This is a genomic window from Enterobacter sp. JUb54 (genome assembly GCF_014298075.1).
Classification (GTDB): domain Bacteria; phylum Pseudomonadota; class Gammaproteobacteria; order Enterobacterales; family Enterobacteriaceae; genus Klebsiella; species Klebsiella lignicola.
Genome location: NZ_CP060418.1, coordinates 519,045 through 576,715, shown reverse-complemented (window position 1 = coordinate 576,715; position 57,671 = coordinate 519,045). Strand labels below are relative to the sequence as shown.

Annotated in this window: 53 protein-coding genes, 5 tRNA genes, 1 pseudogene and 1 other annotated feature (2 of these 60 cut by a window edge); of the genes and pseudogenes, 26 read left to right on the top strand and 33 right to left on the bottom strand. The window is 53.0% G+C overall.

Annotated elements, in window-relative coordinates; translation table 11 throughout:
* On the top strand, positions 1–28 hold the final stretch of the coding sequence (locus HF679_RS02520) for a porin (RefSeq protein ID WP_187042581.1). Its footprint begins 1,037 nt before the window's first position; 28 of the gene's 1,065 nt are visible here — the last part of the coding sequence; its start codon lies off the left edge, out of view; it ends in the stop codon at positions 26–28.
* A gap of 386 nt (positions 29–414) precedes the next feature.
* Here HF679_RS02520 and HF679_RS02515 read toward each other — a convergent pair.
* A tRNA-Ser gene (locus HF679_RS02515) sits at positions 415–504 on the bottom strand.
* Between the two features lie 87 nt (positions 505–591).
* On the opposite strand from HF679_RS02515, the gene mtfA reads away from it, so the two are divergent.
* Together mtfA and HF679_RS02505 are read left to right on the top strand one after the other, a co-directional pair.
* Positions 592–1,392, top strand: a complete 801-nt coding sequence (gene mtfA, locus HF679_RS02510; RefSeq protein WP_174507992.1) for a DgsA anti-repressor MtfA — start codon at positions 592–594, stop codon at positions 1,390–1,392.
* 100 nt (positions 1,393–1,492) lie between these two features.
* A tRNA-Asn gene (locus HF679_RS02505) sits at positions 1,493–1,568 on the top strand.
* A 162-nt stretch (positions 1,569–1,730) separates the two neighbouring features.
* On the opposite strand, the gene HF679_RS02500 is transcribed toward HF679_RS02505, so the two are convergent.
* Positions 1,731–2,432: an HAD family hydrolase gene (locus HF679_RS02500; RefSeq protein ID WP_123754962.1), complete on the bottom strand. Its 702-nt coding sequence runs from the start codon at positions 2,430–2,432 to the stop codon at positions 1,731–1,733.
* Between the two features lie 283 nt (positions 2,433–2,715).
* Here HF679_RS02500 and HF679_RS02495 point away from each other — a divergent pair, with 283 nt between their 5' ends.
* Positions 2,716–3,627 (top strand): LysR family transcriptional regulator, encoded by a 912-nt coding sequence (locus tag HF679_RS02495; RefSeq protein WP_123754963.1) that lies wholly within the window; start codon positions 2,716–2,718, stop codon positions 3,625–3,627.
* Positions 3,628–3,691: 64 nt separating this feature from the next.
* Here the strand turns inward: HF679_RS02495 and HF679_RS02490 are convergent, their stop codons facing one another.
* The 3 genes from HF679_RS02490 to HF679_RS02480 form a co-directional block, all read right to left on the bottom strand.
* Positions 3,692–4,036: a carboxymuconolactone decarboxylase family protein gene (locus HF679_RS02490; RefSeq protein ID WP_123754964.1), complete on the bottom strand. Its 345-nt coding sequence runs from the start codon at positions 4,034–4,036 to the stop codon at positions 3,692–3,694.
* 64 nt (positions 4,037–4,100) lie between these two features.
* The gene (locus HF679_RS02485) at positions 4,101–4,382 is read right to left on the bottom strand and encodes a hypothetical protein (protein ID WP_123754965.1); all 282 of its coding nucleotides are present in this window, start codon (positions 4,380–4,382) and stop codon (positions 4,101–4,103) included.
* A gap of 385 nt (positions 4,383–4,767) precedes the next feature.
* On the bottom strand, positions 4,768–5,679 hold the full coding sequence (locus HF679_RS02480; protein ID WP_174507990.1) for a LysR substrate-binding domain-containing protein: 912 nt from the start codon (positions 5,677–5,679) through the stop codon (positions 4,768–4,770).
* A 185-nt stretch (positions 5,680–5,864) separates the two neighbouring features.
* On the opposite strand from HF679_RS02480, the gene HF679_RS02475 reads away from it, so the two are divergent.
* Positions 5,865–6,641 carry an SDR family NAD(P)-dependent oxidoreductase gene (locus HF679_RS02475; RefSeq protein WP_187043023.1) on the top strand — a complete coding sequence of 259 codons (777 nt, stop codon included), beginning with the start codon at positions 5,865–5,867 and terminating at the stop codon, positions 6,639–6,641.
* Positions 6,642–6,768: 127 nt separating this feature from the next.
* Positions 6,769–7,593: a DMT family transporter gene (locus HF679_RS02470; protein ID WP_187042580.1), complete on the top strand. Its 825-nt coding sequence runs from the start codon at positions 6,769–6,771 to the stop codon at positions 7,591–7,593.
* A gap of 62 nt (positions 7,594–7,655) precedes the next feature.
* Here the strand turns inward: HF679_RS02470 and ldtA are convergent, their stop codons facing one another.
* The 3 genes from ldtA to nac all read right to left on the bottom strand — a co-directional run bounded on the left by ldtA (position 7,656) and on the right by nac (position 10,677).
* The gene (gene ldtA / locus HF679_RS02465) at positions 7,656–8,597 is read right to left on the bottom strand and encodes a L,D-transpeptidase (RefSeq protein ID WP_123755510.1); all 942 of its coding nucleotides are present in this window, start codon (positions 8,595–8,597) and stop codon (positions 7,656–7,658) included.
* A gap of 105 nt (positions 8,598–8,702) precedes the next feature.
* Complete coding sequence (gene cbl, locus HF679_RS02460; RefSeq protein WP_123754969.1) at positions 8,703–9,653, bottom strand: HTH-type transcriptional regulator Cbl; 951 nt, start codon at positions 9,651–9,653, stop codon at positions 8,703–8,705.
* Positions 9,654–9,759: 106 nt separating this feature from the next.
* Positions 9,760–10,677 carry a nitrogen assimilation transcriptional regulator NAC gene (gene nac, locus HF679_RS02455; RefSeq protein WP_123754970.1) on the bottom strand — a complete coding sequence of 306 codons (918 nt, stop codon included), beginning with the start codon at positions 10,675–10,677 and terminating at the stop codon, positions 9,760–9,762.
* A 329-nt stretch (positions 10,678–11,006) separates the two neighbouring features.
* Here nac and HF679_RS02450 point away from each other — a divergent pair.
* A tRNA-Asn gene (locus HF679_RS02450) sits at positions 11,007–11,082 on the top strand.
* Between the two features lie 63 nt (positions 11,083–11,145).
* Here HF679_RS02450 and HF679_RS02445 read toward each other — a convergent pair.
* Together HF679_RS02445 and HF679_RS24790 are read right to left on the bottom strand one after the other, a co-directional pair.
* Positions 11,146–11,448: a helix-turn-helix domain-containing protein gene (locus HF679_RS02445; protein ID WP_123755004.1), complete on the bottom strand. Its 303-nt coding sequence runs from the start codon at positions 11,446–11,448 to the stop codon at positions 11,146–11,148.
* Between the two features lie 4 nt (positions 11,449–11,452).
* A pseudogene (locus HF679_RS24790) lies at positions 11,453–11,637 on the bottom strand (hypothetical protein).
* A 428-nt stretch (positions 11,638–12,065) separates the two neighbouring features.
* Between HF679_RS24790 and HF679_RS02440 the strand changes: the two are divergent.
* The 3 genes from HF679_RS02440 to HF679_RS02430 all read left to right on the top strand — a co-directional run bounded on the left by HF679_RS02440 (position 12,066) and on the right by HF679_RS02430 (position 14,932).
* A complete protein-coding gene (locus HF679_RS02440) occupies positions 12,066–12,998 on the top strand; it encodes a nucleoside recognition domain-containing protein (RefSeq protein ID WP_187042579.1) in 933 nt (310 codons plus the stop codon).
* 105 nt (positions 12,999–13,103) lie between these two features.
* Positions 13,104–13,355 (top strand): histidine kinase, encoded by a 252-nt coding sequence (locus HF679_RS02435; RefSeq protein ID WP_123755006.1) that lies wholly within the window; start codon positions 13,104–13,106, stop codon positions 13,353–13,355.
* A gap of 122 nt (positions 13,356–13,477) precedes the next feature.
* Entirely contained in the window at positions 13,478–14,932 is a 1,455-nt protein-coding gene (locus HF679_RS02430; RefSeq protein ID WP_123755007.1) for an AMP nucleosidase, read from the top strand.
* A 117-nt stretch (positions 14,933–15,049) separates the two neighbouring features.
* On the opposite strand, the gene HF679_RS02425 is transcribed toward HF679_RS02430, so the two are convergent.
* From HF679_RS02425 to HF679_RS24990, 3 genes are all read right to left on the bottom strand, one after another.
* Positions 15,050–15,125: transfer RNA gene (locus HF679_RS02425), tRNA-Asn, on the bottom strand.
* 126 nt (positions 15,126–15,251) lie between these two features.
* A complete protein-coding gene (locus HF679_RS02420; protein ID WP_123755008.1) occupies positions 15,252–16,688 on the bottom strand; it encodes an EmmdR/YeeO family multidrug/toxin efflux MATE transporter in 1,437 nt (478 codons plus the stop codon).
* 8 nt (positions 16,689–16,696) lie between these two features.
* On the bottom strand, positions 16,697–16,876 hold the full coding sequence (locus HF679_RS24990) for a DUF5951 family protein (RefSeq protein WP_222618218.1): 180 nt from the start codon (positions 16,874–16,876) through the stop codon (positions 16,697–16,699).
* Between the two features lie 6 nt (positions 16,877–16,882).
* Here HF679_RS24990 and HF679_RS02415 point away from each other — a divergent pair.
* Positions 16,883–16,958, top strand: a tRNA-Asn gene (locus tag HF679_RS02415).
* 107 nt (positions 16,959–17,065) lie between these two features.
* Here HF679_RS02415 and HF679_RS02410 read toward each other — a convergent pair.
* Together HF679_RS02410 and HF679_RS02405 are read right to left on the bottom strand one after the other, a co-directional pair.
* A complete protein-coding gene (locus HF679_RS02410) occupies positions 17,066–18,988 on the bottom strand; it encodes a putative bifunctional diguanylate cyclase/phosphodiesterase (protein ID WP_187042578.1) in 1,923 nt (640 codons plus the stop codon).
* Positions 18,989–18,998: 10 nt separating this feature from the next.
* Positions 18,999–19,496 carry a molybdopterin-dependent oxidoreductase gene (locus tag HF679_RS02405; protein ID WP_123755010.1) on the bottom strand — a complete coding sequence of 166 codons (498 nt, stop codon included), beginning with the start codon at positions 19,494–19,496 and terminating at the stop codon, positions 18,999–19,001.
* A gap of 291 nt (positions 19,497–19,787) precedes the next feature.
* On the opposite strand from HF679_RS02405, the gene shiA reads away from it, so the two are divergent.
* The 3 genes from shiA (at position 19,788) to HF679_RS02390 (ending at position 23,126) form a co-directional block, all read left to right on the top strand.
* On the top strand, positions 19,788–21,107 hold the full coding sequence (gene shiA / locus HF679_RS02400; protein WP_123755011.1) for a shikimate transporter: 1,320 nt from the start codon (positions 19,788–19,790) through the stop codon (positions 21,105–21,107).
* Positions 21,108–21,151: 44 nt separating this feature from the next.
* Complete coding sequence (locus tag HF679_RS02395; protein WP_187042577.1) at positions 21,152–21,892, top strand: lipoyl protein ligase domain-containing protein; 741 nt, start codon at positions 21,152–21,154, stop codon at positions 21,890–21,892.
* 124 nt (positions 21,893–22,016) lie between these two features.
* Positions 22,017–23,126, top strand: coding sequence for an adenosylhomocysteinase (locus HF679_RS02390; RefSeq protein WP_187042576.1), 1,110 nt, complete (start codon positions 22,017–22,019; stop codon positions 23,124–23,126).
* Positions 23,127–23,170: 44 nt separating this feature from the next.
* Here HF679_RS02390 and cobT read toward each other — a convergent pair whose 3' ends face one another.
* The 5 genes from cobT to dacD form a co-directional block, all read right to left on the bottom strand.
* Entirely contained in the window at positions 23,171–24,229 is a 1,059-nt protein-coding gene (cobT, locus tag HF679_RS02385; protein ID WP_187042575.1) for a nicotinate-nucleotide--dimethylbenzimidazole phosphoribosyltransferase, read from the bottom strand.
* A gap of 161 nt (positions 24,230–24,390) precedes the next feature.
* Positions 24,391–24,714 carry a DUF496 family protein gene (locus tag HF679_RS02380; protein ID WP_041146350.1) on the bottom strand — a complete coding sequence of 108 codons (324 nt, stop codon included), beginning with the start codon at positions 24,712–24,714 and terminating at the stop codon, positions 24,391–24,393.
* 168 nt (positions 24,715–24,882) lie between these two features.
* Positions 24,883–25,941, bottom strand: a complete 1,059-nt coding sequence (locus HF679_RS02375; RefSeq protein ID WP_123755015.1) for an FUSC family protein — start codon at positions 25,939–25,941, stop codon at positions 24,883–24,885.
* A gap of 105 nt (positions 25,942–26,046) precedes the next feature.
* Positions 26,047–26,520, bottom strand: coding sequence for a DNA gyrase inhibitor SbmC (gene sbmC / locus HF679_RS02370; RefSeq protein ID WP_123755016.1), 474 nt, complete (start codon positions 26,518–26,520; stop codon positions 26,047–26,049).
* Between the two features lie 134 nt (positions 26,521–26,654).
* Entirely contained in the window at positions 26,655–27,821 is a 1,167-nt protein-coding gene (dacD, locus tag HF679_RS02365) for a serine-type D-Ala-D-Ala carboxypeptidase DacD (RefSeq protein WP_174507977.1), read from the bottom strand.
* 180 nt (positions 27,822–28,001) lie between these two features.
* Here dacD and sbcB point away from each other — a divergent pair, with 180 nt between their 5' ends.
* Positions 28,002–29,426 carry an exodeoxyribonuclease I gene (gene sbcB / locus HF679_RS02360; protein WP_123755513.1) on the top strand — a complete coding sequence of 475 codons (1,425 nt, stop codon included), beginning with the start codon at positions 28,002–28,004 and terminating at the stop codon, positions 29,424–29,426.
* Positions 29,427–29,504: 78 nt separating this feature from the next.
* Here the strand turns inward: sbcB and fusA are convergent, their stop codons facing one another.
* Positions 29,505–31,607, bottom strand: coding sequence for an elongation factor G (gene fusA / locus HF679_RS02355; protein ID WP_154144592.1), 2,103 nt, complete (start codon positions 31,605–31,607; stop codon positions 29,505–29,507).
* A 239-nt stretch (positions 31,608–31,846) separates the two neighbouring features.
* On the opposite strand from fusA, the gene HF679_RS02350 reads away from it, so the two are divergent.
* Positions 31,847–32,149, top strand: coding sequence for an ArsR/SmtB family transcription factor (locus HF679_RS02350; RefSeq protein WP_123755019.1), 303 nt, complete (start codon positions 31,847–31,849; stop codon positions 32,147–32,149).
* 132 nt (positions 32,150–32,281) lie between these two features.
* On the opposite strand, the gene HF679_RS02345 is transcribed toward HF679_RS02350, so the two are convergent.
* The 3 genes from HF679_RS02345 to HF679_RS02330 form a co-directional block, all read right to left on the bottom strand.
* Complete coding sequence (locus tag HF679_RS02345; RefSeq protein WP_123755020.1) at positions 32,282–33,640, bottom strand: APC family permease; 1,359 nt, start codon at positions 33,638–33,640, stop codon at positions 32,282–32,284.
* Positions 33,641–33,928: 288 nt separating this feature from the next.
* Positions 33,929–34,819 (bottom strand): LysR family transcriptional regulator, encoded by an 891-nt coding sequence (locus HF679_RS02335; RefSeq protein ID WP_187042574.1) that lies wholly within the window; start codon positions 34,817–34,819, stop codon positions 33,929–33,931.
* A gap of 36 nt (positions 34,820–34,855) precedes the next feature.
* On the bottom strand, positions 34,856–35,680 hold the full coding sequence (locus HF679_RS02330) for an SDR family oxidoreductase (protein WP_123755022.1): 825 nt from the start codon (positions 35,678–35,680) through the stop codon (positions 34,856–34,858).
* A gap of 175 nt (positions 35,681–35,855) precedes the next feature.
* On the opposite strand from HF679_RS02330, the gene hisL reads away from it, so the two are divergent.
* The 9 genes from hisL to hisIE all read left to right on the top strand — a co-directional run bounded on the left by hisL (position 35,856) and on the right by hisIE (position 43,110).
* Positions 35,856–35,906, top strand: coding sequence for a his operon leader peptide (hisL, locus tag HF679_RS02325; protein ID WP_004899375.1), 51 nt, complete (start codon positions 35,856–35,858; stop codon positions 35,904–35,906).
* Positions 35,882–36,004, top strand: a sequence feature (His leader region). Its footprint overlaps the gene before it by 25 nt.
* Before the next feature lie 46 nt (positions 36,005–36,050).
* Positions 36,051–36,950, top strand: a complete 900-nt coding sequence (gene hisG / locus HF679_RS02320; protein WP_123755023.1) for an ATP phosphoribosyltransferase — start codon at positions 36,051–36,053, stop codon at positions 36,948–36,950.
* A gap of 55 nt (positions 36,951–37,005) precedes the next feature.
* Positions 37,006–38,310 carry a histidinol dehydrogenase gene (gene hisD, locus HF679_RS02315; RefSeq protein ID WP_187042573.1) on the top strand — a complete coding sequence of 435 codons (1,305 nt, stop codon included), beginning with the start codon at positions 37,006–37,008 and terminating at the stop codon, positions 38,308–38,310.
* Positions 38,307–39,368, top strand: coding sequence for a histidinol-phosphate transaminase (hisC, locus tag HF679_RS02310; protein WP_187042572.1), 1,062 nt, complete (start codon positions 38,307–38,309; stop codon positions 39,366–39,368). Before hisD ends, hisC begins: the two co-directional genes overlap by 4 nt.
* Positions 39,365–40,432 carry a bifunctional histidinol-phosphatase/imidazoleglycerol-phosphate dehydratase HisB gene (gene hisB / locus HF679_RS02305; protein WP_123755026.1) on the top strand — a complete coding sequence of 356 codons (1,068 nt, stop codon included), beginning with the start codon at positions 39,365–39,367 and terminating at the stop codon, positions 40,430–40,432. The genes hisC and hisB overlap by 4 nt, the downstream gene beginning before the upstream one ends.
* Positions 40,432–41,022, top strand: coding sequence for an imidazole glycerol phosphate synthase subunit HisH (gene hisH, locus HF679_RS02300; protein ID WP_187042571.1), 591 nt, complete (start codon positions 40,432–40,434; stop codon positions 41,020–41,022). The genes hisB and hisH overlap by 1 nt, the downstream gene beginning before the upstream one ends.
* The gene (gene hisA / locus HF679_RS02295; RefSeq protein ID WP_154144588.1) at positions 41,022–41,759 is read left to right on the top strand and encodes a 1-(5-phosphoribosyl)-5-[(5-phosphoribosylamino)methylideneamino]imidazole-4-carboxamide isomerase; all 738 of its coding nucleotides are present in this window, start codon (positions 41,022–41,024) and stop codon (positions 41,757–41,759) included. The genes hisH and hisA overlap by 1 nt, the downstream gene beginning before the upstream one ends.
* The gene (hisF, locus tag HF679_RS02290) at positions 41,741–42,517 is read left to right on the top strand and encodes an imidazole glycerol phosphate synthase subunit HisF (RefSeq protein WP_123755029.1); all 777 of its coding nucleotides are present in this window, start codon (positions 41,741–41,743) and stop codon (positions 42,515–42,517) included. Before hisA ends, hisF begins: the two co-directional genes overlap by 19 nt.
* Positions 42,511–43,110, top strand: a complete 600-nt coding sequence (gene hisIE / locus HF679_RS02285; protein WP_154144586.1) for a bifunctional phosphoribosyl-AMP cyclohydrolase/phosphoribosyl-ATP diphosphatase HisIE — start codon at positions 42,511–42,513, stop codon at positions 43,108–43,110. Before hisF ends, hisIE begins: the two co-directional genes overlap by 7 nt.
* Positions 43,111–43,366: 256 nt before the next feature.
* On the opposite strand, the gene HF679_RS02280 is transcribed toward hisIE, so the two are convergent.
* From HF679_RS02280 to rfbB, 9 genes are all read right to left on the bottom strand, one after another.
* Positions 43,367–45,157 carry an HAD family hydrolase gene (locus HF679_RS02280; protein ID WP_154144584.1) on the bottom strand — a complete coding sequence of 597 codons (1,791 nt, stop codon included), beginning with the start codon at positions 45,155–45,157 and terminating at the stop codon, positions 43,367–43,369.
* Positions 45,158–45,189: 32 nt separating this feature from the next.
* Positions 45,190–49,398: a glycosyltransferase gene (locus tag HF679_RS02275; RefSeq protein WP_154144583.1), complete on the bottom strand. Its 4,209-nt coding sequence runs from the start codon at positions 49,396–49,398 to the stop codon at positions 45,190–45,192.
* An 81-nt stretch (positions 49,399–49,479) separates the two neighbouring features.
* Complete coding sequence (locus HF679_RS02270; RefSeq protein WP_187042570.1) at positions 49,480–50,877, bottom strand: ABC transporter ATP-binding protein; 1,398 nt, start codon at positions 50,875–50,877, stop codon at positions 49,480–49,482.
* Positions 50,867–51,706 (bottom strand): ABC transporter permease, encoded by an 840-nt coding sequence (locus HF679_RS02265; protein ID WP_227550011.1) that lies wholly within the window; start codon positions 51,704–51,706, stop codon positions 50,867–50,869. The genes HF679_RS02270 and HF679_RS02265 overlap by 11 nt, the downstream gene beginning before the upstream one ends.
* A gap of 45 nt (positions 51,707–51,751) precedes the next feature.
* The gene (locus HF679_RS02260) at positions 51,752–52,684 is read right to left on the bottom strand and encodes a glycosyltransferase family 2 protein (RefSeq protein ID WP_187042569.1); all 933 of its coding nucleotides are present in this window, start codon (positions 52,682–52,684) and stop codon (positions 51,752–51,754) included.
* A 3-nt stretch (positions 52,685–52,687) separates the two neighbouring features.
* Positions 52,688–53,236 carry a dTDP-4-dehydrorhamnose 3,5-epimerase gene (gene rfbC, locus HF679_RS02255; RefSeq protein ID WP_187042568.1) on the bottom strand — a complete coding sequence of 183 codons (549 nt, stop codon included), beginning with the start codon at positions 53,234–53,236 and terminating at the stop codon, positions 52,688–52,690.
* A 12-nt stretch (positions 53,237–53,248) separates the two neighbouring features.
* Positions 53,249–54,139, bottom strand: coding sequence for a dTDP-4-dehydrorhamnose reductase (rfbD, locus tag HF679_RS02250; RefSeq protein WP_187042567.1), 891 nt, complete (start codon positions 54,137–54,139; stop codon positions 53,249–53,251).
* A gap of 34 nt (positions 54,140–54,173) precedes the next feature.
* Positions 54,174–55,043, bottom strand: coding sequence for a glucose-1-phosphate thymidylyltransferase RfbA (gene rfbA, locus HF679_RS02245; protein ID WP_154144574.1), 870 nt, complete (start codon positions 55,041–55,043; stop codon positions 54,174–54,176).
* Between the two features lie 16 nt (positions 55,044–55,059).
* Complete coding sequence (rfbB, locus tag HF679_RS02240; protein WP_187042566.1) at positions 55,060–56,124, bottom strand: dTDP-glucose 4,6-dehydratase; 1,065 nt, start codon at positions 56,122–56,124, stop codon at positions 55,060–55,062.
* A gap of 1,109 nt (positions 56,125–57,233) precedes the next feature.
* Here rfbB and HF679_RS02235 point away from each other — a divergent pair.
* Positions 57,234–57,671: the 5' portion of an NAD-dependent epimerase gene (locus HF679_RS02235; protein ID WP_154144570.1), read on the top strand. Its footprint extends 567 nt past the window's final position; only the first 438 of its 1,005 coding nucleotides appear in the window; its start codon is at positions 57,234–57,236; the stop codon falls past the right edge of the window.

Sequence of the window (57,671 nt, the reverse complement as noted above, 5' to 3'; positions counted from 1 at the left end):
TGCTGTCGGTATCGTCTATCAGTTCTGATGCTGCGATAACCCCTACTTTAAGCCCGCGAATGTGCGGGCTTTTTCGTTGTGCAGCCTCTCCCCTTTCGCCACCTCATAAGCGCCTTTGGCTCAAGGCTCCCATTCGACCACAAGATGTTTCAGAAGAGACCTACGGCGAAATCGTCGCCAATGGCACATTTTTAAATGAATGCGACACGAATGGGATCACACGACTAAGTTCACAAAATGAAGGAGATACTGGCAAACCGCTACCTTGGAGGATAGCGAAGTGATAACTTATACAGGCGTGAGATATGCCCGTTCCTGTCCAGTAAGCGCCAACATTCATTGGCATACAGAATGGTATGCAGGACAAAAGCGTGGAGTTAAATGATTTTTAAATCAGGAAGGTAAAGAAAGAAGTGGCGGAGAGAGGGGGATTTGAACCCCCGGTAGAGTTGCCCCTACTCTAGTTTTCGAGACTAGTCCGTTCAGCCGCTCCGGCATCTCTCCGCTGAGGTGGCTATAATGCCAGGTTCTTTGGCATTTTAATAGTTCCTGTCTCTTTAAATCCGTTCAAGTGACGACTTTGCGAGCAATATGATGTTTAAATGGCCCTGGAAAGTAGATGAAGAGTCCGGCAACGCAAAAATACCATGGGAACAAGCGCTTGCCATTCCTGTTTTAGCCAATCTTTCCGCGCAAGAGCAGCGGGAACTGGTGCAGCTGGCTGCACGTTTTCTGCAACAAAAACGCCTGGTCCCCCTGCAAGGTCTTGAGCTTGAGCCGATCCACAGCGCCCGTATCGCGATGCTGTTCTGCCTGCCGGTACTTCAGTTGGGTATTGAGTGGCTGGATGGTTTCCACGAGGTGCTGATCTACCCTGCCCCATTCGTTGTTGATGATGAATGGGAAGATGACATTGGTCTGGTCCATAACCAGCGGGTCGTTCAGTCCGGGCAGAGCTGGCAACAAGGGCCGATTATTCTCAACTGGCTCGATATTCAGGATTCTTTCGACGCCTCCGGGTTTAATCTGATCGTGCATGAAGTCGCGCACAAGCTGGATACACGCAATGGCGATCGCGCCAGCGGGGTACCGTTAATTCCTCTGCGCGAAGTTGCCGGGTGGGAGCATGACCTCCACGCGGCGATGAATAACATTCAGGATGAGATCGATCTGGTAGGAGAAAGCGCCGCCAGTATTGACGCCTATGCAGCAACGGACCCGGCCGAATGCTTTGCCGTACTGTCAGAATATTTCTTTAGCGCACCGGAACTGTTTGCTCCGCGCTTCCCGGCGCTGTGGCAGCGTTTTTGCCATTTCTATCGTCAGGATCCGTTGCAACGATTACGTGAAAATGGCCTGTTGGATGGCGAAGACAGCCAGGTTGTGCACTAAAACAACGGTTTGTCTTAAATTTAGCCATTTGAATCAGTGGCTTAATTTTAGTGTTGACACAAAAATGCGGGGCCAGTAGTATGCGCCTCGTTCACACGATTCCTCTGTAGTTCAGTCGGTAGAACGGCGGACTGTTAATCCGTATGTCACTGGTTCGAGTCCAGTCAGAGGAGCCAAATTTAGAGAAGCCCGCTTAAGGAAACTTAAGCGGGCTTTTTGCATTCTGCGTAGCTGGCAGACAGTAACCACCTGTACCTGCCTGAAACGAATGTCCGTCAGATATTGATGGTCAATTCAAAAGCCATCAAGAGTATGATTTTAGCCCCAAATACCAGGCGTCACGCCGTCGCGCTCACTGCCACAACGCGGCCTGACCCGAATGAAACCTCGACATCACTCCCCGGCCTTGAGTTCACTTCAGCACTGGTAAAATCAGGAATCGCAAATCTGGCACCACACGCAATCAGCTCAGCGCGACCGATTCCAACGCAAAAAGTACCGGCTGATACCGCAGAGGTTACACCACTCCTGGAGTCCTCAAAAACAAGCGCTCTTTCAGGTGTGAGCGCCAGCCGCTCGGCAGCAAGAAGATAGGGATCGGGAAATGGCTTTCCCCGAGTCACGTCATCCCGTTCGACAATAACTGAAATGCAATGCTGAATATGGAGCATCGCCGTCACACGGTCGATTTTCTCCCTCCAGCCGCTAGTGACAATTCCAATACATACTCCGGCTGCATCCAGGGAGGTAATCAACTCGGTAACACCAGCAATGGGTTCATAAGCTGCAGTATTTTCAACACGAATAATATGAGCCTGAACTTTTTTCCTGTCGTTAAGTGACAGGTCGCTAAAAAGTGCCTGGATGGTATGTGGTCCGGGTTGCCCGTGGATATGCCTGACTATATCCTCTTCAGAAATTGTCTTACCATACATTTCAGCCGCTTCGCGCCAGGCTCCTTCAATAACCGCATTTGAATCAATAAGTACGCCATCCATATCAAACAATACCGCTGAAATTTTATTTTTGAGGTTATACATGTACCATATCCTTGTTATTAAAACGGCGGATTTCAGACAGATTCGAAATAACGACCATTTGCCCTGATATCGTGCCCAGAAAACCGGTGATGACAGTCAACATCAAACTCACGGGGATACATCTGTCGCCTGTACTACCGAGAAAATATTCTACGGTGGCCAAAAGAACCGTGAATTCATACAGGCAATAAAAACATAGCCATGGTATCTTTATTGCTGTAGGTTTTTATGATGCCCGCGTTATTATCACTTGTATAATTCCATTATTTTCTGGGTCCTATAAATGAAAGGCATAGATGTAAAATTACTACGTGCTTTTGTGACACTGGCCGAAAAAGGAAGCTATGTTAGCGCTGCAAAAACACTGTTCCTGACACAACCGGCCTTGTCCCGACAAATACAGACGCTCGAAAGGTTAACTGGCGGACAACTTTTTCTACGTGGTCGCCATGGTGCAACATTAACAACATTCGGATCGCAACTTTTCCCAAAGGCAAATGAGATTTTGCAATCTCACGCTGATTTTTTAACGTATGCGAAAGAGCTAAAGCATGGTCGCCATGACAGGTTATTTTTAGGATTTGGTGTCTCGTCATTTCATCATGTACCTCGCTGGATAAACCAATTTCATCAACAGTTTCCTGAGTGCGAAGTGGTTATCAATCAAATGCCGTCAAGCGTGCAAATAAAAATGCTACAGGAAGGTGGCCTGCACATGGGATTTATCAGAATGCCGGCCACCAACGCTCTCTCCTCTCAGGTTATTTTTAGCGAAGTTCTCGCTCTCGCCGTACCGTCAGTGAATCATGTTGAATCCACAAATCTTCAGAATGCGTTGTCAACCTACCCGCTTTTTCAGTTAGACTCGCTAGCCAACCCGTGCCTGGCTGAACAAACAGCGTTGTTTTTGAAAAATAACCAACTACATGCCAACCTGGTTTCTGTTACAGGGGACATGATGACACTACTGGCATTGGTTGCCGGTGGAAATGGGGTCGCCTTTCTACCTGAAAGTGCGAAATATTTCTTACCTACAGGAGTAAAAATGATACTTCCGACTCAAAATCCTGTTCGATGGGATATTGCTGTTGTATGGAATCCGGAAATAATAAGCCACTGGCGAGATGATTTTCTGAAGATGGCGATAGTGTGCGATAACTACTTGACAGATAATAGCGCTGAACAGGTGGTCTGATATTCGATCATTATCTTGTCGGAACCGAATGACCACCTATCCCTTTCGACAATCAATAAATATCCTACGCCTTCGGCAACGCGTCAAAGGCATCAAGCGCATGCGCGGTGTACGTTAGCGCGGCTCCGGCATTCAGGGAAATCGCAACCGCTAACGCTTCGGCGATTTCTTCACGTGTCGCGCCCTGTTTTGCCGCCGCTTTTACATGAACCGACAGGCACCCGTCACAGCGAGTCGTGATGGCCACCGCCAGTGCAATCAGTTCATGGGTTTTAGCATCAAGGTGACCCATCGCTGAAGCGCCGGCATCCATTTTCATCAGGCCTTTCATAAATTCAGGCTGTAGCCTGGCGTAGTCGCCCACCACGCCCAGCAGTTCGTCACGATGTTCATTCCAGTTCAACAACATAAAAGTCTCCAGCGACAAGGTGAAGGAAGAATGAGGGTCAAACCGCCACTCTTCCGGGTAAACGTTATGCAACCTGATAGATACGTACATCCGGTGCCGCGTTGAGATAAGGTTTCAGAGCTTCAACCACATCATGATTAAACAGCTCAGAACGCAGATAATCCTCTGCCTGCGCTACCGTTTTAAAACCATGTAACACCTGCACATCTTCGGGACGAATCAGTAGCGCTTTTGATTGCGCTCCCGCAATCGTCTCCAGGAACGGCGCTTTATATTTCAGGTAAACAGCACCAGCCGCCGCACGGTTTTCTTCACTGATATTCAGCGTGATCTGCAAATAAGCCATTTCTCACTCCTTGTTTAAACCAATGTCGAAACGTGCACCGTCAGACGCATGCACCGCTCCGCAGTCAGTGAAGAGACAAGCCAGGCGTTCTGCTGCGGGCCGTTACTCAACAAGAATATCTTTGTCGATATAGTGAGTACGCTAGCCGGCAGATGCCTCAGAGTCGAAGCCCTCTATGCTCTCCACGGTTCACGCATTATGTTGAGGTGCCGGCGTTTGAACAAATGAGATAATCTTGATAAACAGGAAAGAAAAACTATCTGGTATGGTGCAGAGTGAAGTTTCAACCCGTAATGAAAATGATGACGTTACCGCCCGCGATGACGGTTACACGCGGGCGGCGGCAGTACGTCATGTCAACTGCGAAGATGGGGAACTGCAACGGTCACTGCTCTGGTTTCACATCATGGATCAGCCAGTCGTGGAGGATTTTCACTTCAGGTCGCATCTGCGAATGTTCCGACATCACCAGATAATAGGACCAGGTGAGCGGCCAGCTAACATCGCTAAACAGCACGCGCAACTGATGGTTATCGATCGCCTGCTGAACCAGCGCCCGCCGGACCAGCGCCACTCCTCGCCCACTCAGGGCAGACAATATAACGGCGGAGGTCGAGTTAATATGCAGGCCGCTCATGCTGGCTGGCGGCGCACCGACCTTTGCCAGCACGGTGTCCCAGGAGGGGAAATGGGCACCCGGATGTGGCGTATCATCATGGATCAGCTTTTGCTCTGACAACCATGCCGGCGTGCCGTCTTTGATATCGGGCAACAGCAGCGGGCTGCAGACCATCACCACATCTTCATCCATGAGCCACGTTTTGCTTAACCCGGTCCAGTCTCCGGGGCCGCAGCGGATGCCCATATCGGCTTCCCCGTGCACCACATCCATGAGTTTCTCGGTGACATCGAGCCGGATATCAATGTTCTCATGCTGTTCCGAAAAGCGATTCAGACGCTCCATCAGCCAGTTCATCATCAGTACCTGGGAAGCGGTAAGCACGATAACTGAACGAGATTTTCTTCCTCTCAGTTTATTCAGACCGCGCTCCAGGCTGTCCAGCCCCTCGCTGATATCCTTTAAGGCCTCCTGCGCTTCACTGACTAATGTCAGCCTCTCCTTGCCGCTGCGCACCCGATGAAGCAGCGGATAACCCACCCACTCCTCTAGCGATCTGACGAGTTGCCCGACCGCGGCAGGCGTGACGCCCAGCTCTTCTGCTGCTCCAGTAAAACTGCCGTGACGTGCCGTTGCCTCGAAGGCGTGTAGCCATTTAAGCCGGTTGAGCGATCGCATGATGATTATCCATAAAGGGGTTTCGTTTATTCTGGCACAGAACCAGCAACATGAAATAGATTTTCTATCTCGCTATTAAATATCTTCTGATTCGCCAGCCGAATACGAAAGTGTGAATATGCCGCCACAGAAAGGTGAGCCATCGGCCATCTTCACATCACAGAGCAACCAGTACAGAGGTTATGATGACAACATCATTTGCAGGTAAAAAATTGTTAGTGGTCGGCGGCACCAGCGGCATGGGCTTTGAAACGGCAAAATACGTTCTGAAAAACGGCGGCAGCGCGGTGCTGGTAGGCAACCGCCAGGATAAAGCAGAAGAAGCGCGCCGGGTATTATCTGCCCATGGGCAGGTGGACATCATTGTTGCCGACCTGATGAGCGCGCAAGGCATGCAGCATGTCTGCGATATCATCAATGCCGAACACCAGGATATCAGCCTGCTGGTAAACGCCGCGGGTGTCTTCTTCCCGAAACCATTTACCGAACACGAGACGGCTGACTATGATATGTACATGAATATCAACCGTGCCACGTTCTTCATTACCCGTGACGTGGTGCGCAATATGGTCGCGGCGGGGATCAAAGGATCGATTGTTAATATCGGCTCAATGTGGGCGCATCAGGCGATCGGCGCCACCCCGTCCTCTGCTTATTCGATGGCAAAAGCCGGTCTGCATGCGCTGACTAAAAACCTGGCTATCGAGCTGGGTGCGCAAGGGATCCGCGTCAATGCCGTCGCCCCTGCGGTGGTTCACACACCGATTTACGAAGGCTTTATCCCGAAAGATGAGGTGAAAGAGGTCATGAATAGTTTTGACAGCTTCCATCCGATCGGCCGCGTTGGCTCGCCGGTCGACATTGCCGAAACCGTGGCGTTCCTGCTGTCCGACAATACCGGTTGGGTCACAGGCGCCATCTGGGATATTGACGGCGGCGTTATGGCTGGGCATCACGCCTGATTGACGGCTAAGGGGAGCGATGGCTCCCCTTTTCTGTTTTGTCGACGATGATAATCCGTCACAATGGTTGAATGGCTATCCCCATCACGTTACACGTCGTCAGAAACCAGGCCCCGGAGGCCATGCTATGTTATTAAAAATCCTGCTGACGATGATCGCCTTTGCCGCAAATTCGGTGCTCTGCAGGGTGGCAATAACAGGCGGCTATATCGACGAGGTCTCGTTTGGCAGCATCCGCTTGATCAGCGGCGCATTGGCCCTGTACCTGTTTATTCTCCTTCGTCGCGGGAGCCACAAAATTGAGTACCACCCGCTCAACGCGCTGTTATTGTCCGGCTACGTGTTTGCCTTTTCTCTCGCCTATGTGTCGTTAAACGCTGCGACCGGTGCGCTGCTGTTATTTGGCACGGTCCAGTTGGTCATGACCGGTTGGGGCATGTGGCATGGTGAGAAAATCACCCGCTGGAAAGTCATCGGTATCCTTGCCGCCCTGTCAGGCATCGCTATTTTACTCCTGCCTGGCGCCACACCGCCGCCCGCGTTTGCGGCCGTCATGATGATCCTGTCCGGTGTTGCCTGGGCGGCATACTGCATTACCGGAAGAGCGGCAACCAGTGCCGCCTCGGCCACCGCAGGAAACTTTATCCTCTCCGTTCCCATTGCCGTGCTGGCCGCCGCCGTGCATTTTCACACGCTGCAGGTGGATGCAATGGGGCTGCTGCTGGGGATCGTCGCCGGTGCTATTACTTCTGCGGGCGCCTATCTGCTCTGGTATACCTTACTGCCGAAGCTATCGTCATCCACCGCCAGCACCATTCAGTTAAGCGTCCCCTGCCTGGCCGCGCTTGGGGGCGTTCTGTTTATGAATGAGGCGCTGGATCTCCAGATAGTCATTTCGACATTGATTATTTTATCGGGGATTGGCTTAGTTATCTGGTCGGACAAAATATAACAGGCCGCGCCATGCCCCGGCTTCCGGCATGACGCGGTGTTGGCACGTTGCATTCTCGACTGTCAGCTACCGAACTGATTGACCGATCCCGCCCCGCTGATATTGACGGGCATACCCGAGCGTCGCTCAAGCGCCTGGGTGGCCAGGCTGGCATTCACGCCCTCTCCTTTGACAAATGACTGGATCCCCGTGGTCATCGGCAGCGGGACTTTGCGGTCTGATTCATATTCTGCGCGGTTGCGCGAGAGTGGTTCATGGACTTCAACCCAACGGCTGCCGTCCGGTTCGAGGGTATATTTCACCGGCCGATCGATAATCTGGACGCGGGTCCCCACCGGTACGTTGTCGAACAGATATTTGATATCGTCGTTGCGCAGACGAATGCACCCCTGGCTGACGCGCAAGCCGATCCCGAAGTTGGCATTGGTGCCATGAATGGCATACAGCCTTCCGATATAAATAGCATACAACCCCATCGGGTTATCCGGCCCGGCAGGAACAAACGCCGGTAAGGTTTCACCCCGGCTGGCGTATTCACGGCGGGTATTGGCAGTTGGCGTCCAGGTCGGCGCTTCCTGCTTGCGCTCTACCGTGGTAACCCAGTTACGCGGCGTTTCACGCCCCGCCTGGCCAATGCCAATCGGCAACACCTCAACCGTGGCGCCCTCAGGCGGGTAGTAATAGAGGCGCATTTCGGCAACGTTTACCACAATACCCTCGCGCACCGTATCCGGTAAGATCAGCTGCTGCGGCACCACCAGGGTCGTACCTGATTTCGGTAAATAGACATCGACACCGGGGTTGGCCTCCAGCATATTGCTGAGCCCTTGCCCATATTGCGCGGCAAAGGCTTCCAGCGGCTGGGTATTTTGGTCCGGAACGGTAATCGTCAGCGGCATGCCTACCAGACGGCTTCCTTCCGGCGGTAACGGATAACTCACGGCCAGGACACTCTGGCTTGAGAGGAACACTAAAAGAGAGCAAAACCAATTCACACGCCGCATCATTTCCCTTTCCTCAATAGGGACAACTGTGCGTGAATTATAGCTTTTATATGCCCTCCGCGTGGATGGATACGCCCTCTATTATTTACATCGATGATGAATTAATCATATCTGGTAATCAATCGCCGCCTCTTCCGGCTCCATCGCCTGACGCTTAATTTCATCCAGCGACAAGCCGGCGTTGCACAACTCGATAAAGCGCCAGACATAATTGCGCTGTAACTGCCCGCGTTTTAAACCTAACCAGACGGTATTGGCATCAAACAGGTGCCGGGTTTCAAGGCGAGTCAAGGTGTCCGATTCCCGGGCATCCCCGGATTGCTCCGCCACCAGCCCGACGCCCAGCCCCAGCTCGACGTAGGTTTTAATGACGTCAGAGTCCTGGGCGCTCAGGACGATATCCGGCATCAACCCTTTACGGTTGAAGGCTTCATCGATGCGTGAACGCCCGGTGATGCCCTGCCGGTAGGTAATCAGCGGCCAGCGGGAAATGGCCTCCAGCGTTAAGGGCGAGACCTGAATCAGCGGGTGTTCTTTGGGGACCAGCAGGCTGTGGTGCCAGCGGAACCACGGAAAAGCCACCAGCGTGGGATCGTTACTTAAACGCTCACTGGCAATGCCGATATCGGCGCCGCCGTTATGCAACAGCGCTTCGATTTCCTGAGGCGTCCCCTGGATGAGCTCCAGTCGGACATCGGAAAACAGTTCGCGGAACGCTTTAATGACCGGAGGCAGGCTGTAGCGTGCCTGAGTGTGGGTGGTGGCAATGGTTAAGACACCGGAAGCGTCATTGGTGAACAGGTCGGCGAGCCGACGGACGTTACCGGCTTCATTGAGGATACGCTCCGCAATGGTTAATAAAGCTTTACCCGGCTCGGTCATTCCCAACAGACGCTTACCGCGCCGGATGAAAATCTCAATCCCGAGCTCTTCTTCCAGTTCGCGAATATGGCGGCTGACGCCCGACTGCGAGGTATATAACATATTTGCGACTTCCGTCAGGTTGTAATCCTGACGGGCCGCCTCACGAATGATTTTAAGCTGCTGGAAATTCACCCTTTCCTCCGGGCTATCAGACATAACGTATACGCTATTGTTAAAGTCTGTTGTCCTTGCTAACAAATAATAAAAACCAGCAACTTATTCCATTCCGGAATATAGATTAACTCACCAGCAGTAATTCACGGTTCTCCAGCGAAGGTCGGCTGACCAGAGAGAGTAAGATTTCTTTTACCGCTTGCGCCTGCGGCGACAGGCTTCCCTTAGCGGACATGTTCAGTGACAGCGACAGGCTCATCGACGGAGTGCTGATCCGTGCCATCCAGCCATTTGCTGCCTGGCATAATGAGCGAGCGGCGGATTCTGGCAGAACGGTGACGCCCATCCCGCTGGCAATCGCCGCCGTTAAGGTGGTGATGGATTCAATTTCGCCAATGATCTTCGCCGACAGTCGGCGCAAGGTAAATGCTTCAGTCACGCGTGCGCGCACCGCGCTGTAATCACGCGGCAGGAACAGATTCATCTCTGCCACTGCGGTCAGGTCGACGCTTTGCCCAGGGCAATCGCGGGTTCCGACCAGGTAGAGATCTTCTTTCAGCAAAGGCTGGCTGATGATCCCGGCGACCGGTGAGCGCTCATACAGCACCGCCATATCCAGCTGCCCGCCGAGCAATTTATCGTTGAGAATGGTGCCGCTGCTCTCCTGCAGATAGACCATCACTTCAGGGAGTTCGTTACGCACCGTCTGCAGCAGAGGCATGGTAATGGCGGAAGCCGCAGTGCCCGGCGCCAGGCCAATAGAAACCTGCCCGCTCAGCGTATGGCCAACGTTGTTGACCGCCAGCTGGGCCTGCTCACACTGACGCAGGATGGTCCGGGCATGGGTATAAAGAATCTTCCCGGCTTCGGTCGGCGTCACGCCACGTTTTGTGCGAATCAGCAGTTGCTGGTCCAGTTCGCCTTCCAGGGTCGCCACTTGCTGGCTCAACGCCGGTTGTGCGATATGCAAGACTTCAGCGGCCTGGGTCAGGCTACCGATATCGACGATTTTCACAAAATACTTCAGTCGTCTTAAGTTCATTTTGCCTCCTGTAAGGAAAGCCAGTACCAACGCTGGCAATTTAGATACAGAAGGTTTTGCAATTTGCTTGCCAGTTTTTTCAGATCGATGCAAAGGCCGCCATTCGCGGCGTAATAAGGGATTCTGATAGCAACGGACGATTTATTTGCCCGGTAAGCAGTTTAGGCTATGCCCCATTCGGGGTATATGTGCACTACCGTGGTGCACAATGTCGAAAAAAAGCGCAAAAGTGGCCGGTCGCTGAAATTGTCAGCAATCAAACACATTTTGATGAATCAGACTTTGACAAGGCCATCCGTCGCCGTTAATATGCGCCCCGTTCACACGATTCCTCTGTAGTTCAGTCGGTAGAACGGCGGACTGTTAATCCGTATGTCACTGGTTCGAGTCCAGTCAGAGGAGCCATATTAGAGAAGCCCGCTTAAGGAAACTTAAGCGGGCTTCTTGCATTGTAGTAAGGAGAATTCACTACAGGGTAAAGCCGTAATGGGAACCATCCGGTAGCTCCACGTCAAGACGTAGTTTGCCGCCCGTCGCCTCTACATAGCGTTTGAGCGTGGACAGTTTCAAATCCCGCCCCGGCTTCTCCATACTGGCAACCGTAGGTTGCCGGATCCCCAAAGCCTGCGCCATTTCTACCTGGGTTTTCTGTACTTTCTCACGCAGTTCGGCAAGGTGGATATTGAGCAGGATGTCCGTAGCCATTGCCCGTGCATCGGCCACGACATTCGGTGTTTCATCAGCAAGAAGCTGTTCGAGCGTTCTGCCCATCGCGCTATTCCTCATCATCTGGCGTATTTAAATAATCGCTGAACTCCCGATCGGCGACCGGGATCATCTGGTCATAAAAGCGTTTTTCATTCCCGACCTTAGTAGCGACGCCAGTACACAGGCCCGGTCAGCGGCACCAAGTTCACTAAACCAGATATCAAACCGATCCGTAGTCTTAATCGTCCACACAGGCCCCTCCTTGCAATATAGATCCCAGGCTATATAGATGAAAATCAATAATGCAGATAATGGGGACCCGCCAAACAAAATGCATGGCCATTTATTGATAAAAGGAAAACGCATTCCAACCATTGATTGAAAGGGGTGTAAATGTGCCGTTGTATTGCGGCCGGGCTCCATTGCCAGACAGGACAGTTACCGCATCCCCCTGTGACAATTCCTCCCGAGCACGGCCACTAAATGCCTCGTCCCGTGCGGTTTGTTTCATCCGTCAGCCCAGACGCCACAAGGCTTTTGATGCCCGGTAAGCCTGTTTTGATGATGCCCACCCCTGTGGCAGGAGGGCAAAACCGCCTCCAGAGCCGCGATATCATTTTCTTTCGGTGGGGAATATGATGAGGCACATTATCTTTGCGCAATGCGGTGACTGAGAATAAATGGATGTAATAAGCATCATTATGTCGGCGGGTAAATCTTCCGTTGATGTCGCACTTTATACGCTCTTACCCATCATGGTCGTGATGCTGATGATCATGAAATACCTGGAAGTGCGCGGCGTGCTCGATGTTATCGTCCGCTGGATTGCTCCGTTACTCAAGCCTTTCGGCCTCAGCGGCATGAGCGCCTTCGCGCTGATCCAGATGAACTTCGTGAGCTTTGCCGCCCCGCTGGCCACGTTGTCGATCATGGATAAACGCGGCGTCTCAGACCGGCAGATGGCCGCAACCCTCGCCATGGTGTTCGCCATGGGACAGGGTAACGTCTTTTATCCGCTGACCCCTTTTGGCCTGCACTGGACCGCCTCGATTGCCATCTCCATGGTCGGCGGTCTGTGCGCGGCGGCAGCCACCTGGTATATCACCGGTCGCCGGTTGTCTATCGTGGAGAATCCACGTGCTGAAGCGCTGCCGAATAGCGAGCAAAACAGCCAGGGGATGCTCGCGGTGATTAACAACGCCGGTTCCGATGCCATTCGCCTTGCGCTTGGCGCGGTCCCCATGCTGATCCTGTCGCTAACCATCGTCGGCATCATGAAGGAGGCAGGCCTCATCGAACTGCTGCAGCAACTGCTGATGCCGCTGCTGCTGTGGTTAAACATTCCGGTGAATTTCGTCCTGCCAACCCTGGTGAAATGCGTCGCCGGCGGCACCGCCTATTTCGGGGTCGTTTCTGAATTAATTCAGCAAGGGAAAGTCACCGTCAGCCAGCTCAATGCCTCCGCCGGGCTGCTGGTCCAGTCGTTTGACCTGCCGGGTATCGGCATCTATCTGGGGATCAGCTCGCGCTTTGTTCGCCTGTTTCGTTTTGCCGCCCCGGGCGCCATTATCGGCATTCTGGTGCGGACAATCATGCATGTGACGATATTCTGATTCATGGCCGGTTAAACACAGACTAAACCAATGGTCTATTCCGATTGTAAGAAATGAGGGAACCGGCAATTATCGCCGGGGAAATCATAGCGCAGAGAAAGTCGGATGGAATGGTGGGTCAAAAAAGTACGGTCAGCCAACGAGGCAGGCCCGCATTGTGTGGTCTTGCAAAGTGGTCAGTTAGCGATAATCGCCACGGTTGATTCCTGCCATCTCCCCCTGCGGTGTGGCGATAAGCTCACGCCACTGGCAAACGCTCGCTATTGCATTAATGGCAACCTGGCAAACAGCGTAAAAGTCATCAAAGCACGCCCCTACACTACCGAACACTGGGCTGAAGCCGTCACGCCTGCGTAAAACATCATCAACAATATCGAATTCAATCACTTTCGCCGCTAAGCCGCTGAAATTCCCCTTCGCACTTTTCCGTCTGTGACATACTATCGGGCATGTCAGCAGACCTGAAATAAGGAGCGAAGATGAACCAGAAGGCCGCCAGTCTGACCCCGGAGCAAGCGCTGAGCCAGCTTGAAGCGCAGTATGAACGTTCGGTCGATGCATTACGTAAAGCCATCGGCGAGTATATCAACCAAAGCGTACTCCCTGATGAAGAAGAGCGCGCCAACGGACTGTTTGTCTATCCACAGCTGTCCGTATCCTGGGATGGCGCCGACCATAAAGCGCTAAAAACCCGAGCATGGGGCCGCTTCACTCATGCCGGTTGCTACACCACGACCATTACCAATCCCAAACTTTTTCGTGCCTATCTGCTGGAGCAGCTCACGTCGTTGTATCAGGATTACGGCGCGCATATCAGCGTCGAGCGGTCGCAGCATGAAATCCCCTATCCGTATGTCATCGATGGTTCAGCCTTAACGCTCGATCGTTCGATGAGTGCTGGCCTGACCCGACATTTCCCGACCACCGAGCTGTCGCAAATCGGTGATGAGACCGCCGACGGGCTGTTCCATCCGACCGAGCATCATCCGCTTTCCCATTTTGATGCCCGCCGTGTGGATTTCTCCCTCGCGCGCCTGCGTCACTACACTGGCACGCCGGTCGATCACTTCCAGCCGTACGTCCTGTTTACCAACTACACGCGCTACGTCGATGAGTTCGTCAGCTGGGGATGCAGCCAGATTCTTGACCCCGACAGCCCCTATATTGCCCTCTCCTGCGCCGGCGGCATCTGGATCACCGCCGATACCGAAGCACCAGAGCAGGCTGTTTCCGACCTGGCATGGAAAAAGCATCAGATGCCAGCCTGGCACCTGATCACCAAAGATGGTCAGGGAATTACCTTGATTAATATCGGCGTCGGGCCGGCAAACGCCAAGAACATCTGCGACCACCTGGCGGTCCTGCGGCCGGACGTCTGGCTGATGATTGGCCACTGCGGCGGCCTGCGAGAAAGCCAGACCATTGGGGACTACGTGCTGGCGCATGCCTACCTGCGCGATGACCACGTGCTGGATGCGGTGCTGCCGCCCGATATCCCGATACCCAGCATTGCCGAAGTGCAGCGTGCACTTTACGACGCCACCAAGCAGATTAGCGGCATGCCGGGAGAAGAGGTCAAACAGCGCCTGCGTACCGGGACGGTCGTGACGACCGATGATCGGAACTGGGAGTTGCGCTATTCCGCCTCGGCGCTGCGCTTTAACCTCAGCCGTGCCGTCGCCATCGATATGGAAAGCGCCACCATTGCCGCCCAGGGCTACCGCTTCCGCGTGCCGTACGGCACACTGCTGTGCGTGTCAGACAAACCGCTGCACGGCGAGATTAAGCTGCCCGGCCAGGCGAACCGTTTCTATGAAGGGGCCATTTCCGAACATTTGCAAATCGGCATCAAGGCCATCGATTTACTACGCGCAGAGGGCGATCACATGCACTCTCGTAAGCTGCGCACCTTCAACGAACCCCCGTTCCGCTAACGCCATACCCCATAACCCTGCGCGTGCTTCGCGCAGGGAACCGGAAAACAACAGCACCATCCAGAAGACAAAAAGCAAAAAACCCGCTTAAGTTTCCTTAAGCGGGTTTCTTAAATATGGCTCCTCTGACTGGACTCGAACCAGTGACATACGGATTAACAGTCCGCCGTTCTACCGACTGAACTACAGAGGAATCGTGTGAACGGGGCGAATATTAACGGCGGTGGATGCCCTTGTCAAAGGCTGTTTTCATAATTCACACCGTTTGCCGATTTATTCTCCACTTTGCACAAATATTGCCGTTTTTACTGAAAAGTGGTTATGTTTCGTCCACTTGAGTTTTGACCCGCGGATATTTCCACAGCCAACGCCCGCTCACCATACGGCCATAGAACAGCACGCCGCGTACCGCCCAGTCGAGCACCATGCCCAGCCAGACCCCGATGACCCCCATCCCCAGCACAATCCCCAGGGTATAGCCCGCCACCACGCGACAGCCCCACATTCCCAGCATCGATACCCACATGGTATAGCGCACATCGCGCGCACCTTTAAATGCGCAAGGTAAAATCCACGAGGTCGCCCAGATAGGCATAAAGAAGGCGTTCAGCCAGAGCAGCTCTTTAACCACGACTTTGACGTCTTCTTCGCTGGTGTAGAACGAGGCGATCAGATTAGCAAACGGCGCCGTCCCCCACGCAATAACCGTGAGCACCACCGTCGATAGCCAGAACACGTGCCACGCCTGGCGCTCCGCCTGTCCTATTTGTCCTTTACCTAACCGTTTACCGGTAATGATCGTCGAGGCGGACCCCAGTGCGTTACCCGGCAGGTTAATCAGCGCGGCGACGGAAAAGGCAATAAAGTTACCAGCGATAACGTTAGTCCCCATTCCGGCGACAAACATTTGCGTCAGCAGTTTGCCGCTGTTGAAGAGTACGGACTCGATGCTGGCCGGAATACCGATGCCCATCACTTCCCAGATAATCGCAAAGTTGAAGGGCTGGAAATAACTTTTGATCGAAATACGCAGCGCCGGGTTAAAGCCAATCGCCAGCACCCAGATAATCGCCACCGCGCCAATATAGCGGGCAATCGTCAGCCCCAGACCGGCGCCAACAAACCCCAGGCCCGGCCAGGAAAAAATACCGTAAATCAGGATACTGCTGATAATGATGTTGAGAATGTTCATCCCGCCATTGATCAGCAGCGGAATTTTCGTGTTGCCTGCACCGCGCAGCGCCCCGCTGCCGATCAGCGCGATGGCCGCCGCCGGATAGCTCAGCACCGTCAGCTCAAGGTAGGTCAACGCCATCGCCTTCACCTCTTCCGAGGCCTCACCGGCAACCACGTCGATGATCTCCTTCCCAAAGGCATGGATCACCACCGCCAGCAGGATTGAGAACAGCGTCATGATCGCCAGCGACTGTCGGGCCGCCGCTCTTGCCCGTCGCCGGTCACGTTTGCCCAGGCTAAAGGCCACCACCACCGTGGTCCCAAGGTCAATGGCGGCAAAGAACGACATGATCACCATATTGAAGCTATCGGCCAGACCGACGCCGGCCATCGCCTCTTTTCCCAGCCAGCTGACCAGGAATGTGCTCAGCACGCCCATCAATAAAACACAGGTATTTTCGAGGAAAATAGGCACAGCAAGGGGGCTGATTTCGCGCCAGTACAGCACACGGTAACTCTTACGTTTTTTGAACCAGGTTGTTCGTTCAAAGACCTGGCGCACTGCGGAGGTGGCGTTCAAGGGAGACCTTAGTGAGAAAAGTTGAAACTACATTTCAAATGATGATGGAGAATGGCCGTTCCTGCAAAACATTTTTCCTTATTAATCGTCGGTAATAGCAACAAATTGTTGATGGAACCGCCAGTTGGTTCTGAGGGGGCAATTAGATGTTTGACAAAATTTTTTTCGCCGCTAAGATACGACTCCACACCGATTCCTCTGTAGTTCAGTCGGTAGAACGGCGGACTGTTAATCCGTATGTCACTGGTTCGAGTCCAGTCAGAGGAGCCAAATTTAAGAAGCCCGCTCAGGGTAACCTGAGCGGGCTTTTTGCTTTCCGCAATCAGCCAACTCTCCTGAACTGATTATTCAGACCCGCGCCAGATCACCAGAGGTCATTATTTATCCGGGGTATTCAGCGGGCCGGGTTTACCAATCAGATAACCCTGAACCAGGTCGCAACCAAGCTGCTGCAAGGAATGTAGCTGCTCTTCGGTTTCGACACCTTCGGCGACGATGCGCATATGTAGGCTTTTCCCCATGCTGATAATCAACCGGACGATATCCAGGTCATCTTTCTGCATTGGAATATTCACCACAAATGAGCGGTCGATTTTGATTTTGTCGAACGGGAAATAGCTCAAGCGCGACAATGACGAGTAACCGGTACCAAAATCATCAATAGAAATCTGGATGCCAAGCTCGCGCAGCTGGCTGAGGATCTCTAAAGAACGGGTATTTTCATTGAATATATCCGACTCGGTAATTTCGAGGTCCAGACGGTGCGGATCCAGCCCTGTGCGCTTGAGGACCGAGATAACCACGTCGGTCAGCGAGCTGTTAATTAACTGAATGGGCGACACGTTAACCGAGACCTTCATCGGAGACGACCACCTCGCGGCCTCCTCGCAGGCGGTACTCAATACCCACTCCCCGAGCGCATTGATCATCCCGGTCTTCTCGGCAATCGGAATAAAGGTGGTGGGCGGCACCACGCCACGCACAGGATGGAACCAGCGCACCAGCGCCTCGTAGCCATAAATTTCGCCGTTGACCGTATCGGCTATCGGCTGGTAATAGACCCGGAACTCACCATTATCGAGAGCCTGCAGCAGATCATCCTCAAAGGACTTATTCTCCTGGAGACGTTGCAACATGTCAGGGCGGAAGATTTTGATCGTGCCGCTCCCCTCCTTCTTGGCTTCATATAACGCAAGATCGGCACACTTATACAGATAATCGGTACGGGTTTCCCGCTCAGAAAGTACCACGCCGATACAGGCATCAATATTGATCAGCGAATCATAAATTTGATAAGGCTGGGTGATTTTCTCACGAATGACCTGGGCGCGATCCAGCGCCATCTCTTCGCTCAGATCGCTGGAGATCAGCGCAAACTCATCCCCTCCCAGGCGATACAGCGTTTCCGAGGTTTTACGGAAAAAGGAGAGTCGACTGGCCAGTTCCTGCAGCAGCTTATCGCCGGAATCGTGTCCCAGCGTATCGTTCACATCTTTAAAGTTATCGAGATCGAACAGCATGATCACCGCCGAGCCGTTGTAAGGCCTGACCTGATTAACGACCTCTTGCAGTTTTTGCCAGAAGGAGAGCCGGTTTGGCATTCCGGTTAATGAGTCATGATAGGCATCGTACTGCAGCCGGCGGTTCTGCACCTGTAGCTTCTCTTTCGATGACTGCAGATCGTCGGCCAGCAGTTTCATTCTGACATGGGCGCGGCGCAGGTTGTTATTCTGACGCAACATCAACAGGCCCAAGGTAATACAGGTGGTGATCAGCAGGACGGAGATAATAGAGTAGATAAAATACAGATTCTGTATCTTGTCGTGGGTCTCGTTAACCACGTCGATCCCCTGCACCAGCGAGGTGGAGGCAATCGACGTCATCGGTCCGTCAAGCTCGCTCATGTCGCGTAATACGAGCTTGATCTGTGCCGGGGTCATCGTATCGAGTTCCCCGTCGAGCTGACGTAAAATATGAATCAAACTCGCCACGGTTGCCTTACGCCCCGCGTCCTTACGGATAAAGCTGCCCAGATCGCCCTGCTCCAGCAGTTCAATCTGGCTCAGCATAATATCCAGACGCAGGCGGACCTTATCGTGGTCGACGCTATCAACACCGAGCGCATACGCGCCTAAACTCGCCTCCAGCCGCATATATTCGGAAACCATCTGGGAGACTGACCAGGAGTCCGTATAGCGGGTTAATTTCTGTAACTCACCTTGCCGCTCATGCACCAGGTAGGTAATGTACCCGGTGATGATGAAAAGCGACAAAATAATGGCGGTAAGTATTCGATTCAAGATCAAACCCTTACTCAATGATAATTTTTGAAACTTGCCATGACGAACGGGAATAATAGATCTGATTCTGTAGTTCCGGGCTACTGTCGTACGGATAAACAATAAATAAAGGGCCTTTATCGCGGATCTGCATATATTCGCCGTTCATTTTTAGCGCCAGAATCGTCGGGAACTTGCGGAAGTCTTCGAGCGGGACGGTAGTCGTATAATCATTAAGGGCAATAACCTTTGCGGTTTCACCTTTAGCGCCCACTAAATCCATCAATTTCTTAAGGGAAACACCATCGAAACGCACCTTGCCTGAGTACCATGGCGTGGTGGTCACAATCGTCTCCATCCCCAGTTTTTCCAGCATATCCCGGTCAAACACCGCGGTATCGCCAACATTGGTATTCCCAATCAGGCCGGAAATGGTTAAAACGGGCTTGCCCGTAGGGGCAGGCAGTTTTTCTGCAAACGCATTTGGCACAGCCATAACACAAAATAACACTGCGAAAAGTAGACGCATTTTGCTCACCATTCCGTAATTGGAGTTTTGTTAATTGTAAACCATTAGGGTCAATTCTTAAAAGATGTCAGCCCCGGGTTGTGAGGTTCTGGATTAAAAATATTTCCGCATTTCAGAGCCCTCCGAACTTATGTTTACACCTGGTGATAAAAAGAACGTTTTTTGCCATTTATGTAACGTCTCCGGTAAAAATCTTTTCTCTGCCCGGCCTGCGCGGTAGTCTCTGTAAAGACGTGGCTAAGACTGCGTCTCATTCCAATAATGACAAATATGACAACAGACAGGATTAGTATGGACTCAACGCTTATTTCTCATCCCCCCGGCAAGGAGGTTTGTTCACTTAATCGCGCCAGAAGAGCGGCCTGGGGCAGCTTTGCCGGTGCGGTAGTCGACTGGTATGACTTTTTGCTGTACGGCATCACCGCCGCGCTGGTGTTTAACCGCGAGTTTTTCCCGCAGGTCAGTCCCGCGATGGGTACCCTGGCAGCCTTCGCCACCTTCGGCGTCGGTTTCCTGTTTCGCCCGTTAGGCGGCATTATCTTTGGCCATTTCGGCGATCGTCTCGGACGTAAACGGATGCTGATGATGACCGTCTGGATGATGGGCATTGCCACCGCCTGCATCGGTTTGCTTCCCTCCTTTAACCAGATTGGTTGGTGGGCGCCGGTTCTGCTGGTCATCCTGCGAGCCATTCAGGGCTTCGCCGTAGGCGGTGAATGGGGTGGCGCGGCGCTGTTAGCCGTGGAAAGCGCCCCAAAACATAAAAAAGCCTTTTACAGCAGCGGGGTGCAGGTGGGTTATGGTGTCGGCCTGCTGCTCTCGACCGGCCTGGTCTCGCTGATTAGCGCCAACACCACCGACGAACAGTTCCTGAGCTGGGGCTGGCGTTTGCCCTTCCTGTTCAGCGTGGTGCTGGTGTTGATCGCCCTGTGGATCCGCAACGGCATGGCCGAATCGGCGGAATTTGAAAATCAGCAGCAGAAACCGCAACCGGCGGAGAAAAAACGTCTGCCGGTAATCGAAGCCCTGCTCCGCCATCCCGGCGCGTTTCTGCTGATCATCGCCCTGCGCCTGTGCGAACTGTTAACGATGTATATCGTGACCGCCTTCGCCCTGAATTACTCTACGCAGAACCTCGGGCTACCGCGCGAACTGTTCCTGAATATTGGCCTGCTGGTCGGCGCCATCAGCTGTTTGACGATTCCCTGCTTCGCCTGGCTGGCTGACCGCTTTGGCCGGCGACGCATCTATATAACCGGTGCACTGATCGGCACCCTGAGCGCCTTCCCGTTCTTTATGGCCCTGGAGAGTCAGTCTTACTTCTGGATCCTGTTTTTCGCCCTGATGCTGGCCAATATCGCCCATGATATGGTGGTGTGCGTCCAGCAGCCGATGTTCACCGAGATGTTCGGTGCCAGCTACCGCTACAGCGGTGCCGGTGTCGGCTATCAGGTGGCCAGCGTGGTTGGCGGCGGTTTTACGCCGTTTATCGCGGCGGCGTTAGTGACCTTCTCCGGAGGATCGTGGCACAGCGTGGCGATTTACCTGACCGTCGGCTGCCTGCTCTCTGCCCTCACGGCGATGCTGATGAAACAGAAAACTCACCCCTGATAGCATGCGGACGGCGGAGAAACCGCCGTCCATAAGGAGATGTCATGATCCAGGAGAACCGTCCCGCCTGCTGGCCCGCGCAGTTTCATCATCAGGAACTCCCGCTGCGGTTCTGTCCCGACCCGACCCTTGCCGAGCAACCACTGATTGAGCTGGCGCGTAATGGCCAGGCAGTGGCCCAGCTCTGGCAGGCGCCGCAGGGGTTTGTCGTGCCGGGAAGCTACCGCAAATTTAGTGAGCTTGACCACGTCAGCACGCTTTTCAGCCACCGCGGCTGGCCGGTATGGATACGCCGATCCGGCGGCGGGCTGGTGCCGCAAGGCCCGGGGATCGTCAATCTCAGTCTCGCCTGGCCGGTATCACAACCGCTGGGAGAAGCGGCGGAGCCGATCTATCTCCTGCTCTGCGGGCTGCTGCAGCGCACCCTGGCGACGTTCGGCGTCACCAGCCATTTTCAGTCGGTCACCGGTTCGTTCTGCGACGGGCGCTACAACCTGGCCTGCGGCGAGGGCGAGGATGTGCGCAAAATTGCCGGAACCGCCCAGTACTGGCGGCCTCTTTCGCAGGGCGAGGGGCATATCGTCCTCGCCCATGCGGTGATCTTACTGGAAGCCGATCTGCCCGCGGCACATCAGGCGGCAAATGCGTTCGAAGCCAGGCTCAACAGCGGCCGGGTCTATCGGGCCGATAAAACCGTCTCGCTATCGGAGCTGCTGCCCGGTGAGACCAACCTGCTGGATCGTTTTCGCCAGGCGCTGGCGCAACAGCTGCACTCGCCTGCTTAGAACCACTCAGCGGCGACGACAGACAGCCGTGATGCGCTGTCGTTACCGGATTCCCACGCATTACGCTAGAATCCTTTTTTCCATCGGGGACTAACCCGCTCTACGCACTGAAGGTCACAATACCATGAATAATAAGACAAACTTTACGAAAGACGTGGCATGGGCCCGCCAGAATATGCCGCGGACGCTGCGCCAGGTTGCCGCGCTTCCAGACCTGAGCCAGGTGCGACTGGCCTGCTGCATGCATCTGGATATGAAAATGATCCCACTGGTGCAGGGGATCCTCGAAAAAGGGGCAAAAGTCTTTCTGACCACCTGCAACCCGACCACCGTTCAGGATGATGTGGTCGCCTGGCTGGTCGAGCGCGGCGCTGAGGCCTGCGCCTGGCGCGACATGAGCGATGCCGACTGGCAGCAATCCTGGGAGCAGGCCATTGCCTGGGAACCAACTCATCTGTGCGAAATGGGGGCGGATATTACCACTCTGCTCCACCAGCGCGGCGAGTTTGGCAATATCGTTGCCGGCCTGGAAGCCACCGGCTCCGGCGTCAGCCGCCTGGGCGATATCCGTCCCGGCTACCCGATTTTTAACTGGGACGATCTGCCGGTGAAAGAAGGTTTGCATAACCGTCACATGGTTGGCCTCACCGCCTGGCACACCTTTTTCCAGACCACCCACCTGACCCTGCATGAGAAAAAAGTGCTGGTGATCGGCTATGGCCTGGTGGGTCAAGGCGTTGCTGCCTCGGCGAAAGCCTTTGGCGGACAGGTCATGGTGGCCGAAATCGATCCCGCTCGTCGCCTGCAGGCGGCCTATGATGGCTGGCATGTTGTCGACTTACAGGATGCCATCGCCTCTGCGGATGTGGTCGCTACCGCAACCGGCGGCAAAAAAGTGGTCAACAGCCAGGCCCTGGACAAGGCGAAAGACGGGGTATTTATCCTCAACGTGGGCCACGTTGCCGAAGAGATCGACTGTGGCTATCTGCGTCAGTTCAGCCATGAAGAGGTCATGCCGTTCATCAATGCCTATCGGATGGAGGATAAAACTGTGTATCTGATGGCCAACGGCTCGATGCTGAACCTGACCGCCGGATTTGGCGACAGCCTCAACGCCTTTGACGTCACCCTGGCGGTGATGGCCAGCGGTATCAAGCATATCGTGACGGCAGGGATGCAGGCGCCGGCTGCGGTCTACCTGCTACCGCAGAACGTGTGGCAACAGGCGCTCTAAATCCGTGTGGATATCAGGGCGACGGCTGTCGCCCTGATGACGGGTTAGTGACCTTCCGGCAGCACAATATTGCTTTCTGCCAGCGTCCCCATTTCGTTGTAAATCGTGCAGGCCGCCTGCACCAGATGCATCGCCAGCGCCGCCCCGCTGCCTTCGCCTAAGCGCATCCCCATGTTGAGATAAGGTTCCAGCTGCAGGTGTTCCAGTGCGATACGCGCCCCTTTTTCCGCCGACAGATGCGACGGGATCAGATACGGGTGAACCCCAGGCGCCAGACGACAGGCCGCCAGCGCCGAGGCATAAGACAGAAAACCGTCCAGCACCACCGGCAACCCGCAGGATGCCGCGCCCAGCATCACGCCGGCCATACCGACCAGATCAAACCCGCCCACTTTCGCCAGTACATCCAGGCCATCGTCCGCCTGCGGTTGATTGACCGCAATCGCCCGCCGCACGACGTCGGCTTTGTGCGCCAGCTGAGACACCGGCAGGTTAGCGCCAATGCCAACCACCTCATGGGCATCATTGCCGGTCAGTACGCTAACCACGGCCGCCGCGGGGGTGGTGTTGGCCATGCCCAGTTCGCCGACGCCAAACACCTTGACTCCTTGAGCCGCCAGCTCGCGGGTATAGCCAATGCTGGCGACCAGCAGCGCCGTCGCCTGTTCGCGACTCATGGCCGCCGTGTGGGCAATGTTAGCGCTGCCGCGCGCGACTTTCATATTCACCAGACCGGGAATCGGCTCCGCGTCGATACCGGCATCAATCACGTGCACCTGGGCTCCGGCCTGCGCCGCCAGCACGCAGACGCCGGTATTTTTCCGGGTCATGTTTGTTGCCTGAATCGCCGTCACCACCTGAGGTGAAATCGCAACCCCTTCATGCCAGACGCCATGATCGGCGCACATCACTACGATGGCTTTCTCCATCAGCTGCAGCTCGCCGCGCAACCCCGGCATACCGGCCAGTTGTACGGCCAGCGCTTCCAGTCGCCCCAGGCTACCCGGCGGTTTTAATAATCCGTCCAGATGCTGTTGCGCCCGCGCCATCGCCGCCCGATCCGGCGGTGCAATAGCGGCAATGAAAGCCGAAAGATTGTCCATTATGTTCCTCGTCGCACTGTCAAATGATGTGTCATCGCCCATTGTGAACCCCGTGGCGCGCAGAAATTCACGTGACAAGGCCATTCACCGCAGGGAGAAGGAGATAAATCAGAGGGGGAATTCCCGGCGACGAGGGCCGCCACCGGGCAGGTACAGCGTGATTACTCTTCGACTTTCGCTTCGCCAATCACTTTCAGCTTTTTGGAAATGTCGCGGCGTTCTTTGGACAGCTCAGCATTTTTGATGATGTAGTCATCAACACGATCTTCGTAATCGCTTTTCATGCTGGCAATAATGCCCTGAATGGCTTCAACGCTCATGCCTGGCTTGATGTAGTCACTGAGGTTGTCCAGCAGCAGTACGCGCTTCTGGTTGTCACGGATCTTTTTCTCAACGTCCTGAATTTCACGCTGCAATTTGTTCTTACGACGATACAGGCGAACAAACTCCAGTACGTCCTGGAAAGAAGGCTTAGTTGTTTCCATTTTTACACCCCTAATATTTGAGATTCGGATTCGCTAAAGCGACTGCTATATAGGGCTAACATAACTGTTAGCAGACGCTGATGACAATGTTTTTTCCTTTACGTTTATCATAACCCTAAATGCAGCTGAATCGAAGCAACCTGTGGGCAAATTGCGTGCATCTGGCTTTTATTTACGCAGCGCCCGGCAGATTAAATTCGACAGCAGCTCAAGCTGGCGCGCCAGTTCGATGCTCAGCCAGACGTAGCCATGAATGGGGGTTTCCGACAGGTTTTCCCCCTTATGCTCGTTCATCAGCTGGCGCAGTTCAGCCACAACCTCGTTGAGTTTTTCGGTGTTGGCGCGAATGGGCTGCGGGTTACCTTCATACAAGGCATGCGCAATAGTCAGCAAGGTTTGCTGGGTCATCTGCTGGGTTTCGCGCAGCGTATGGGCGTTCAGCATCACAAAATGGCCGGGACGGGAAATCCAGTAGGCGTTGATCTGCAGTTCAAGCATGCAGACCAGATTGCGGCTCACGGTCTGAATCGCCTCGAAAATGGCTTTCTGGATATGGGTCTCTTTGCTGGCCGGGGTAATCAGGCCGCGCATTTTGACCACATCGTTCAGCACCTTCTGCAGGTGTTTTTCCAGACGCGGTCGCTCCACCAGGTTAGGGGAAAAACCAGCCTGATACAGACGGTTGAAGGCGGTGACATAGTTGGCCATCTGAATGCGCCAGTGCAGAAATGCCCGCTGTGGCCAGATGCCGGTGAACAGCATCGCCAGCAACGAGCCGAAGATAACATCGCCGCTTCGCCAGAGCGCGGTATGCATATCGCCGGGCGGCGCCCCGACCACCACCGATAACGTGATGCCGATAAGCAGCGCCTGATAGGGCTTTTTGCCCAGCGCCAGCCAGCCGCAGAGAAACATGGCCAGGCCGCACCACAGCACCATTATGGGTAAGGAGATCAGTTCAAGCTTGAGCGCCACCAGCCCCAGCGCCGAACCTAAAATGGTACCGCCGATACGTTCAAAAGCACGCGGCACCACGTTGCCCCAGAAGGAAATTGGCCCCATCACCACCACCAGGGTGATCAGCGGCCAGGTGCCTTCCGGCACATTCAGCAGACGAACCAGCAAAAAAGTGAGGACAAAGGCCAGAGCAATTCGAATACCATGTACCACGCGATAGTGGCGATACAGACGAATTTCGAAAGGCTTGAGTGATTTATCAGCGCGCACAACGCTCTCCAGCAAGAAAGCAGGTAGCAAAGGCCAATTGTAACTGCTTTTTCACTATAAGCAGCACGCCGATCAAAAAAACCTTTTCACAGAGGGATTATCGGGTTACTCCCCGACCGGCGTCACCGCGACATACATTTCAATGTCCCAGTAGCCGTCCTGATTGCCGTCGTTCAGATAAAGCTCGAAGCACGGTTTTTCCGCAATGTGGTACGCCTTGTCCTGCATCAGGCTGTTGAAGAAGGCCAGCCACGGCGTGGAGAAGTCATGATTTTCCACCCGCGCGCGGGCGAACGCGTACTCTCCTCCAGCGATCTCGGTGAGAATCACCCCTTCGCTGCCGGGTGGGATAACATAATCTTCCGCCACGGTAACCACCGTATCGCAGCGCAGTTTCTCGGGCGGCACCTGGTCTGGGTTATCGTAGTAAACGGCCACCCACTCCTGCGCCGGCACCTGATGGTTTGTGACCCACGCCATCAGTTGTTCAAAACCCTGCTTAACGGTCTGTTCCCACGGCCCCACCAGGTGAAACCCGGCAATGTTACGTTTGCCGACGGACTTAACGTGATATTCCATGCTGCCTCCACTGTTAATAACAACTGTATAAATATACATGAAGTGTAACCAGGCGATGAGGTTCAGTATGTGAGTTGATTCGCAGAGTTGCCGTAATATTATCCAAAAAAAATGCCCCGAACGGGGCATAAAGATTACAGGCCGTGGTGCAGATAATCGCTCAATCGCGAGAAGAACCCGCCCTTGCCGACGCTCTCCAGAGTGACCAGCGGCCAGTGGGCCACCACTTTGTCACCATCGTACAGTGAAATTTCGCCCACCCGCTGGTTGGCGGCAATCGGCGCTTCGAGATCTTTCTTATCCAGCACATATTTCGCTTTGATGCGTGACACTTCCGACTTCGGCAGCGCTAACCAGAAGTCCTGATCGGTGCCCAGCTCGATGTGATCTTTATCGCCGTACCAGATCTGCTCGCTGCCGACTTTTTTGCCCTTTTGCAGCACCTGGACGGTATCGAAGTTTTGCTGGCCCCAGTGCAGCAGCTTCGCCGCCTGCTGTTCGCGCCCTTTCGGGCTGTCGGCGCCCATCACCACGGCAATAAGACGACGTTTGCCGTCAACCGCAGAGGCAATCAGGTTAAAGCCGGCGCCTGAGGTGTGCCCGGTCTTCAGGCCATCGACATTCATGGTTTTATCCCACAGCAGCCCGTTGCGGTTCTGCTGGGTGATACCATTCCATGTCAGGCTTTTTTGGCTGTACATATGGTAGACGTCAGGCTCGCCGTGAATGATCGCCCGTGACAGTACCGCCAGATCGTAGGCGGAACTGTGCTGGCCCGGCGCATCAAGACCATGCACGGTTTCAAAATGGGTATCCTGCAGATGCAGTTTTTCAACATAGCTGTTCATCAAGGCGACGAACTGTGGTTGGCCGCCGGCCACATAATCCGCCAGCGCCACGCAGGCGTCGTTACCGGAATCGACAATAAGTCCGCGGCTTAAATCGCGCACGCTGACCCGGTCACCTTGCTTCAGGAACATCAGTGACGAGCCGTCAAATACCGGGTTGCCTTTGGCCCAGGCATCGCGGCCGACGGTGACGATATCGTCAAAGGTGATGCGGTGGCTGTCGATCGCGCGATCGACCACATAGCCGGTCATTAATTTCGTCAGACTGGCAGGGTTACGCTGCTGGTGCTCATTGCCCGCAGTCAGTATCTGCCCGGTGGTATAATCCATGAGTACCCAGGAGCCAGCCTGAATCGACGGCGGCGCCACGGTAGCGGGGAAATCATTAGCAGCAAATGCGCAAGAAACGCTCGAAGCGAGCAAAGTTACAGCAATAAAAAAACGGCCTTTCAACGGCATATCCTCTAGATTGGCAGACTCGCCGTCCTTTTTACGGAAGTTCTTCTTTCAAATCAGGGTTTAATTGCAAGAAAATATGACACGGTAAAAGTCTGCCACGGCCAACGCCCTTCTGATGCCCAGGCAAATCGTTTACCATAACGGATGCACGCCACCATGGATAATGAACAGACTATGCAAGATAGCGCCAATCAGCCCGGATTTTTGTTTCACGATTACGAGACCTTCGGCACCAGCCCTTCGCTTGACCGGCCGGCGCAGTTCGCCGCCATCCGCACCGATGCGGAGCTGAATATCATCGGCGAACCGGAAGTCTTCTACTGCAAACTGGCCGACGACTATCTGCCGCAGCCGCAGGCGGTCATGATCACCGGGATCACCCCGCAGGAAGCTATCGCCAAAGGCGACAACGAAGCGGCCTTTGCCCGCCGTATTCACGATCTGTTCACGGTGCCCAAAACCTGCATCGTCGGCTATAACAACGTGCGCTTCGATGATGAAGTCAGCCGCAATATTTTCTATCGCAACTTCTACGATCCCTACGCCTGGAGCTGGCAGCACGATAACTCCCGTTGGGATCTGCTGGATGTGATGCGTGCCTGCTACGCGCTGCGCCCGGAAGGGATCAACTGGCCGGAGAACGACGACGGCCTGCCGAGCTTCCGCCTGGAGCATCTGACCGTCGCCAACGGCATTGAACACAGCAATGCCCACGACGCGATGGCCGACGTTTACGCCACCATCGCCATGGCGAAACTGGTCAAAACCCAGCAGCCGCGCCTGTTTGACTATCTCTACAGCCATCGCAACAAGCGCAAGCTGGCGACGCTTATCGACGTGGTGCAAATCAAGCCGCTGGTCCATGTGTCCGGCATGTTCGGCGCGGCCCGCGGCAACACCAGCCTGGTCGCCCCGCTTGCCTGGCACCCGGACAACCGCAATGCGGTGATCATGGTCGATCTTGCCGGCGATATGACCCCGCTGCTGGAACTGGATGCCGATACGCTGCGCGAACGCCTGTATACGCCAAAAGCCGATCTCGGCGAACTGGCAGCGGTGCCGATTAAGCTGGTTCATCTGAATAAATGCCCGGTGCTGGCCCAGGATAACGCGCTGCGCCCGCAGGATGCCGACCGGCTGGGGATAAACCGCCAGCGCTGCATGGATAATCTGCAACTGTTGCGCAGTCATCCGCAGCTACGTGAGAAAGTGGTCGCCCTCTTTGCCGACGCGGAGCCGTTCGTGCCGTCTGACAACGTCGATGCTCAGCTCTATAACGGCTTTTTCAGCGATGCCGACCGCGCGGCGATGAAAATCGTTCTGGAAACCGAGCCGCGTAACCTGCCCGCGCTGGATATTACCTTCGCCGACCAGCGGATAGCCCGCCTGCTGTTTAACTATCGCGCGCGCAATTTCCCCGGCACCCTCGACGAGGCCGAGCAGCAACGCTGGTTAGAGCATCGTCGTGAAGTGTTTACCCCGGAGCGTTTGCAGGCTTATGCCGATGAGTTGCAGATGTTGTATCAGCAATATCCGGACAACACAGAGAAGCAGGCGCTGTTGAAAGCGCTGTGGCAGTACGTGCAGGAGATTGTTTGATTGGGAAAAGTTCCCGCAGGCGGCGCCTGACGGGTTGTAGCCCGGGCTGGGCATAAAGCACAACCCGGGTACGGTTGGTTAACTTCTGGCGCGGCTGGCGATAATCGCCTCCGCAACATTGCGCGGAGCTTCCGCGTAATGGTGGAACTCCATGCTGTAGGTGGCACGCCCCTGCGACATCGAACGCAGCGTGGTGGAATAGCCAAACATCTCAGCCAGCGGTACATCCGCACGGATAATCTGGCTGCCGAAGCGCTCTTCCATCCCCTGCACCATGCCGCGCCGGGAAGATAGATCGCCCATAATGTTCCCGGCGTACTCCTCCGGCGTTTCCACTTCGACGTGCATCACCGGCTCGAGGATCACCGGATCGGCTCGTCGCGCCCCTTCCTTGAAGCCAAAAATCGCCGCCATGCGGAAGGCCATTTCCGAGGAGTCGACATCATGGTACGAACCAAAGGTCAGGGTCGCTTTGACATCCACCACCGGATAGCCGGCCAGCACGCCGGTGCCCATCGCTTCACGCAAGCCTTTCTCCACTGACGGGATATACTCGCGCGGTACCACGCCGCCTTTAGTGGCATCTTCAAACACAAAGCCACCTCCCGGCGCCAGCGGTTCCAGCGTCAGCACCACATGACCGTACTGCCCTTTGCCGCCGGATTGGCGGACAAATTTGCCTTCCACCTCTTTGACCGTTTTGCGGATCGTCTCGCGGTAGGTCACCTGCGGACGGCCGATATTGGCCTCCACGCCAAACTCACGTTTCATGCGGTCGACGATAATTTCCAGATGCAGTTCTCCCATCCCGGAGATAATCGTCTGGCCGGACTCCTCGTCAGTGTGCAGACGAAATGACGGGTCTTCTGCCGCCAGTCGCTGCAGAGCGATGCCCATTTTCTCCTGGTCGGCTTTGGTTTTCGGTTCAATTGCCAGCGAAATCACCGGCTCCGGAAACTCCATGCGCTCCAGGGTAATCACCGCATCGGGATCGCACAGCGTGTCGCCGGTGGTCACATCCTTCAGTCCGACGCAGGCGGCAATATCCCCGGCATGCAGTTCATCCACCTCATGACGGTCGTTGGCATGCATCAGCACAATACGCCCGATACGCTCCTTCTTGCCTTTCACCGGGTTGTACACCGCATCGCCTTTTTTCAGGGTGCCGGAGTAAACCCGAATAAAGGTCAACTGGCCAACGTACGGGTCGGTCATCAGTTTAAACGCCAGCGCCGAGAACGGTTCGTCGTCGCCCGGATGACGTTCAGCCGGCTGGCCTTTCTCATCGACACCCTCAATCGCCGGAACATCCAGCGGCGACGGCATCAGCTCGATTACCGCATCGAGCATGCGCTGCACGCCTTTGTTCTTGAACGCGCTGCCGCACAGCACCGCCTGAATTTCCCCGCCGACGGTGCGCTGACGCAACCCGGCGATAATATCGGCTTCGCTCAGTTCGCCGGTTTCCAGGTATTTGTCCATCAGCGCGTCGTTGGCTTCCGCCGCCGCCGAGACCATTTTTTCTCGCCATTCCTGGGCGGTCGCCAGCAGGTCGTCCGGCACCGGCGCGTAGCTAAAAGTCATGCCCTGGGTCGCGTCGTCCCACAAGATGGCGCGCATTTTGATGAGATCCACCACCCCGGTGAAATGCTCCTCGGCTCCAATAGGGATCACGATCGGCACCGGGTTAGCTTTCAGACGGTCGATCATCATCTGCACGACACGGAAGAAATCCGCGCCGGGACGGTCCATTTTATTGACGAACGCCAGCCGTGGTACGTGGTATTTATTCGCCTGTCGCCAGACGGTTTCTGATTGCGGCTGCACGCCACCGACGGAGTCATACACCATGACCGCACCGTCCAGCACGCGCATCGAACGCTCCACCTCGATGGTGAAATCCACGTGGCCCGGGGTGTCGATAATATTGATGCGGTGTGGCTCGAAACTGCGATCCATACCGGGCCAGAAGCAGCTTACCGCCGCGGAGGTAATCGTAATTCCGCGCTCTTGCTCCTGCGCCATCCAGTCAGTGGTTGCCGCGCCATCGTGTACTTCCCCCAGCTTGTGGCTCATTCCGGTGTAAAACAGAATGCGCTCGGTGGTGGTGGTTTTGCCGGCATCGATATGCGCGGAGATACCGATGTTGCGATAACGTTCGAGGGGGATGGGTCGGGGCATGATGCGTCCTTAGTCGTATTGACTGTCAGTGAGCGGCTGAATTGTGCCGCAATGTGTTTATCGGCCTCTATCATAGTACAACTGTACGAGTATATTCGAACTATTTTTGCTATCGTTTCTATTGGTGAAGCTGAACTGACGTACATGGCGTTAGCCATGTAGTTTGGGTATATTACCGGCCAGCCGCCGATACGGGCTGCTGCTCCCGGGAGCAGAGCAACCGCCGACACAGGAATATTATGATCGCCAATCATCCCGAACGTGAACAAATCCGCCTGGAAAATGTTCTTTTTGCCCTTGGAAATCCGATGCGTCTGGAGATTATTCGCATCCTGGCTGACGGCAATGAACAGAGCTGTAACGCCCTGCGCCCTGAAGATATCGCTAAATCCACGATGACTCACCACTGGCGCGTCCTGCGCGATAGCGGTGTGATCTGGCAGCGCCCCCAGGGACGCGAGAATATGATTTCGTTGCGCAGAGACGATCTCGACGCCCGCTTTCCCGGGCTACTGGATGCGCTGCTCAAGGTGATGGCTTAGGCCGAACCAGGAATGTGATTCAGGCAGGTTGCGGATCTGTCATTTCCCACTCGCTCACGGCGCAGGTTGCGCCGCGCGACAAAAACAAAAAAGCCGGAGGTTTCCCCCCGGCTTTTTTATCACAACGTGTATTTACGCCACGTCTTCGTACTGCGGAACCGGGTTACGGAAACGCTTGGTCACACAGGCCAGGTATACCAGGCCAATGGTGCCCCAAATCAGACCCAGAACCATAGAGCTCTGCTCCAGGTTAACCCACAGTGCGCCTACGGTCAGTGCGCCACAGGACGGCAGCACCAGGTAGTTGATGTGGTCTTTCAGCGTCTTGTTACGCTTCTCACGGATCCAGAACTGCGAAATCACCGACAGGTTAACGAAGGTAAACGCCACCAGCGCACCAAAGTTAATCAGCGCCGTTGCGGTCACCAGGTCGAATTTAATCGCCAGCAGTGCAATCGCGCCAACCAGCAGCACGTTAAACGCCGGAGTACGCCATTTCGGGTGAATATAGCCGAAGAAGCTGGTCGGGAACACGCCGTCGCGGCCCATTACGTACATCAGGCGAGAAACACCCGCATGTGCGGCCATACCGGAAGCCAGAACGGTCACGCTGGAGAAAATCAGCACGCCCCACTGGAAGGTTTTGCCCGCTACGTACAGCATGATTTCAGGCTGTGATGCATCCGGATCTTTAAAGCGCGAGATGTCCGGGAAGTACAGCTGCAGGAAGTAAGAGGCACCGATAAAGATCATGCCGCCAATCAGCGCAGTCAGGAAGATTGCCTTCGGGATCACGCGCTCTGCATCTTTGGTCTCTTCGGACAGCGAAGAGATGCCGTCAAAGCCGAGGAACGAGAAGCACAGAATAGTCGCCCCGGTAATCATCGGCACCACGTGGGCCCCTTCGGACCAGAACGGACGGGTGCTGGTCAGCGTGCCGGCACCTTCACCGTGCATCACACCGTAGATGATCAGGCCGACAATCACCGCCACAATACCCATCTGCAGAACCACAATCAGGGTGTTGAAGTTCGCCACAGCCTTGATGCTGCGCAGGTTAGAGACGGTCATGAAACCGACCAGCGCGACCACGAAGATCCATGACGGCACGGAAGGCATCAGCGCTTCAAAGTAAATTTTCGCCAGCAGGATGTTGATCATCGGCATGAACAGGTAGTCCAGCAGCGATGACCAGCCAACCATAAAGCCTACGGTCGGGCTGATGGATTTCTGGGCGTAGGTATAAGCGGAACCTGCTGACGGGAAACGACGAACCAGTTTACCGTAGCTCAGTGCCGTAAAGAGAATCGCGATCAGGGCGAAGGCGTAGGCCGTCGCGACGTGACCGTCGGTCAATCCAGAGACGATACCAAACGTATCGAACAGCGTCATCGGCTGCATATAGGCCAGGCCCATCATTACAACCGGAATCAACGTAAGCGTCTTACGTAATTCCACGCGAGAGGTTTTTGGAGTAGCGTTATGCGACATGGTGGTTATCCCCTTTCACGGCGAATGCCATCGCGTAAGCAAAAAATTGCCCCATTTCAGTGTATTCCTCAGCGACAACGACTGTCGGTTTTTAGTAAATATCTATCCGGTACGAAGCCCGGCCTCTTGTATTGAATGATGTGCCTTGAAAGCAAAAAAATAACCGACACTTCAAAAAGCGTCGGCTAAATTCCATTTTTCAGGCCGCGTATTTTGCAACATTTTCTGGTCGGATGACAAGATGTTGAAAAGCCAAATTGTCACTACAATAATTTAACAGCTTAATATTCATACATTTTTAGTATGATAGATTGTATGGATAGCATTATTTGCTAAAATTTCGCTGCGCCACCAGTCGCAGGAACGCCCGCTCGTCTGATCGTTCCAGCCCAACCATGCCCGATGCGACGGAAAATGGGAGGCGACAGCCTTCTCTACCAGCTCGCCACTCTCCAGTTGAGCACGTACCAGATACTGTGGCACATACCCCCATCCCAGCCCGGCGGCGATCAGCATCAGCAGCCCCGGATAGTCATACGCCACCAGACAGTCCTGGTCATCAACCGTCGGCCACTGTCCGTCGATCGCAATCGCCCGATGGCGCTTCAATATCCGCCAGCTCAGCGGCGCGGTGAGTGCGGCAAGCGGATGCTGCGGGGCAACAACAAGCCCATACGCCAGTTCGCCCAGCAGGCTGAAGCCGTAACCACCGATCGCTGGAGGATCGCAGACCACACCCAGCACCATATCCGCCCGCCCCTCAACTAGCGCATCCCAACCATGGGACGACGCTTCGCGGAGGAATCGCAGCTGTGCGAGGGTATGTTGCTGATAGAACTGGCTCACCATCGGCACCAGTAAAAAGAAAGGGAACGCCGTATCCACGGCCAGCACCAGGGTATTTTCCCACCCCTGATGCAGTTTAATTGCCTGTTTTTCCAGTTCACGGGCGGTATGCAACACCTCACGCCCTTTTTCCAGCAGCATCTGCCCGGTTGGCGTAAAGCGCGCCCGATGGCCGCTGCGATCAAGCAGCTGAATATTCAGATCGCTTTCCAGCTTGTGAATGGTGTAGCTCAGCGCAGAGGGGGTTTTGTAGAGCTTTGCCGACGCTGCGGCAAAGCTCCCCTCTTTTTCCAGAGCATCAAGAATAACGAGGACATCCAGCAGTGGTTTCATCGCCGCCCCCTCAGGTACGCGATTACCGCTGGCGCATTACTCCATCGGCATCACCAGCGGGTCGGGGTACTGATACTCAAACCCCAGTTCGTAGCAAATTCGGTTGCCATCGATGATCTTACCCGGCCCGCTATTGGGGTTGTCGGCAAATACCGGTGCCTCCAGCCCCAGTTCACGTGCCATTTGCGGGTAGAACACGCCACGCGCCGGATGTTTGGGCGCACATATATTATAGATGCGTCCGCCCTTCGGGGCCTGCAGCAGCAGTTCGATGGCCGAAACCACATCCTGCAAATGCACGAGGTTCACGCCATGCTGGCCGTCCGGCGCCGATTTTCCGGCAAAGAAGCGTCCGGGATGACGGGATGGCCCCACCAGCCCCGCCAGACGCAAAATATCCACCGACGTTCCCGGCAGGTTGTGCAGCCAGTCTTCCAGCTCTTTCAACACCCGGCCGCTGGCCGTCTGCGGGTCACGCGGTGAATTCTCTTTTAGCGTCCCGCTGGCATTGCCATAAACGGAGGTGGAGCTGGTAAATACGATGCGCGGAATATGGTAGGCCAGCGCCGTATCGACAATCTCCTGGACCGCCTGCAAATAAAACTCTTCACCCGGCCCGCTACGACGCGCCGGTAACGTAATCACCAGTGCATCGACTTTCATCAACGCATCCAAATCATCGGCATCGCAGACCAGCTGCGGCTCCAGGCGTAGCGGATAGCTATCAATACCGCACATCCTCGCCGCCTCCACGCCATCCCGGGTGGTTTTGCTGCCGGTGACCTGCCATCCGCGTGCATTCAATGACAAAGCAAGCGGCATGCCCAGCCATCCTAAACCGACAATTGCGACCTTTTTCATACCTGGCTCCTGACTCTTTCGCTGTGCTGATATAAGGCTACGCCAGCCAACCGCAACTGACAATTTCTTCAGTGAATATGAAATGAATTAATGATAGTAAAAAGCCCTTGCTTTCTGCGCTTGAAGTGGTTTAGGTTAAAAGACATCAAATGCATAGTCATTCAAAGAGAATTTTATGAACCGCGTTCAATTTAAACACCACCATCATCACCATCATCCTGACTAGTCTTTCAGGCGATGTGTGCTGGAAGACATTTAGATCTTCCAGCGGTGCATGAGCGCGAAATGAGCCCCCGGAAGATTCACTTCCGGGGGCTTTTTTTTGAACCAAATTCGGACAGATTCAGACAGGAATTAAGAGGAAACAAGAATGTTAGACAACAGCCGTTTACGCATAGCTATTCAAAAATCAGGCCGCCTGAGTGAAGATTCACGCGAATTACTGAGCCGTTGTGGCATTAAAGTGAATTTGCACACCCAGCGCCTGATTGCGCTGGCGGAAAATATGCCAATCGACATTCTGCGTGTGCGTGATGACGATATCCCGGGCCTGATTATGGATGGCGTGGTCGATCTGGGCATCATCGGCGAAAACGTGCTGGAAGAAGAGCTGCTGAGCCGTCGCGCTCAGGGCGAAGATCCGCGCTACTTCACCCTGCGCCGTTTAGATTTCGGCGGTTGCCGCCTGTCGCTGGCGACCCCGGCCGATGAAAGCTGGAACGGCCCGGCGGCGCTGGACGGCAAACGCATTGCCACCTCTTACCCGCACCTGCTGAAGCGCTACCTCGATCAAAAAGGCATCTCCTTTAAATCCTGCCTGCTGAACGGCTCCGTGGAAGTTGCCCCGCGTGCCGGTCTGGCCGATGCGATTTGCGACCTGGTCTCCACCGGCGCAACCCTCGAAGCAAACGGCCTGCGCGAAGTGGAAGTGATGTTCCGTTCCAAAGCCTGCCTGATTCAACGCGATGGCGAAATGGCCGAGGCCAAACAGCAGCTGATTGACCGTCTGCTGACCCGTATTCAGGGCGTGATTCAGGCTCGTGAATCGAAATACATCATGATGCACGCGCCAACCGAGCGTCTGGAAGAAGTCGTGGCCCTGCTGCCGGGCGCCGAACGTCCGACTATTCTGCCGCTGGCAGGTGATAAACAGCGCGTGGCGATGCACATGGTCAGCAGCGAAACGCTGTTCTGGGAAACCATGGAAAAACTGAAAGCGCTGGGTGCCAGCTCCATTCTGGTACTGCCTATTGAGAAGATGATGGAGTAATCCAGGCGGAACAGGCCTCCGGGCCTGTCTCAGAAAGTAGACAGGGGAAACGACCATGAGCTTCAACACAATTATCGACTGGAACAGCTGTAGCGCAGCACAACAGCAACAACTCTTAATGCGCCCGGCCATTTCCGCTTCCGACAGCATCAGCAAGACGGTGTCGGAGATCCTCGCCAACGTCAAAGAGAATGGCGATGCAGCCCTGCGCGAATACAGCGCAAAGTTTGATAAGACCGACGTCAAAGCACTGAAAGTCACTGAGGAAGAGATTGCTGCCGCCGGCGCGCGCCTGAGCGATGAGCTTAAGCAGGCCATGGCGGTTGCGGTACGCAATATCGAGACCTTCCACAACGCGCAACAGCTGCCGGGCGTCGATGTAGAAACCCTGCCGGGCGTGCGCTGTCAGCAGGTGACCCGCCCTATCGCATCCGTGGGGTTATATATTCCCGGTGGCTCGGCGCCGCTGTTTTCAACGGTACTGATGCTGGCCACCCCGGCACGCATTGCCGGATGTCAGCAGGTGGTGCTGTGCTCACCGCCGCCGATTGCCGATGAAATTCTTTATGCCGCCCAGCTCTGCGGCGTACGTAACATCTTTAACGTTGGCGGCGCGCAGGCCATCGCCGCGCTGGCGTTTGGCACCGAGTCAGTCGCCAAAGTCGATAAAATCTTTGGCCCAGGCAACGCCTTCGTCACCGAAGCCAAGCGCCAGGTCAGCCAGCGTCTGGACGGTGCGGCCATCGACATGCCCGCCGGCCCTTCTGAAGTACTGGTGATTGCCGATAGCGGCGCGACGCCGGATTTCGTCGCCTCTGACCTGCTTTCTCAGGCGGAACACGGCCCTGATTCGCAGGTTATCCTGCTGACGCCGGATGCCGCGATGGGTGAACGCGTGGCCCTCGCCGTTGAGCGCCAGTTGGCTGAACTACCGCGCGCCGACACCGCTCGCGAAGCGCTCTCCGCCAGCCGGATTATCGTTGCCCGCGACCTGGCGCAGTGCGTGGAGATTTCCAATCTGTACGGACCGGAGCACCTGATTATTCAGACCCGCCAGGCCCGCGATCTGGTTGACGATATCACCAGCGCTGGTTCAGTGTTCCTCGGCGACTGGTCCCCGGAATCCGCCGGCGATTACGCCTCCGGGACCAACCACGTGCTGCCGACCTATGGCTATACCGCCACCTGTTCCAGCCTTGGACTGGCGGATTTCCAAAAGCGCATGACCGTGCAGGAGCTGTCGCGCGATGGCTTTGCAGCTCTCGCCTCGACCATTGAGATTCTGGCCGCCGCCGAACGTCTTACCGCCCACAAAAACGCCGTTACGCTGCGCGTCGCAGCCCTTAAGGAGCAAGCATGAGCATTGAAGAGTTAGCCCGCGCCAATATCCGTGCGTTGACGCCGTATCAATCTGCTCGCCGCCTGGGCGGTAACGGCGACGTCTGGCTGAACGCCAACGAATTCCCGACGCCGGTGGAATTTCAGTTGACCGAGCAGACCCTGAACCGCTATCCGGAACCGCAGCCAAAGGCGGTAATTGAGAACTACGCACGCTATGCCGGGTTGAAGCCGGAGCAGGTGCTGGTAAGCCGCGGCGCCGATGAGAGCATCGAGCTGCTGATCCGCGCGTTCTGCGAGCCGGGGCAAGATGCGGTGCTCTACTGCCCGCCAACCTACGGCATGTACAGCGTCAGCGCCGAGACCATCGGCGTAACCTGCCGTACGGTCCCGACCCTGGCCGACTGGCAGCTCGATCTGCCGGGCATCGCCGCCAGTCTCGACGGCGTGAAGCTGGTCTTTGTCTGCAGCCCCAACAACCCAACCGGGCAGATTATCAATCCTGACGATCTGCGGGCCCTGCTGGAGATGACCCGCGGGAAAGCAATCGTGGTTGCCGATGAAGCCTATATTGAGTTTTGCCCGCAGGCGACGCTGGCCGGCTGGCTGAGCGACTATCCACACCTGGTGGTGCTGCGCACATTATCCAAAGCGTTTGCCCTTGCCGGCCTGCGCTGCGGCTTTACCCTGGCGAATACCGACGTGATTGGGCTGTTGATGAAAGTCATCGCACCCTACCCGCTCTCAACGCCGGTGGCCGACATTGCCGCCCAGGCCCTTAGCGAACAGGGCATTGCCGCGATGCGCGCCCGCGTGGCGCAGATTGTTGCCGAACGCGAGTACCTGATTAGCCAGTTGAGCGGCATTCCCTGCGTGGAGCAGGTCTTCGGCGCCGAGACCAACTATATTCTCGTGCGTTTTAAAGCCTCCAGCGCGGTATTTAAATCTTTGTGGGATCAGGGCATTATCTTACGAGACCAAAATAAACAACCTTCATTAAGCGGCTGCTTGCGTATCACTATCGGTACCCGTGCTGAGAGCCAGCACGTGATTGACGCTTTGACTGCGGAGAATGTATGACCCAGAAGTTTCTCTTTATTGACCGTGACGGTACGCTGATTTCCGAGCCACCGGTTGATTTTCAGGTAGACCGCTTTGAAAAACTGGCCTTTGAGCCGCAGGTGATCCCTGTTCTGCTGAAACTCCAGCAGGAAGGTTACAAACTGGTGATGATCACCAATCAGGATGGCCTGGGGACCGACAGCCTGCCGCAGGCTGAGTTTGACGGCCCGCACAACCTGATGATGCAGATCTTTGCTTCTCAGGGCGTCGAATTTGATGAAGTGCTGATCTGCCCGCATCTGCCGTCCGATAACTGCGAATGCCGCAAGCCCAAAACCCAGCTGGTTCTGCCGTGGCTGGAAGATGGCGTGATGGATAAAAGCCACAGCTTCGTCATCGGCGACCGCGCCACCGACATTACGCTGGCCGACAACATGGGCATCACCGGCCTGCGCTATGACCGCGAGACGCTGAACTGGCCGACGATCTGCGAGCAGCTGACCCGCCGCGATCGCTACGCTCACGTGGAGCGCGTCACCAAAGAGACTCAGGTGGATGTGAAAGTCTGGCTGGATCGCGAAGGCGGCAGCAAAATCCACACCGGCGTCGGTTTCTTCGATCATATGCTCGATCAAATCGCTACCCACGGCGGTTTCCGCCTGGAGATTAACGTCGGCGGCGATCTCTACATTGACGATCACCACACCGTGGAAGATACCGGCCTGGCGCTCGGTGAAGCGTTGAAGCTGGCGCTGGGCGATAAGCGCGGAATTAACCGTTTTGGTTTCGTGCTGCCGATGGACGAATGTCTGGCCCGCTGCGCGCTGGATATCTCCGGGCGCCCGCATCTGGAATATAAAGCCGACTTTGCCTATCAGCGCGTGGGCGATCTGAGCACCGAGATGGTTGAACATTTCTTCCGCTCGCTCTCCTACACCATGGCGGTGACCCTGCACCTGAAAACCAAGGGCAAAAACGACCATCATCGCGTCGAAAGCCTGTTTAAAGCCTTTGGCCGTACCCTGCGTCAGGCGATTCGCGTTCAGGGCGATACGCTCCCCTCTTCGAAAGGAGTGCTGTGATGAACGTGGTGATCCTCGATACCGGCTGCGCCAACCTCAACTCGGTAAAGTCAGCGATCGGACGCCACGGCTATGAGCCAGCGGTCAGCCGCGATCCGGATGTGGTGCTGCGTGCCGACAAGCTGTTTTTACCTGGCGTTGGTACCGCGCAGGCGGCGATGGACCAGTTGCGCGAGCGCGAGCTGATTGAGCTGGTGAAAGCCTGTACCCAGCCGGTGCTCGGTATTTGCCTCGGCATGCAGTTGCTGGGGCGTCGCAGCGAAGAGAGTAATGGCGTCGATCTGCTGGGCATCATCGAAGAAGATGTGCCGAAAATGACCGACCACGGTCTGCCGCTGCCGCATATGGGCTGGAACCGGGTCTACCCGAAGGCAGGAAATCGTCTGTTCCGCGGCATTGAAGACGGCGCCTATTTTTACTTCGTCCACAGCTATGCGATGCCGGTGAATCCTTACACCATTGCGCAATGCAACTATGGCGAGCCGTTCACCGCCGCGGTGCAGCAAGATAACTTTTTTGGCGTCCAGTTCCACCCGGAACGCTCGGGCAGCGCCGGTGCGCAGCTGCTGAAAAACTTCCTGGAGATGTGATGATAATCCCGGCTTTAGATTTAATTGACGGCACCGTCGTCCGTCTCCATCAAGGCGATTACGGTCAGCAGCGCGACTACGGCAACGATCCGCTGCCGCGGCTGCAATCCTACGCCGCGCAGGGTGCTGAAGTTTTGCACCTGGTGGATTTAACCGGCGCGAAAAACCCGCAAAAACGCCAGATCGCCCTGCTAAAAACGTTAGTGGCCGGCGTTGATGTGCCGGTACAGGTCGGTGGCGGCGTGCGCACGGAAGAAGACGTCGCCGCCCTGCTGGATGCCGGCGTCGCGCGCGTGGTGGTGGGTTCAACCGCGGTGAAATCCCCGGAAATCGTCAAAGGCTGGTTCAAGCGTTTTGGGCCGCAGCATCTGGTGCTGGCGCTGGACGTGCGTATCGATGATCAGGGCAATAAACAGGTGGCCGTGAGCGGCTGGCAGGAAAACTCCGGCGTAACCCTGGAAGAGTTAGTGGAAAGCTATCTGCCGGTCGGTTTGCAGCACGTCCTGTGTACCGATATTTCACGCGACGGGACCCTCGCCGGGTCGAACGTCTCGCTGTATGAAGAAGTGTGCGCCCGCTACCCGCAGGTGGCATTCCAGTCCTCCGGCGGCATTGGCGATCTGAATGATATTGCCGCGCTGCGCGGAACCGGCGTGCGCGGCGTGATCGTCGGTCGTGCGTTGCTGGAAGAGAAATTCAACGTAACGGAGGCCATTCAATGCTGGCAAAACGGATAATCCCCTGCCTCGACGTTCGCGATGGCCAGGTAGTGAAAGGCGTGCAGTTCCGTAATCATGAAATCATTGGCGATATCGTCCCGCTGGCGAAACGCTATGCCGACGAAGGCGCCGATGAGCTGGTGTTCTACGATATCACCGCCTCCAGCGATGGCCGGGTGGTCGATAAAAGCTGGGTATCACGAGTCGCAGAAGTGATCGATATTCCTTTCTGTGTCGCCGGCGGGATTAAGTCGCTGGAAGAGGCGGCGCAGATCCTCTCCTTCGGCGCGGATAAGATTTCGATTAACTCCCCGGCGTTGGCTGACCCAACGCTGATTACGCGCCTCGCCGACCGCTTTGGCGTGCAGTGCATTGTGGTGGGTATCGATACCTGGTTTGATGCCGAGAGCGGCAAGTATCACGTCAATCAGTATACCGGCGATGAGAGCCGTACCCGGGTCACCCAGTGGGAAACCCTCGACTGGGTGCAGGAAGTGCAGAAGCGCGGCGCAGGCGAGATCGTGCTCAACATGATGAACCAGGATGGCGTACGCAACGGTTACGATCTTGAGCAACTGAAGAAAGTGCGCGCCGTCTGCCGCGTTCCGCTGATCGCCTCTGGCGGTGCGGGCACCATGGAACACTTCTTTGAGGCGTTCCGCGATGCCAATGTCGATGGTGCGCTGGCAGCCTCGGTGTTCCACAAACAGATTATTAATATTGGTGAACTGAAAACGTACCTGGCAGCACAGGGCGTGGAGATTAGGGTATGTTAAGTGAACAGCTGGACTGGGAAAAAACCGACGGCATGATGCCGGTCATCGTGCAACACGCCATCTCCGGCGAGGTGCTGATGCTGGGCTACATGAATCAGGACGCGCTGGCGCAGACCGAAGAGAGCGGAAAAGTGACCTTCTGGTCGCGGACTAAGCAACGTCTGTGGACCAAAGGGGAAACCTCCGGCAACTTTCTGAACGTGGTGAGCATCACGCCGGATTGCGACAACGATACCCTGCTGGTACTGGTGAACCCAATCGGCCCGACCTGCCATAAGGGCACCTCAAGCTGCTTCGGCGAAGCCGGGCACCAGTGGTTGTTCCTGTATCAGCTCGAGCAGCTGCTTGCCGAGCGCAAACATGCTGACCCGGAGAGTTCGTATACCGCGAAGCTGTACGCCAGCGGCACCAAGCGTATTGCGCAAAAAGTCGGGGAAGAAGGCGTGGAAACCGCGCTGGCGGCAACGGTGCACGACCAGTTTGAGCTGAAGAACGAGGCATCGGATCTGATGTATCACCTGCTGGTGCTGCTGCAGGATCAAGATTTGGATTTGACAGCGGTGATAGAGAACCTGCGCAGCCGGCATAAATGATGATTGCGGCAGGGTAAAACTGAAGTTATCTAAAAAATTACTTTGAGAAAAACCCTGGATTATATCAACATTAATGTTCCTGATTTTGTTTTTCACTTTTAAAACAAAATCAGGCCTTTTGTGAGATCTTTCCCCAATAGTTGATTAACCAGAAAAGTATAATTCCACCGCAAAATATGGGTATAAAAAAAGGCCCCAAAGGGCCTTTTTATTTAATATAATCTGTTCTAATCATGCAAAGACGTTTCACAAGGAATCACAAATAGTCGGTGGCAACCAGGTGCTTATTCCGTGAACTTCCCCACGCATCGAAGTTTTTAAGACTGGTTATTAACGAGTATTTATCCCAGTTTTCTGTACTTGCCAGCTCAATCATAGGCATCGCTAACATTTGCGGACTTAACGATAAACCGAGACGTTGCTGAGCAGGATAAAACACTTGTGCAAAACGCTCGCTACCGTGACACAATGCGTTAACAGATGCGGAGAGACCTTGATCCGCACCACGCCCCGGATCTTCAACAGGACTGACCGACTCTCCCGGTAATAACCCAATAATAGAGGCATGAGGGGCAGAAAAGAAGAATTCTACTGCGACTCTGGCGCTGTAAATCTTAGATACCAGCTCAGGACGACTATTCGAGCTATCAAAAAGTGCAGCCATATTCATGGTACTCTGTCGATGCAAGCGTTCTGGGGTATCGGCGAGACAGAAATAATAGCCATAAATATCCACTTTCATAAATGCGCTAATGGCATGGCTGAAAGCTTCCTGAGTTGTCCCACTCCAGCCAACATCTACTACCGCAATTTTTTGGTGGTTTTTGATTCCTACTTGTCTCAGGTACTGGAATAACGCACGACGATTACGCTGGCAAACTTTTAAAATCTCCCAGCGCCAGGCGTACAGAAACTCAACTAATTTATCATGCACTGCCGGGGTTATCGCGATATCGTCGCCAAGGCCGAAGGCCTTCATAATCTCTGGCGCCGGAACCTTCACCCCAATTCTTTCAAGGACTTCACAAGGGGCCAGCCCATCGCTTCCAGAGACCAGAAAAGGAATATAGGCACTGAAATTACTGTCGGTGATTGCCGCGAGGGTAAAGGTGGTGCGAGAACCATAAAAATAATTAAATGGCGGCAAGTCTTGCTGCATCTGCTGGTTGGCAACTGAGGTCAGAACATAGCCGTCACGGGCGAAAAAGAGTATATGATCGATACCATCAGCTTGTGATTTTGCTTTGATCCACTCAAGAAAACCGACGCTGGCAGGTCCACCGGTTAAAAAGCCCAGTTCTTCATACGAACCATACTCTATCTCCCGGGCCTCCATACGTAGCAAGCCTTCAGCCAATGAGGTACTCAGGCTGACATTTTTCTTTTTATCGCGAAAACGACTGGCAACATAGTGGTAGCTCATCAGTCCTTTTTCGGCTGGACGTTTAAAATCACCTATTTCGCTATCACCAATATGCACAATCTTAGCTGCTGATACACCCAGCTTTTCACTGACAAGAGTGAACAACTCCCCGCTATCACGTTTAGTCGCATTCTCATCTGCGGAGGAAAAAACAGCGACGCCGCTAATTTGCTGTTTTGCCAGGGCCTGATCGAAGAATCGCCCGGAAAAATACATATCCGAGATGATAACAACTTGTTTGCCAGCAGCAAGCAGCTGCTCAAACAGCGGGAACAACTCATAGTTCGGCTCGATGAGCTGTAGCTCCAGCTCATACTCTGCCTGCATCAGCGCATCTTTCGTGTATTGACATTCCGGGAAGCAACTATAGATATTTTCAAGCGTAATTTCTTTACGCCCTTCCCGTACCATAACGCCAAAAGCATCTGTCTGCGCCTGTTGGCGTTTAGCCCGGAAGTTTTCAATATTCAGTTTTTCACCTAAAAGGGTGAATGCATCTTCCGGGTCTGAAAGCGGGCGCAGATATAACGTATCAAAAAAATCGAATGAAACAACCTCAGCCGCATCAATCATTTTAGCCAGTTCAGGCTCACAAAGAAGCTGGCCCATCGAAAGTTCGTCCATCTTTTACTCCAAATCTAAAATCCAGAAGCGACTCAAGCTGTTAAATCAAAGTTAATTCCATTCGGAGCTAAATTGACGTTGTAGAAAGGATCATACTGATAGAAATTAGGGTGCTTCTCATACAAACGACGTAACTCACTAAAGAGACGCTCTTGCTTAACCGGGTCGACGAGATCTAAACCGCGGCTAATCGATTCGTAGTGATAAAGTGTTACCGCCTGGCACACGACGTTATAGAAGCCATTTTTGGACAATGTAAAACATAAATCCACGTCGTTATACGCAATAGGGAAAGACTCATCAAACCCGCCAATCTTCTGATACTTCTCTCGCTCGATCATCAAACAGGCGCCGGTTACCGCCAGCCAGTTATATTCCAGCAGATTTCGCATGAAGTATCCTGGGCTATTACTATCATGGCGCAAGAACGCATGTACCGGGCCACACTGCAGGTTCAGAACACCAGCATGCTGAATTTGTTGAGTGCCTGGATATAACAATTTTGCGCCGACAGCACCAATATGTGGCAGCTGCGCATATCCTGCCATCCGCTCCAGCCAGTCATCCATCAGCACTTCAGTATCATCGTTCAGGAACAGTAAAATATCGCCTGACGATGCCGCTACCCCTACATTATTCAATTCTGAGAAGTTAAACGGGATATCGTGATGTATCACCTTCACACGCGAAACAGACGTTAGCTCAGAGAAATAAGCCAGTGTGGTTTCCGCCACAGAACCGTTATCAACGATGATCACTTCATAATGTGCATATTTCGTCTTCTCGATAATTGAATCAATACAACGACGTAGCACTTCATCATTATCACGGGTAGGAATAATGATAGAAATCAGTGGGGTGCCGGTCAGATGATAATTGACACGGAAATACCCTGGGACTTCAGTCACTGGCTCGACGGTCCCTTGTAACCCTCGGCGTTTTAACGCATCAACACGCACCTGTCGCGAAGCTTCGAGGACATAAGGTTTAGCGGCAATGTCAGATGCCACTGAAGCCGGAATGATTCGCCAGTGATAGAGGATTTTATCAATATGACTAATGCGGTCAGTATGTTCAGCAACTCGTAAGACAAAGTCCCAGTCCTGGCAACCATCAAATTCGGAACGTAGCAGACCGGTTTTTTCCAACAGACTACGCCGCACACAAGACGCATGACAAGTAAACATCGTACTCATCATAGTGTCAGGTGACCAGTCTGGTTTGAAATGCGGCTGAGTATAGTCGCCCGCTTCGGTAAGCTTGTCTTCATCACTGTAGATGAAATCAGGTTGCTGCTGCTCAATGCACAGCGCCATTTCATACAGGCAGTCGACGGTGAGTTCGTCATCGTGGTCAGCAAATACGATGAAATCCCCTTTTGCCGCCTGAATCCCAAGATTAGTCGCACCTGAAATACGTAAATTAGATTCCGCATGGATAATTCTAATCTGGGGATGCGAGATTTTGTTCAGCGCTTGCTGAAGTTGCGGGTCCGGGCTGCAATCATCGGCAAGAATTAACTCCCAATGCGGGTACCATTGCGATGTGATTGACTTCAGCAACCCGTCAAGCAGATCCAAAGGGGTATTATAAACAGGTATCACAATGGAGAAGAACGGTTTGCTTGCAATAGCTGCAATGCGTTCAGCCAGATCAACAGGCCGTGCTGGTTCAACGTAGCAGTATCCTGAACGCCCTGGTTTCAGGTGATAGCCTGTTTTGTTGTCGTATGAAATTGAAGCCGCAGGTACAGTATTCAAATTCAGATTTTCTTGTAAAACACTAATGCTACGCTGCTGTTTCAGACGAGCAATGACACCAGAAAATCCTTCCTGGCGAACATAATAAATGCCTTTTTGAGCAACAGCCTTTATGCCATGTTTCTGAATCAGCCCCGTAATCAGTCGATTCGCTTTTTTAAGCTTGAGATTTACCCCACCCGCAATACGAAGAGGTTTTGAGACTTTCCAGCTAGTGGACTCTCTGAAATCATTGATAATGCTATTCAAAACCTGAATATGCCCAACATAGTTGGCCATCTGGGTGTTCTGTGAATCAACTTTTGCTTTTAACTCTAGCAATTCAGCCGTTAATTTTTGCTGAGCCTGCTGTAACTGGCTCAGCTCATTTTCGGTTCGTGCATGACTGCGAATTCTTTCCGCCAGGGCTTGGGCAACAACATCTGGGGCCGCCATCTCGAGACTAACGTCAACCGTTATCTGCTGACCAATAAACACTTCCGGTATCAAAATTTGCGGATCGTTAGAGTTGGAATAATACAGCACGCCGTGCTCTAACGCGCATACCTCACAGAGATCCACATAGCTGGCAGTTCCATCATTCAGGGACCACTGGACACGACCCTCGCGATCTTTCACCTGCAGGTTTTCAATCAATATCCAACCGCTGGTTTCCGAAGGATCCAGTCGCAGATAGTTCTTTTCATTTGGGTTAACCGGTACATCTAGTGAATGTGAGACCGTCTGACCAAATTTGAGATTAAACGACGAGCTTTGCAACTGGGTAAATTCCTGCTCACCATTGCGGTAATATAGACGCGCTTCAGAGGTGAATGAGGACGCTCCGCTACTTAACGGTGCATCAGGGTGCCAGACGTCAAGATAAGACTGACTTAAGCCCGTAACCTGCTGTTGGAAAATAATTTCTTGCTCATTAAAGGCATCAAGTTCTGATTCATTAAGCGTGAAACCGCATTCCCGAATCACCTGAAGAATAAACTGCTGGCGGGTTATCTCAGGGTTTTCAGCCGGTAGCATTACCCGGGCACTTTGGCGTAAGAGGATATTGAGCGATCTGAATAAAAGATACGCTGTCTCAATTGGCTGAGGTGCCGCCCATTCACAATCGAATAGATGAGGCTGACCACTCTTATCAACAATGATATTCTGCGGTAAGGCATCAATAAACTCACCAGGAATGGTGTGTTGAAGATCGGTTGAGTGTCCTTTTCCAGCAAGCAATAACTGTAAATGTGCAAGGTATTCACGCAGTAAAGTAACAACCTGCGCGACACGCCATTCAGGTGAGGTAAACAATGCCACAAACTTAAAACTGAATGGAAGGCCATTATGGTAGACAGGATCATCGACTATTCTACAGGTATACTTGCCCTGTTCACTTTCTGTCGTCTCAGCAAGTTTTTCATAATGAATATTAACGACACCATTGTCTGAAGAGAAAATAGTCTCTTTGACATATGCAGGTTTTCTTTGCGTGCTGTAATGATACGCTAAGATATTCGCATCAGTTGTCGGAAAATCGGCAGCGGTTGCAGCAATCAGGAATGAGTTGGCGAGATCCATGCCGAGGTTATTTTTAAAAATAACCGGCCAGGTATCGGTCAAAGAGAAATTCAACTTAGCCGGCAGTTGTGGATCGGCGGCAACAGTTTGCCAGGCAAAGGCACCGGCATCAAACTCACTGACTTTACATCCGCGTTCAGTGACGATCGAGGTCGGCATTTTATAATCTGGGAAAGGTGCCAAAAACTCGACGGTACGATAGCCACTTCCTTTCAGCAGATGTTCAATGGCAACTCTGCCATAAGTCTCTGGTTCGCCCGACTTATATCGACCTTCAACACCATACATCGGTTTTGCCAGATGATCTTCCGGCGCGCCAGCAAAGTATTTGAGACCAAGCTGGTTCTCGATAGCAATAAAAAGAAATCCATCAGGTTTCAAAAAACTTCTGATTTTCTCAAGCATCGCATTCGCTGCATGCTCAGCTGAACTGAACATACTGGCATATTCAAGTACACCGATCAGGGTGATGGCGTCAAATTTTTCTTCGGTTTGAAAATCATCGAAACGCTCGGCCAGGACCGTAATATTATCCAGATCGCGGGTACGACTGGACGCTATCGCAGCACGCCGCTGGCTACCTTCAAGCGCAAGGATCTGCCCACCATTTTCGCCAAGAAAACGGGTGATGGCACCACACCCGGCACCAATTTCCAGCACCTTGCCTTTTAGCTTATCCTGGAACGGACGTAAAATATTGCCACGCTGGGAACTCAAATGATAAAGCGTCTGCCAGTCAACGCATTGATTACGCAATTCAGAGGAAAATATGGATATATCTTTCGCAGTTGCAATGATTCTGGCTAATCTTTGTTCTTCGTAATCGCCATCACTGTATGAAATATCCTGGTAATCGACTCGGGACCAGATTCCATGTTGTGCAAGAAATTTATAACCATTTTTTTCAAGATGAAACATATACTCAACCTATGCAAAATTTAAATCGGAAGGCACATTTTGCTGTTCCGATTATGCTTGCTGAATGATTTAATAACCGAATTAAATTGATGAACACTTCATTTTAACGCCCAGATCAACCAACCCAATAAATCCTGGGGTGGGTTCCACGGCTAAATGAATCGAATCATAACGACGGTCATGAGGTATGATATTGCCTTCAATGTCGCTACTTGCAATACCTACAGAAATAAAGTAGTCCCCTTGACTCAATATTCCCGGAAATTCTATGGCAATAATATACTCATCTTTTGAACTGATATCATCGACAAATTGGATATCTTGATATTCAGTATTGGTATTATAAATAGTAACACCTTCTTTGGTTTTTATTGCAAAGCCAAAGATCGGCCTGATAATCAGTTGGTTGAATTTGATTCTAAATTGAAATTGGAGAAGCTGGCCATTTCGGCAAATAGTAGGGTACTCTTCAGCACCCTGAACGAAGTGATAGTCAACAATCTCGGCAGCACGATCGCCCCAACGATACTCAGCACTATTATAATTCGCTCTGTGATGAAAACCGGTATCGCCATATTGCCAGGCGGGAGTAGCAGTCTCAGACTGGGACTGCTGCTCAGAGGCAATTTCACGGTCAAGACGCTCTTGCTCTCCCTTCGCTGCTTGATCAATGGAATCAGAAAGTGACGCTTTTTCTGCATTCTCTTTTGGTGACTTTCCAAAGAGCAGATCAAGATAGTGGTTAACCACGACTCTTGGGGAATCTTGCAGCATTAACTCGCCATCATTAAGTAATATTGCACTATCACAATGAGTAACGATCTGTTCCGTCGCATGTGACACAAACAGTATCGATGTTCCATTGGCCTTTAACTGTTTCAGGCGAGCAAAGCATTTGGCCTGAAATTTTGCATCGCCAACAGCCAAAGCTTCATCAACAATTAATATTTCGGGGTTAATCTGAGCCTGGACTGCAAATGCCAGTCTTACCAGCATCCCGCTCGAGTAAGAGCGAACCGGGGAGTCAATAAAGTGCCCAATATCTGCGAAGGCCAGAATGTCATCCAGTCGATTATCAACCTCAGCTTTAGTCAGACCGAGCAACGAAGCATTAAGATAGACGTTTTCGCGGCCACTGAAGTCATTATTAAAACCAGCGCCCAGTTCCAGTAATGCGGCAACCCGTCCGTTAACCCTGACTTCACCCGAAGTGGGCGTCAGCGTTCCGGCAAGAATTTGCAGCAGTGTTGATTTCCCTGAACCATTTTTCCCAACAATGCCAATAGTCTGACCACGTGGCAACTTGAAAGAGATATCCTGGAGTGCCCAGAATTCATCATGATAAACACGTGCCACACGGCCAAGTCGCTGATCAATTTTAGGTACAATAAAATCTTTTAAACGTCGGAGTGGATTGTCATATACTTGATAGCACTTACTAATATTATCCACTTCAATTGCATAATCATTAGATGACATCAGCAAAGCCCTTACGCGTTTTCTGGAACCAGATATAACTCAGTACCATAATGATAACTGAAACTAGGGTATATACCGCCAGGCCAGCAAAATTAGGAAGCCCCCCCCAAATAATGACAGTCCGCGCTTGTTCAATGATAAAGGTAAGAGGGTTCAGCAAAACAATATGCTGGAATGACTTAGGAAGCGCTGATAATGGGTAAAAAACTGGCGAGAGAAACATGACCACGGTCATAATAATACCGATAGATTGGCCGATGTCTCTGATATAAACGCCAAGAGATGATAGCAACCACGCCAGCCCCAATGTCAAAATAACCAGAGGCAAGAACACTAAAGGTGCAAAAATTATGGTCCAATGAAGAAAACCATTGAATGTTATGAATGCTATAAGTAACACACAGAAACTAATAAAACTATGAAAAAGCACTGAAAGTAATGTCACTACTGGTAAAATTTCAAGCGGAAACACAACTTTCTTAACATAGTTTGCATGCTGGATGATGAGGCCAGGGGCTCGCATCAGCGTTTCAGCAAAAAATCCATGGGTAATCATTCCCACAAAAAGAATCACTGCAAACTGGGTCTTTGGTTCATTAACGGCCCCAGCCCCCCATTTCGCTTTAAAAACCACCGAAAAGACAATGGTATATACTGCAAGCATGAATATTGGGTTAATGAATGACCAAAACAATCCCATCACGGAACCTTTATATCTCCCGCTGATATCTCGGCGGGTCATTTGATATATAAGGTTCTTATTACGCCATATTGAGGCAAGCATTTTATATAATGCTGTGTTTTTTAAGGATAGATGACTCACAGGCATCCTCTTGCTGATTTAATGCTGTACTGGGAAAAGAAGTGGCCGTCATTATAGTTTCTTTAAAAGGACTGCCATAAACAAAGCAATGTTACCTAATGTAGTTTGTCGATAGGGTTTTAATGTGCAAAAAACACGGAATCGATCGATCAGGCATGCGCTTCGTAATTTAATGAAATTTTCTAACTTAATTTTACTTTCCGGAGTTAAGTACTCATTAAAGCTTATTAGTAGATCGATATTCTTTTGATTCCAGTTTTTGAATTTACCATCCATCAACTTTCTGATGCGCAAAATCCTTGCCGCCATCGAAATATTAGAACCAATGATATTTTGGCCATGTTGGCGATAAAGAATTGCAGGATTCGGATCATAATACATATGACCATTGCAACCAGAAACAAGAATATAGATCCACCAGTCATGCGAGATAATTTCATCATAACACGGGGTTTGAGAGACCAACTCCCGTGCCTGATGATTTAGAATCATAGTATTCCCACCTGCGATGCTCTGCACCAGAGCGTTACAAAAAGAGGGGGTATATTCGAATAATGGAGAAAAACCAATAGGATGGCCTTCGCCATCTATCAGTTGCGTACGGCCACAGTATACAGCTGGTTTATTTAACTCACTAAAACTGGCAAGGTAACTAACCCCTCGCTCAAGCTTATCGTCATACCAAATATCATCCTGGTCGCAAAAAGCAAAATAGTTACAGTCAGAACCGTTATTTTGTAAAGAGGAGATGAAATTCCAGGCAAATCCTTTACGAGGACCATGTGTAATATGCAGACGGCCTTCTCCTAACTGACGCTGGTACTCCTCTAGGATGGCGATGGTTCCATCCGTGGAACCATCATCTGAAACATAAATAACCCAATTCTTATAGGTCTGATTAATTATCGAATCAATCTGCTCCTTTAAATATTTTTCACCATTGTAGGTGCAGAGCAGGACCGCAATTTTATCGTTTATATTCATGAATTAATTATATACTTCAGCATCACTCAATAATAATCCATTCAGATCTTTTGCAGAAAGCTGAATATCATTAACATCAGGCCATTTAATACCAACTTCCGGATCATTCCAGAGAATACTGCGCTCAGACTGTGGCGCATAGTAGTTGGTCGCTTTATAGACAAACTGCACCGTCTCACTCAGAGCCATAAAGCCATGTGCGAATCCTTCCGGGATCCACAGTTGACGCTTGTTCTCTGCACTTAGCACCACGCCTACCCACTGACCGAAGGTCGGGGATGAACGACGCACGTCAACTGCCACGTCGAACACCTCACCTTCGGTGCAGCGCACCAGCTTGCCCTGAGCATGCGGGGCCAGCTGATAGTGCAGGCCACGCAGCACGCCTTTCTGCGACTGCGAATGGTTGTCCTGTACAAACTCAACATGACGACCCACCGCCTCATCAAACACCTTGCTGCTGAAGCTTTCAAAGAAAAAACCACGCGCATCACCGAACACGCGAGGTTCAAAAATCAGGACATCAGGAATGTCTGTTTTAATAATATTCATATAGCTGCTCACCTATTTACCTGAAACTTCTACCACAACCCGTTCTACGCCCTGGCGCCAGTCGGGTAACGTCACACCAAACACCCGCTGGAACTTTTTATTCGACAGACGAGAGTTTAGCGGCCGTTTTGCCGGCGTCGGGTAGGCTGTGGTCGGGATACCGTTGACCTCTTTCACTGCCAGCACCAAACCGTGCGTACGGGCCACATCGAATACAAAACGCGCGTAGTCATACCAGCTGGTTTCGCCGCTGGCAACCAGATGGTATATACCTGCCACCGCTTTGTTACGCAGCTCTTCGCGAATAGCGATAGCGGTACAGTCTGCCAGCAGCTCGGCGCCAGTTGGAGCACCGTGCTGATCGTTGATGATCGACAGCGTCTCTTTCTCACCCGCCAGCCGCAGCATGGTTTTGGCAAAGTTCGCCCCACGGGTCGCGTACACCCAGCTGGTGCGGAAAATCAGATGCCGCGGGTTTCGCTGCTGCAGCGCCAGTTCACCGGCACGTTTGGTTTCACCGTAGACATTCAGTGGCCCGGTGGCCTCATCTTCCTGACGATAGTGACTGCCCTCCCCGTCGAACACATAGTCGGTGGAGTAATGCACCATCAGAGCACCCAGCTTCGCTGACTCTTCAGCCAGTACCGCCACGCCGCGGTCATTGAGCAGGTCAGACAGTTCGCGCTCACTTTCCGCTTTATCGACAGCGGTGTGGGCAGCGGCATTCACAATCACATCTGGTTTCACCTGACGAACGGTCTGAGCAATGCCTTCCAGATTAGTCAGGTCGCCACACAGTTCCGTATCGAAATAGTCAACCGCAACTACTTGTCCCAGTGTCGACAGCGAACGCTGGAGCTCCCAGCCTACCTGGCCGTTCTTGCCAATCAGTAAAATTTTCATGATTAAATACTCTGTATAGACGGTCGGCAGGTAATTAGCGTTCGCTGAGCAGACGCTGCAGATAGGCGCCATATTCGGTTTTCTTTAACTTTTCGGCCTGCGCCGCAACCCCTTCCGCAGACAACCATTTATTTCTAAAGGCGATCTCTTCCAGACAGGCAACCTTCATCCCCTGACGTTTCTCAATGGTATGAATGAACTGTGAGGCCTCGATCAGGCTGTCATGCGTGCCGGTGTCCAGCCAGGCAAAACCACGTCCCAGCAGCTCCACCTGCAGATCGCCACGCTCCAGATACATCTGGTTCAGGGTGGTGATTTCCAGCTCACCGCGCGCAGACGGCTTGACGGCTTTCGCCATCTCCACCACGTCGTTGTCGTAGAAATACAGGCCGGTTACTGCCCAGTCTGATTTAGGCTTCAGTGGTTTTTCTTCAATCGACAGCGCTCTGAAGTGCTCATCAAACTCCACCACACCGAAACGTTCCGGGTCGAGGACCTGATAACCAAACACCGTGGCACCGGACGTTTTGCTGGCCGCCGCATCCAGTTTCTTGCCAAAACTCTGACCAAAATAGATGTTGTCGCCCAGCACCAGCGCACAGGCGTCGTTGCCGATGAACTCTTCACCGATGATAAAGGCCTGTGCCAGACCGTCCGGCGATGGCTGAATCGCGTAGCTGAAGTTCACCCCGAACTGCGAACCGTCGCCCAGCAGACGCTGGAATGCCGGCATATCTTCCGGGGTGGTGATGATCAGAATATCGCGGATCCCGGCCAGCATCAGCACCGATACCGGGTAATAGATCATCGGCTTGTCGTAAATCGGCAGCAGCTGTTTAGACACGCCCTGGGTGATGGGATATAAACGAGTGCCGGAACCGCCGGCCAGAACAATACCTTTCATGGGTCGATATCCTTAATCAGTTATTCAGGCCAAGACGTTCACCGGCATAAGAGCCGTCCAGCACGCGCTGCCACCAGGTGGTGTTGTTCAGATACCAGTGAACGGTTTTCTCGATCCCGCTTTCAAAGGTCTCCTGCGGCACCCAGCCGAGGTCACGTTCAATTTTTGCCGCGTCGATCGCATAGCGCAGGTCGTGACCCGGACGATCTTTAACAAAGGTGATCAGGTCAGCGAACTGGCTGATATTGCTGGGCTTCTGCTCCACCACTTTATCCAGAATGTCGCAGATCGTTCTGACCACATCGATATTTTTACGCTCGTTATGACCGCCGATATTGTAGGTTTCACCGTTCCGGCCTTCGGTCGCCACTTTATACAGCGCCCGGGCATGATCTTCGACATAGAGCCAGTCACGAATTTGCTCCCCGTTGCCATACACCGGCAGCGGTTTGCCCGCCAGGGCGTTAAGAATGGTCAGCGGGATCAGCTTTTCCGGGAAGTGGTATGGGCCATAGTTATTGGAGCAGTTGGTCACCACCACCGGCAGGCCGTAGGTGCGATTCCAGGCGCGGACCAGATGGTCGCTGCCGGCTTTAGAGGCAGAGTACGGACTGCTTGGCGCATACGGCGTCTCTTCGGTAAACAGATCGTCAGTGCCTTCGAGGTCGCCGTAGACTTCATCAGTGGAGATATGGTGGAAGCGGAATGCCTGTTTGGCGTTCGCATCCAGAGCGGACCAATAGTGACGGGCTGCTTCCAACAGGGTAAAGGTGCCAATCAGGTTAGTCTGGATAAATGCGGCCGGGCCGTCAATAGAGCGGTCAACATGGCTTTCGGCAGCCAGGTGCATCACGATATCAGGCTGAAACTCACTGAACTGCTGAGCCACACCCTGGGCGTCGGTAATATCCGTACGCGAGAAAGAATAACGGCTGTTGTCGGCTACGGAAGCCAGAGACTCGAGATTACCTGCGTAAGTCAGGCAGTCCATTACGCGCACGTCATTCTGAGTATTCTCAATGATATGACGAACAACGGCAGAACCAATAAACCCAGCGCCACCGGTGACAAGGATCTTCATACTCTCTCTCGTTTTCAATAAGTTAAATGTTAGTTAAGAATACATTGTAAACTGTAGACACGCTACCGCCATTGGCTATCGCAACCAAAATGCGTAACGCTGCCGTGCTGCATTCTTAACTGTGACTATCAGTGCTCAAAAGTCGGCACAGCAACCGTTAGACGTCCACTTGTTTATGATTAATGTTCACATGTCGCACCCAGGCTAGTCAGCCTGTAAGAACAGAGGTATGTCGAAAACATAGCTCTGTTCTCAAACTAACGGCACTTAGCATAATCAACATTTAGGTGTCCATTTTCACCGTTTTAGAGCACTTAATCCATCAGGACTTTCTCATTTACTAGTCGATGCAGAAGCAGATTTTCGTGAGGATAGATTTCGCTCATCCTTAAAACGACACAGCTGAAACCTGCAACTGACTCCCAGAACACCCGACCGCAGTGAACAGGCAGGTATAGGGAAATTATCCTGCACTCCACCACTCTCAGTCCCTCTTACTATTGAGGCATTCCGCATTAGTTAATGCGGTTCATACTGGATCCTGTACAGATTGCTAGTTTGTTTTTTCAATAATGCAACGGCATGAACATAAAATACCCCCACATTATAGCTCTGCTCCAGGAGAATAAAAATGAAAAAGCGTGACTAATCCATTCAGGTAAGAAATGAACATTATTGATACAACAATTAAACCTTAAAACGAAATAATCGCAACACACTGATATTAAATAAAAAATTAAATCACATTTCTATTGACATAACAACAATGAATGGAATTGGCAATTTCCCCGTAAAATTTATAAATAGAAACAATAATGAGTTGATATGTCGGTCTCATGATTTGATTACAATCTGACCAAACAGATGCCAGTCAGGATAAAAACAACTGGTATTATTATTATGCTAATCTATTTTGCACGTGATAATAATTACCATTTGCACTGCCATGTACAAACATCTCAAATAACTCAAGATACAAATCGGAATGACAAGTGGTTTGTCGTTTATCTACTCATATCCTGCAACGGTAAAGCAGATGACCCATGAGGCAAGCCAGTGTAATATCTGTAAATATATATAGCGGGGAACAACCAGCCCGGAGGATAAATATGAAGTTTTTAGTCACTGGAGCCGCAGGATTTATCGGCTTTCATGTAAGTAAGCGCCTTCTGGAGGCAGGTCACGACGTTGTTGGTATCGACAACATGAATGACTACTATGACGTCAATCTAAAGCAGTCTCGGCTGGATCTACTGAAGTCTCCCCTGTTCACTTTTTTTAAAACCGATCTTGCCGATCGTGAAGGAATGGAGCAAATCTTCGCCACTGAGAAGTTTGAACGCGTGATCCATCTGGCAGCACAGGCCGGTGTTCGCTACTCACTGGAGAATCCTCACGCTTATGCTGATGCTAACCTGATCGGTTATCTGAACATTCTGGAAGGCTGCAGACATAACAAAGTACAGCACTTGCTGTACGCATCTTCCAGTTCGGTGTATGGCCTGAACCGCAAAATGCCGTTCTCCACCGACGATTCTGTTGATCAT

Bases quoted from the DNA above. Each gene is read 5' to 3' on its own strand.
- HF679_RS02265 (WP_227550011.1), bottom strand. From the start codon at position 51,706: ATGCCTGTGAGTCATCTATCCTTAAAAAACACAGCATTATATAAAATG.
- sbcB (WP_123755513.1), top strand. From the start codon at position 28,002: ATGCAAGATAGCGCCAATCAGCCCGGATTTTTGTTTCACGATTACGAG.
- hisG (WP_123755023.1), top strand. From the start codon at position 36,051: ATGTTAGACAACAGCCGTTTACGCATAGCTATTCAAAAATCAGGCCGC.
- HF679_RS02330 (WP_123755022.1), bottom strand. From the start codon at position 35,680: ATGAAAAAGGTCGCAATTGTCGGTTTAGGATGGCTGGGCATGCCGCTT.
- cobT (WP_187042575.1), bottom strand. From the start codon at position 24,229: ATGGACAATCTTTCGGCTTTCATTGCCGCTATTGCACCGCCGGATCGG.
- HF679_RS02495 (WP_123754963.1), top strand. From the start codon at position 2,716: ATGAAAGGCATAGATGTAAAATTACTACGTGCTTTTGTGACACTGGCC.
- hisH (WP_187042571.1), top strand. From the start codon at position 40,432: ATGAACGTGGTGATCCTCGATACCGGCTGCGCCAACCTCAACTCGGTA.
- rfbA (WP_154144574.1), bottom strand. From the start codon at position 55,043: ATGAAAGGTATTGTTCTGGCCGGCGGTTCCGGCACTCGTTTATATCCC.
- rfbD (WP_187042567.1), bottom strand. From the start codon at position 54,139: ATGAAAATTTTACTGATTGGCAAGAACGGCCAGGTAGGCTGGGAGCTC.
- HF679_RS02390 (WP_187042576.1), top strand. From the start codon at position 22,017: ATGAATAATAAGACAAACTTTACGAAAGACGTGGCATGGGCCCGCCAG.
- fusA (WP_154144592.1), bottom strand. From the start codon at position 31,607: ATGCCCCGACCCATCCCCCTCGAACGTTATCGCAACATCGGTATCTCC.
- sbmC (WP_123755016.1), bottom strand. From the start codon at position 26,520: ATGGAATATCACGTTAAGTCCGTCGGCAAACGTAACATTGCCGGGTTT.
- hisIE (WP_154144586.1), top strand. From the start codon at position 42,511: ATGTTAAGTGAACAGCTGGACTGGGAAAAAACCGACGGCATGATGCCG.
- HF679_RS02485 (WP_123754965.1), bottom strand. From the start codon at position 4,382: ATGGCTTATTTGCAGATCACGCTGAATATCAGTGAAGAAAACCGTGCG.
- HF679_RS02440 (WP_187042579.1), top strand. From the start codon at position 12,066: ATGGATGTAATAAGCATCATTATGTCGGCGGGTAAATCTTCCGTTGAT.
- HF679_RS02260 (WP_187042569.1), bottom strand. From the start codon at position 52,684: ATGAATATAAACGATAAAATTGCGGTCCTGCTCTGCACCTACAATGGT.
- HF679_RS02435 (WP_123755006.1), top strand. From the start codon at position 13,104: ATGGAATGGTGGGTCAAAAAAGTACGGTCAGCCAACGAGGCAGGCCCG.
- HF679_RS02430 (WP_123755007.1), top strand. From the start codon at position 13,478: ATGAACCAGAAGGCCGCCAGTCTGACCCCGGAGCAAGCGCTGAGCCAG.
- HF679_RS02445 (WP_123755004.1), bottom strand. From the start codon at position 11,448: ATGGGCAGAACGCTCGAACAGCTTCTTGCTGATGAAACACCGAATGTC.
- hisA (WP_154144588.1), top strand. From the start codon at position 41,022: ATGATAATCCCGGCTTTAGATTTAATTGACGGCACCGTCGTCCGTCTC.
- HF679_RS02275 (WP_154144583.1), bottom strand. From the start codon at position 49,398: ATGTTTCATCTTGAAAAAAATGGTTATAAATTTCTTGCACAACATGGA.
- HF679_RS02345 (WP_123755020.1), bottom strand. From the start codon at position 33,640: ATGTCGCATAACGCTACTCCAAAAACCTCTCGCGTGGAATTACGTAAG.
- HF679_RS02270 (WP_187042570.1), bottom strand. From the start codon at position 50,877: ATGTCATCTAATGATTATGCAATTGAAGTGGATAATATTAGTAAGTGC.
- HF679_RS02475 (WP_187043023.1), top strand. From the start codon at position 5,865: ATGACAACATCATTTGCAGGTAAAAAATTGTTAGTGGTCGGCGGCACC.
- shiA (WP_123755011.1), top strand. From the start codon at position 19,788: ATGGACTCAACGCTTATTTCTCATCCCCCCGGCAAGGAGGTTTGTTCA.
- rfbB (WP_187042566.1), bottom strand. From the start codon at position 56,124: ATGAAGATCCTTGTCACCGGTGGCGCTGGGTTTATTGGTTCTGCCGTT.
- HF679_RS02380 (WP_041146350.1), bottom strand. From the start codon at position 24,714: ATGGAAACAACTAAGCCTTCTTTCCAGGACGTACTGGAGTTTGTTCGC.
- hisC (WP_187042572.1), top strand. From the start codon at position 38,307: ATGAGCATTGAAGAGTTAGCCCGCGCCAATATCCGTGCGTTGACGCCG.
- hisD (WP_187042573.1), top strand. From the start codon at position 37,006: ATGAGCTTCAACACAATTATCGACTGGAACAGCTGTAGCGCAGCACAA.
- HF679_RS02405 (WP_123755010.1), bottom strand. From the start codon at position 19,496: ATGCGTCTACTTTTCGCAGTGTTATTTTGTGTTATGGCTGTGCCAAAT.
- HF679_RS02490 (WP_123754964.1), bottom strand. From the start codon at position 4,036: ATGTTGTTGAACTGGAATGAACATCGTGACGAACTGCTGGGCGTGGTG.
- HF679_RS02395 (WP_187042577.1), top strand. From the start codon at position 21,152: ATGATCCAGGAGAACCGTCCCGCCTGCTGGCCCGCGCAGTTTCATCAT.
- mtfA (WP_174507992.1), top strand. From the start codon at position 592: ATGATGTTTAAATGGCCCTGGAAAGTAGATGAAGAGTCCGGCAACGCA.
- nac (WP_123754970.1), bottom strand. From the start codon at position 10,677: ATGAACTTAAGACGACTGAAGTATTTTGTGAAAATCGTCGATATCGGT.
- hisB (WP_123755026.1), top strand. From the start codon at position 39,365: ATGACCCAGAAGTTTCTCTTTATTGACCGTGACGGTACGCTGATTTCC.
- HF679_RS02280 (WP_154144584.1), bottom strand. From the start codon at position 45,157: ATGGACGAACTTTCGATGGGCCAGCTTCTTTGTGAGCCTGAACTGGCT.
- rfbC (WP_187042568.1), bottom strand. From the start codon at position 53,236: ATGAATATTATTAAAACAGACATTCCTGATGTCCTGATTTTTGAACCT.
- hisF (WP_123755029.1), top strand. From the start codon at position 41,741: ATGCTGGCAAAACGGATAATCCCCTGCCTCGACGTTCGCGATGGCCAG.
- HF679_RS02480 (WP_174507990.1), bottom strand. From the start codon at position 5,679: ATGCGATCGCTCAACCGGCTTAAATGGCTACACGCCTTCGAGGCAACG.
- HF679_RS02350 (WP_123755019.1), top strand. From the start codon at position 31,847: ATGATCGCCAATCATCCCGAACGTGAACAAATCCGCCTGGAAAATGTT.
- HF679_RS02500 (WP_123754962.1), bottom strand. From the start codon at position 2,432: ATGTATAACCTCAAAAATAAAATTTCAGCGGTATTGTTTGATATGGAT.
- ldtA (WP_123755510.1), bottom strand. From the start codon at position 8,597: ATGCGGCGTGTGAATTGGTTTTGCTCTCTTTTAGTGTTCCTCTCAAGC.
- HF679_RS02335 (WP_187042574.1), bottom strand. From the start codon at position 34,819: ATGAAACCACTGCTGGATGTCCTCGTTATTCTTGATGCTCTGGAAAAA.
- HF679_RS02470 (WP_187042580.1), top strand. From the start codon at position 6,769: ATGTTATTAAAAATCCTGCTGACGATGATCGCCTTTGCCGCAAATTCG.